This is a genomic window from Trichocoleus sp. FACHB-90 (genome assembly GCF_014695505.1).
GTDB classification, from domain to species: domain Bacteria; phylum Cyanobacteriota; class Cyanobacteriia; order Cyanobacteriales; family FACHB-T130; genus Funiculus; species Funiculus sociatus.
Map to the genome: position 1 here is coordinate 1 of NZ_JACJOK010000041.1, position 57,671 is coordinate 57,671.

The following is a 57,671-nucleotide window of genomic DNA, read 5'->3' on the forward strand; positions in this document are numbered from 1 at the left end:
AAAAAAGTGAGTATCTCTCATCTCTAGCAGATTTCACTCGATTGAACTTGCCTGTGCTAGCCTTCGGTTCCACTGAATTATCCGCTTGTGACAATCAAAGGGCGGAATGTGGGGGTAAGTCAGCAATAATGATTTCGTTGGCTGTGTTTTCAGAATCGGGGTCAAAAAGAGTTAAGCCTGTGCCAATTGTCCCTATCGTTCCCACTAGGACGCGCATATCGTCTGATTTACGGAAAGAATCTAGCCGTTTTTGGCGTTCTTCCTTGGGGGTTTGTCCGTTAATATGGGCAACTTGATTAGGGAGAAATTCTTCTAGGTATGCAGTAATTTTATCGGATACGTCATCAGTTAGGTAAGTCAGGATGAGGAGCTTTCGCGCTTTTTGTACCTGTTGCTGTAGATAGGCAAGTTTAGCGTCTGTTGCTAGTTTTCGTAATTCAATTAGTTGTTGTGTGGCTCTCGATTTAGACCATTTATGAATATCTAGCATTTGGAGTGCGATCGCTCCCATTACTGGGATGTCCACTTCTAAAAGATCACAACTCGGTAGATGCAGCAATACTTCGGGTTTGCGGCGACGGATGATGTGGGGAAGTAGCGCTTCAAATACATCAGCAATATCGCTAAGGCGACGGCTACTCAGTCGGGAATGGTCAAATTGAGGCGCATCGTTACTGAGAGTTTGCAGCAATGACATTGGCTCGGCTAGTTCATTAATTAGCGGCGTTCCTGTTAGCCCAATCGCTGCACCAGCCGAATTACGTAAAGTTTGCAATGTGACTCGGCGCTGGCTGCTTCCTTGTTCGGCGCGTTGTTTAATGAAGTGAATTTCATCAAGGCAAAGGCAATCAAAAGACTGTTCTGCCAATGCTGCAACTGCCTCTGATTTGAGTAATTCCTCGTAATGCAAAACGTAGAAAGTGAGGCGAGAAGAAGGAGAAGCGGTTAGCGCTTGCTCCAAACCCCGCACAATATCAGCATGGGGAAGACAGCGGCGGATTTCACCATTTTTACTGCACCAAGTATCATCAGCCACAGTTTTAGGAGCAATTAGGACAACGCTGCTAGTACCAGAAGCACATACAGCAGCCAGAAACGAGGCTGATTTGCCCATACCAGGATCGTCACCATTGAGCAGAAACGGATAATCATCATCTTTGTTGCTCAACACTTCTGCCATTCTCCGTGCTGCGTCAGCTTGGTGCAAACGCAAGCGGAAACCATGCCAACCATCATCTGCTAAAGATGCGGCAAAGTTGACAGCTTGCTCAACTTCGAGAGTGAACTGTGCCGCAGCCTCAGCCACAAATTCATTATCTCTATGTTCGGGATAGGTGCGGAGAATGGCAGCTTCTACATCTTCAGCCGTGACGTTTTGGGCAGCGTCTAGCCCACCGTACCAGTTGTACAGCCGTTTGTAGAATGCTTGCCACAACAGTTTAGACGTGAGGAGTGTCAAAACTTCATCGAGGGGTAAGCGCAATTCACCTAAAGCGGAGAGTCCACGAATTACCGCCTGTTCTCGCTGGGTGTCAGGTTCAGTGGCAGTTGATGTAGATTTTACCAACGGTGGATTTTCAGATGTTTCTAATCCGCTGCTTACCAGTGCTTCGACTTCTGCTGTTGAGATGTCTTCGTTTTCCTCAATTTTGATTGGTTCGGTAGCAAGTTCTTCTCTCGTGCTGGCTAGTTGCGTAATGGCAGATTCAATCTCTTCATGTTTGCCGCGTGCGAGACTAGCGTTTAGTTTCACTACTCGCTGATTGCGGTATTCCAGCAATCCCGCACGCCGCAGAATAACCATCACTTGTGCGCCACTCAGAAGGTCGGATTCTGCTAAGGGTTGAATAGCACGAGCGGTTTTTTCTACATCGGCGGCAGTGCGAGGGGTGATGCGTTCGAGACTACTGTAGATAAGGTTAAGACAGTGCGCTACTGCCAGACATCCACCATGCTGCTGTATAGCGCCTGCCAGAGCGCTCTGTCCAGATTGAAGGAGTTCTCTGTTTGTCGGCATTACGCCGACAGTACCGAATTCTTGAATAAAGGCGAAAACCTCACGCTCAACATTGGAAAAATCTTTCCAGTAACCGTGCTGTTTTTTAGCATAAGTCAGCCCTAATCTTTCGGCTACTATCGAAAACCCACCGTGCTTCCTCATAGCATTTTCAAGATCGCTTCGTCCAGCTTCTCTGAGTTCATCACCCGTTGGCATCACGCCGAAAGTACCGAATTTTTCAATAAAGGCGAAAACCTCACGCTCAACACTGAGAAAATCTTCCCAGTAACCAGACCGTTTTTTGGCATAAGTCAACCCCAATCTTTCGGCTACTGACTGCCATCCCCCATGTTTCTGTACAACGCTTGCAAGCCCGGTGCGTCCAGCTTTCATGAGTTCTTCATGGGTTGGCATCACCCCAAGAGTGCCGCTCTCCTGAATAAAGGCAAGAATCTCACGCTTAACATTAGAAAAATCTTCCCAGTAGCCTATCAGTTTTCTTGTATAGCCCAACTTTAAACCCAAGCTTTTAGCTACTTCCGGATATCCACCGTGCTTCTGTATAGCGCCTGCAAGATCGTTGCGCCCAGCTTTTAGAAGTTCTTCATGGGTAGGCATTATTCCAACAGTGCCACTTTCCTGGATAAAGCTGAAAATTTCACACTCCATATTAGAAAAATCTTCCCAGTAGCCTACGAGTTTTCTTCTATAACACAAATTTAAGCCTAGTCGTTTAGCTACTTCCAAATATCCACCGTGCTTGTGTATAACGCTTGCAAGATCGCTTCGTCCAGCATTTGTCAGTTCTTGTTTAGTAGGCATGACACCAAGAGTGCCGACGTTTTGGGTAAAGGTTACAATTTCGCGCTTAACATTAGCAAAATCATCCCAATAGCCAAACGGTTTTGCTGTATATGCCAACTCCAACCCCAGGCGTTTGGCTACAGCAGGTAATCCACCATGATTGTGTATGGCTCTTGCTAGATTACTTCGCTTGGCGCAAAGGAGTTGAGAGTTAGTTGGCATTATGCCTGGTGTGCCATGTTCTTCAATGAAGGCGAGAAGCTCACGTTCAAGATTGGCAAAGTCATTCCAGTAACCATTCGGTTTTCTCTTGCTATCCATAACTCCACTAATACTGTGTTCTTATAGCTTACGTTCCTTAGAAGACTCTACCCTCAAAAGCCAATCGCCACAGCAGCGATATTAGGGAAAACTTTTGAGTTATTACCTAGCTTAGAGTTAGACATATGAGGAATTCTCAAATGCGATTTCAACAACAAGCCATCACTTACACAAGCCAACCTGGAACAACAACTCTACCGATTGATCCGACTTTGTTATTACAGTACGGAAATATTCCAACTGCAATTATTCTGGCAATTGCCATCTTGCTTTGGGTTCTGCGTCCACTAATGCTAAAAAATTCAGGGTTTTCTAAAAAACGGAAATAACTCAATAAATTTAGCCGCTATATCAAATGAGTAACTATATGGACGACTTTACCCGTTGGGAGGAGTATGCTCCTCAAGCCTACGAAGCTATTCGCCAAGCCGATGATGTAGGGGAAATTGCCCGTAATACTGGGGTACCAGAGTACCGCATCCGGCGGATCAAAAACCACCTGTTCTACCGCGAACACCAGCTTGATGATAGAGCTAGGCGCTTCGATCCTGACCCGGATATTGCTGATGCTTGGGAACGGTTGTGTCGAGGGGAATACACCGCCGAGGATCTGGCTCTACTAGAACATGAATACTTTGAGTCCCGGTTTGAAGGCATCTTCCGTACCGACTACCGTACTGCTCACGAGGCGACAGTACGTTCTGGCCGAATCTGGAACCCACCCCTGCCACCTCTGCCATAGTGAAACTGATAGGCTAATAGCAGTCTGTCAAAAATCCACAACAGGAAACGAGGAAAATAGGCATGGCTTTTTATGTGTCGCTTTGGAAAGAAAGTGAAGACGATACCAGCGTCGTCTACTGTTTTGGAATCCATGAAAAGTTATTTGGCAAATTATGGTTAGATAAAACCAGCGGGGTAGTCAAAGAAATCGAGTCTGTTCCGAGTGATAACTCAAAGGCTTTATTTCCCAGAGCAGCAGTTAAAATCCGCCAGCATTGGAGAGAGGGGAAATTTCCCGAAAAAACTTGCTGGGCATCCTAATGTAAGGCTGACGGGAAAGACGATGAAATCCTAAAATCCGATGTATCCGAAATATCAATTGGGGTCGATAGTCCTCAAGATGAAACCCAAGGGAAAGTTTGATGAACTGACAATTCGGGAATTGTTTTGGACTGAACCCATAGCTGCTAATCCAGCCAATGGTTACGGGTGTTATGAAGTTACAGACTCTTCAGGTTCGTTTAAATTAAATAAGCAATAGTTGCAGCGAGAAGCGCGATCGCTCCCCATCTAAATAGCGATCACTGTTAAAATCAAAATTTCTAGCCGACTCTGCAAGTATTATGGGCAACACTTTTGGTCATCTATTTCGGATTACCACCTTTGGCGAATCCCACGGCGGCGGTGTCGGGGTTGTTGTTGATGGGTGTCCACCGCAACTGGAAATTTCCGCTGAAGAAATCCAAGTAGAATTAGATCGGCGGCGACCGGGACAAAGTAAGATCGTCACACCCCGCAAAGAAGCTGACACCTGCGAAATTCTCTCTGGCGTGTTTGAAGGGAAAACGCTGGGAACGCCAATTGCGATGTTGGTGAGAAACAAGGACACTCGCTCCCAGGATTATGATGAGATGGCGCAGACCTATCGCCCCTCTCATGCCGATGCTACCTACGATGCTAAATATGGGATTCGCAACTGGCAGGGTGGTGGCAGATCCTCGGCGCGTGAGACAATTGGAAGAGTAGCAGCAGGCGCGATCGCTAAAAAAATCCTTAAAACAGTCGCCGGAGTCGAAATTATCGGTTACGTTAAGCGCATCCAAGACTTGGAGGGTGTCATAGATCCCAACAACGTTACCCTAGAACAAGTAGAAAGTAACATTGTCCGCTGTCCTGATGCAGAATGTGCCGAACGAATGATCGAAAAAATTGAGCAGGTGGGGCGAGTTGGCGACTCCATCGGCGGCGTTGTAGAATGTGTTGCCCGTCATCTACCCAAAGGGCTAGGTTCTCCAGTATTTGATAAACTAGAAGCAGACCTGGCTAAGGGTGTCATGTCCTTACCCGCAAGTAAAGGATTTGAAATAGGATCGGGTTTTGCCGGGACATTGCTGACTGGCAGCGAACATAATGATGAATTCTCTATCGCGGAAAACGGGGAAATTCGTACTACTACGAATCGCTCCGGCGGAATCCAGGGGGGCATCTCTAACGGAGAGAATATCATTCTCCGCGTGGCGTTCAAACCAACAGCGACGATTCGCAAAGAACAGCGCACCGTGACCCGCGATCGCGTTGAGACTAGACTAGCAGCTAAGGGGCGGCACGATCCTTGCGTTTTGCCCAGAGCGGTGCCTATGGTTGAAGCAATGGTCGCTTTAGTGCTGTGCGATCATCTGCTGCGCCATCAGGGTCAGTGCGGTACTTTAAAGCCTTGAGAGTGAAATGGAAATCAGCCCTTCTTCAGAGTTTGTGGTTCAGTTTTGGGGTGTGCGAGGCAGTATCCCCTCCCCTGGAAAAGATACAGTTCGCTACGGTGGCAATACCTCCTGCGTGGAAATGCGTGTTGGCGGAAAACGCTTGATTTTTGATGGCGGCACCGGATTAAGAATGCTCTCCAAAGATTTGCTCAAAGCTAAGTCAGTGGAAGCTTATATGTTTTTTACACATTACCACTGGGATCATATTCAAGGAGTGCCGTTTTTTGCTCCCGCATATCTGGAAGGGAATTGCTTCCACATTCACGGGGCAGTTCCACCGGATGCAGACTCAATGAAACAGCATTTCTGCGATCGCGTGCTACACTCAAATTCCCCAGTGCCGCTCCAAGAGTTAGCGGCTGACCTGAAGTTCTACGAATTGGTCTGTGGCGATACCTTCAAGGTGGATGATATCACGATTGAGACTGCCCCGCTCAATCATCCCAACGGGGCGATGGGATATCGAGTGACGTGGCAGGGACATACAGTTTTCTACTGCACGGATACGGAACATTTGCCGGATCGCCCAGATGAAAATGTGCTGCACCTAGCCCGCGAAGCCGATGTCTTGATATACGATGCGATGTACACCGACGAGGAATATCACAACCCCAAATCGCCGAAAGTCGGCTGGGGACACTCCACTTGGCAAGAAGGAGTGAAAGTAGCCGAGGCTGCTGGTGTCAAGCGTCTCGCTATCTTTCACCACGAACCAAACCACAGCGATGACTTTCTAGATCAGATTGAAACGCACGTCCAAGAAGTCTCTCCAGGTGGGTTCCTGGCGCGTGAAGGGATGATTGTGCAAGTAAATTAAAGAGTTATGAATTAGGAGGCGAGGAGTTATGAGTTAATAATTCCTCGCCTCCTAACTTTTTAGCGCGATCGCTCCCAACGTGAAATTTCGACTTAGGATGAAAATTGACTTCTAAGTTCGTAGGAGGTAATCTATGCGATTACAGTATAAAATCTTGGGAGCGATTCTCACCATCGGGGCATTGGCAATGCCCGCCTTGTCGCAAACTGATGCCCAAGTAGGGGCCTTAGTAGAAGCGCTACGCAAGGCAGCACCCCAAACCGGAAAAGTAGACGATGGACTCTACAGCGATTGGCAAATTAAACCAGCCAACATCCCCCGGTGGTCGAAACAATGTATTGGGCGATCGCTCTCCACCGCAGAATTTGAAGCCAGCCCCTCGACAGCACGGACAATCCTCGTGTGCGTCATGCGCGATATCTTCCGAGAACAGTATCGCGCCAGCGGCAACAATGAATCTCTAGCAGTGCGACGCGCCGCCGCCTGGTGGATGACTGGCGACCCCAACCGTCACAACAGTAAAGACATCGCCCCTTATATCCAGAAAGTTTCGGGTTTCTACCAGCAGCAGCGCTCTAATCCATCCTCTGTGCCGCCTGCTTCTACCCCCTCTAGACCCCCAGCCCAACAATCTCCCTCACCAAGGCCTACACCCTCACCAAGTCCCACACCTTCACCAAGTCCTACACCTTCACCATCCCCAACCCCCACACCTTCACCATCGCCAACTCCAAGTCCCACACCCTCACCATCGCCAACTCCAAGTCCCACACCCTCACCTACCTCTAGCCAGCCACCAGCAAAACCCCCAGCCCCGGCTGCTACTGCCCAACCTGCCCAGGTAACGGACATTCAGATAGGGGCGCTGGTGGAAGCGCTACGACAGGCAGCGCCGCAAACCGCAACTCCTGACGATGGACTCTTCAGCGAGTGGCAAGTTAAGCCAGACAACATCACCCGCTGGTCGAAACAATGTATCAACCGGGAACTGACACCAACGCAATTTGAAGCCAGCCCAGTCACAGCACGGGGCATCCTAGTGTGTGTCATGGGCGATGTGTTGCAAGACGAATATAAGGTTAGTGGCAACAATGAAGCTGTCGCTGTGCAACGCGCTGCTGCTTGGTGGATGACTGGCGACCCCACCCGCTACAGTAGCAACCCTACCGCCCCTTATACGGAACAAGTTCTGGGCTTCTACCAGCAGTTGCGCTCAAATCCATCTGCTACAGCGCCTGCTTCTACTCCGTCAGCCGCAAAACCAACCGTTGATCTGAAGTTACTTCCACATCGCTAAAGAGATGAAAAAGTAAAAAGTAAAAATGAGTAATTCTGCAATTTTTACTTTTTACTTTTACCAGACTGAGGCGCTAAACCGTTTTTTTTTTAGCGCGATCGCTATATATTAAACTATCTTTGAATTGCCTAAAATGAGGATAATTTAAATGTTATAATTTAAAAATAATTTTTTAAATACTGTTTAATAGTCATAAAACAATAGGCAAAAAGAGATATAGCACTATGCAAGCGACAGCCAGCCAAGAAAAAAGTACCGAAACCCGGCTAAAGTTTCTGGCTCATCTTTATTTCCTTCAAGAATACTCGACCCAATTGGATGCTACTGTAAATGAACTAACCGTCTATCCTCATAAAGCTTTGCGTCTGTCTGAGCGGGACTGGGAACTTTTCATGTCAGTCATGCTAGACCCGCCTGAACCTAATGAAGCTTTGATTTCACTATTTAGAGAGTACGGCAGTTCAAAAGAGTAATGCCTTGTGGATTGGATTATTTCTCCCCTAAATGCCATAGGGCGCAGTGTGAGTAGTCTCAAGAAAGACCCATTTAATTCTGGATTTCTAGACTTAGATAGATATCTCAAACAGTACGCCAAGAAAAACGATGAAAAGGGGATTGCCAGAACTTATGTAGCTTTTGCATCCCAAGACAGTCAAATCATAGCTGGTTATTACTCTTGTTGTGCCAGTGTGGTTGATCATGAAGAATTGCCTGCCGAACTACGGGAGAGCCTTCCTAGATACCCTAGTCCTGCCATACTGATTGGAAAACTTGCTGTGGATCAGTCGAGGCAGGGAAGAGGTTTGGGAAAGAGGCTGTTGTTCCACGCTTTAGAAAATGCAGTTGATGTATCCCAAAAGGTAGGAGTCTATGCTATTACGGTTGATGCCATAGATGAAGAAGCAAAGAGTTTTTATAAAAAGTACGGTTTTCTAGAATATCAGGATACTCCGCTTTCGCTTTTTATTTCTATGACAACCATTAAACGAGCAATTGATATCAGGCGATCGCAATCAGACGAGTAGAATAAAGATTGTCCATCATGACTGCATTTGGTAAACCTTGAGCGCCTTATTCCAGAGATACATCGTTATGCCATTGTGCAGAAGCGCATCTCTTAATTGCCATTCCCAGGCAAGAAGTAACGCAACCGCCATTGTCCTTTTGTACGCACAAAACTGACGCGGTAATCTGTTTCTTGATCGTAGACATAGCGATTGAGAATCCAGCCTTGCTGACCATTTTGCAGCTTCACTGGTGTCCAACCATCAACAACCTTTTCTTTAACTGCCTTCTGCATACGCTCAGGCAAACTGTTAAAAGTGTTGCCGTCAAATGCTACAAATTCGTGAGACACTACCCCGACAATTTTACCACCCGCTCCCGGCTCAGAACGAACATTAACGTCTTGTCCTAAAATTGCCAGTTGCCCGACATTGGGTTTACTTGGTCTAATAGACTCCAGCGCTTTTTTGACATCTGGACAAATCCAGACATCAGAACCAGGTTCTTTGTTGGCAACTTTACCCTGATTGTCGATGGCACAATCTAAACCGGCTGCCTTATTCATATACGCCCAAAACTCAGAGTTCTTGTCGTCAATGTTGTAAGAATCTAAAGTTAGCGTACCGCCATAATTCCATTCAGTTTCTGGTGTTACAAGGGAGCGAATAAAGTTAGCATCCCGCCGATTAACGGCATCTACAAGACGCAGGCGAAATTGGAAAAATGTACTTTTGTCAGGTTGATTATTTTTAATTATACTTGGTTCTGTGGTTGGTACACTTGGTTCGGTGGTTGACGGTGTAGACGGTGAGGGAGATACGACTGTAGCTGGGGGCGTGGGATTCTCGGTTGTCGGTGTTGGGGAAGGTAGAATGTCAGATGCGGGTAGAGGTGAGTGGCTGTTGCGATAGCCAATTGTTGCTAAAGTAGAACCAGCGATCGCGCCCATTGCGATCGCGCATATTATTATAATGTTATAAAGCTTCATCGTTATCCTCCTCTTACTTATCCCAAGTTCCTAAAATTCAACTTCTCTGATACTGCTGAATGTGAGTTAGTCTTTTTTTCGCATAACAAAACCTTCACCATTTATTTTTAGTCTGGTAAATTATTTCTAATATTTATTCAGGCTTTCAGGATAATTTAGCGTACAAAATCAAGCGCCATTTTTTTATTTCACGCGATTCATAGCTCTTTTACGGCAATAAAACTATTTTATTTATGGACAATCCAAACAATAACCTTAGCTTTTAGCTTTGACCATGTACTACATTCAAACCAAATAAAACTAGGATTGTTTTAATTTTTATAAGAATTTAGACGTTGCTCTCAGATGCAGGTTCCCCAATGACGGCGTTGACAACATTAGAGTAGCAGCCGAGAAAAATTACTTAAGATGATGTAGCAAAATAAAGAATAAGGTTTAAGCATATAAACTGGCTACTGGTAGGGTGGGCAATGCCCACTCTACTTGCTAGATGGTTGAATTAACCCATGAGAATCACGGTATCAATAACGTGAATGACACCGTTATCAGCTTCAATATCTGCTGCTAGAACTGTGGCATTTTTTACCTCAAAACCATCAGAGCAATCAATCCTAATGGGTGAACCTTCAACTGAGGTGACAGAATTAAGTTTTGCTAAATCAGCCTTCATTAACTTGCCGGGGACGACATGATAGGTGAGAATCCTGGTTAACTGGGGAATATTTTGTACTAGGGTTTGTATAGTTCCCGGTGGCAGCTTAGCAAAGGCATCGTCATTAGGTGCAAAGACAGTGAAAGGGCCAGGGCTTTTCAGCGTGTCTACCAACCCGGCAGCTTGGACAGCCGTTACTAGGGTTTTGAAAGAATCGGCGCTAACTGCAATATCAACAATGTCAGCCATGTGTTTCAACTCATCAGTCGTAAAAACTCTAGTAACAGTTTAGAGTGGAGAATGCCCACCCTGACTTGAAAAAGTGTTGAGTGCTGATTTGGAGAGTTATCGAGAGGGAAGAAGAGGAATAGCGATCGCGTCTTTCTGGCAAATCTTAAAGCAGCTTAACGTGGGCGCAAAGACTATCCTGAATCTGGGAAGGCAGTTAAATCAAAGCTACCAGGCATCTCCTGGCAAGATTTTAGCTGCTGCATCGGGTTCCCCATCATGCTTGCAGCAACCCAGATTACTTCCAGCCAAGTGACTCCAGAGGATTAGTATAGAAGCGATCGCTTTACCGTCCGCAGCCCCTATCTAAAATCATCGGAGTCCGAGAAATTCCGACCTGCCAAAATCTAAAATTCAAAATCATATCCTCAAGCCTCGTACAATTAACATATTGTTTGCTTTGATTCAGGAACTGATTCTATGCCCCAGGCCGTGGGAACGATTGAAACATTGGGTTTTCCGGCTGTACTAGCAGCCGCAGACGCAATGGTTAAAGCTGGCTCAGTCACGCTAGTTTATTATGGACTCGCGGAAAAAGGTAACTTTATAGTTTCCATCCGAGGAAGAATATCCGAGGTAAATATCGCCGTTGCAGCTGGAATTCAAGCAGCCGAAAAAGTCTACGGCGGCGAAGTTATCACCCACTACATCATTCCCAATCCGACTGAAAACATTGAAACTGTGATGCCCATCAACTTTTCGCCGAAAGTTGAACAGTTCCGTATGTTGTAGTTATATAGCAGTCCTAAATGATTCTTGAAGGCAAGATACCCGACTTCTTACAGAAGTCGGGTATCTCAAGGGCTGGTATCTCACCCCACGAAAGCCAGCGATAATTAGATCCGTTTTTCCAGATACTGACCAATCATCTGCTGTTCGCCAGCACGAGAAATGATGGTTTGGCGGGTGCGGTAATTGTCACCAATCAGTTTTAATTCTTCTTCAAACACAGAGCCGTTGTACTCAGTCCGCAAGCACAAAGTTTTAGGATTAGTGAAGGAATACTGGGCTGTCACTGGCTTGGGGGTAGCAAAGCCGCGATCGCGATACAATATTTTTCCCAAAGCACCAAATATTGTTGAACCCTTAGATTCTTTGCGGCCTGTCACTGAGTTTGTACTGTTCCATTCAACGTAAGAACCGCAAATCATCGCCCCTGGATCTTCCATTTCGTGCATCTTGCCTAAACGCACGAGTTCGGGACAACCTTGTTCCAAAAACCGGATGGCGATCATACTTACCATCTCTTTAGTTTCTCCATCCGGTAGCGTGTAGTAGCGTCGTTCAGAACGCCAGTTCCCTTCGGATTCCCGAAAAAAGGCTGTGATTAGGGATTCCTCGGCTGTTTGGGTAAATTGTATCAGTGATGTCACCAGTGCCAGTCCTCACCAAAATGAAATGAACGGTTGTGCTTAGTGTCTAGTTGAAGATAAGTAGTTTTTTTTGTAGCATTGGCTACCTCTATAACGTACTTACCCTAACTTTTTTCACCCTAGCTAGAGGCATTTGACTTATAGCTCTAGCTACTTTTACTCGCTTTTAGTTGCCAGTCGCTTTTTCTAGTTACACGTAATCTAGGTAACTCAGTTTAGTGGCACCCGATCGCATTCCTTTCTGGCACCACCCTATGAAGGGAGCGACCTCTAACCTAAAAGGCAAGCTTCTGTTAACATTCTTAATATAGCTAAAAATACCTAATATATGCTCTACCATGCGGAATAATGTTAAGATTCGATCAGCACTAGCTTGCGAATAGGCATTTGTGTGCTGTGGAGTTGACTAAATAGGACAACTTTAAGCAGAAGCTTCCAGGCCGCTAGCGAAAACACAGATGGAAACGCCATCTGTATTGCCATTACTATTTTTCCTTGTCGGACAGAAAAAATGGCACCACGCAGTTCTAAATAAGCTTGTAAATCCTGAAGGTTAGGAATAGAAGACTTGCGCTTTTCACTGACTAACAGATAAAGGAATAAAATCTTGATATCCATCTGTTTTTGGTAAGAGCGCTTTTTGCGGGGAATTTTGAGTAAAGCAACTGTGCCGAAAAGCTTCTGTGTAACCTGCGAAAACACAGTGTCGAAGACAAGTTTAATGGCGCTGAAAATCTTTTGTTGATTGAAAGCTGCCATTCGATCAAATTTAAAATTAATCGGCAATTCTTGGCTGTAGGCTGGGTTGGGTTGATAATTTTCATGGATGACGTCACCAAGCCTTTCAGAGAATAAAATTTGCTTCTTTAGATTTTTTTGTTGAGAATAAGATTGATTTTTTGATAGTAAGTTATTTCTGGTTAAAAGCTTCCAGGCAAAGGGATTGAAGACCGCTATTCCAGCAAGTTCGCAAGCAGTTAAAATCTTTTTTTGCTTGAGAGCTACCAGACTCCAATGAAGTTTTAGATAATTTTTAATATTTTGAAATGATGGAAGATTAGCCTGATGTTCTTGACTGACAAGAGCATAGATTTTTTCTTTCATTAAGATATTGATATCTAGCCGCCTTTGCAGGGCTGATTTTTGATTATTTCCTCCAGTCCAAATCGTGCGATAGGCAAGACATTGATTAAGAAAAACGGCATCGCCAAATTGGGCGATTCTAATCCAAGAATCAATATCATCGCAGACATCTAAAGTAGTATCCCAACCCCCGGATTTGAGGAAAGCATCGCGACGAAAGGCAACTTGAATAGGGGTGCCAAAAGGGACAAGTTCCAGCAACATCCCATAATGAATGTCTTCTTGAGGAATATAAAAAGCTTTTCCTGGGCCAGCTGGTTTGGTTCTGGTGATTTCAACTTCATTGACATCAACCTGAGCAGCCTGACAAGAACAGATTACTGCGTTTGGACACAACGCGATCGCATTGTACATCTCCTCTAAACAATTGGGTGCCAGATAGTCATCATCATCAACTGGCTTAACCCACTCACCTTTGGACAGCTGCACCCCAGCATTCATCGTTGCGGAGTGACCGAGATTCACCGAGTTGCGGTGATAAACCAGACGTTCGTCACCTGACTCACGCAGCTTTTTCGCCAAACTACTCACATAAGCTTCGGTTTCATCCGAGGAGCAGTCATCAGCAACAATTACTTCACAGGGTAATGTTTGGGCAAGAGCAGTGTCAATTGCCCGCCGCAGCAAGGAGAGACGGTTATAAGTCGTAATAACGATGCTGAATTTCATCCCAGTTCCACTTGGGATACTTCAGCTAACTTAGCCTGTCTTGATGAAAAAAGAAAACGTGGAAAGTACCAGTTTCTCAAATTTTTCAAGCCCATTTCTTTGTCTCGTTCCCAGACTCGCGCCTGGGAATGTTGTCTCTAGAGGCGACCGCCTCCAGTTAAGTTAGAAATTATAACCCTTCGACCCATACTGAAAATGACCAAAGCAGAGCCTCTGTTTAGGCGTTCCCAGCCAGAGACTCTTAACGAGGAAGGGTATTATTTACTCGGTGCAAAACATTGGGACGTGAAATTGCCATGCAACCCGTAAGGGACATGATGCTTCAAGTGCAGCCGCGCCACTGGCCCTTTATTCAAGTCGCCAGCATCCAAAATTACTACATCAGAACGGTGATGAGTGGAGTCGTAGACAAAAGCTAGCAGCCAGCCTTCATCTTCACCTAATGTACCCGGACGGGGAACAAATACAGGTTCGCTGACAAAGCCTTGCGGTGCAACACTCCAGAGTTGACGCTCTCCCGTCTCTAAATCCACCTTCAGAATAGCTTGTAGAGGCGCATTGCCAGTAGCATTATGGGCAGCACCCATATATAGGTAGCGATACGGTCGTCCGACCCGTTCCGGATGAACGCTGGGAAACTCGCAGCAACGACCTTCTAAAAGTTTACGCTGTACTGTTTTATCATTCAAATTGAGCGTAAATCGCCACATCTGCCCTGGTGCAAGTTCCTCAAACTTCACCTCACGATAATCGGAATCCGCTTCCACAGATGGAAAAGACTCATAGCAAATCGAGTCAATGCAAATCTTATCGTCTTGCTCAAAAGCATTGGCATGGTGAAAGACAAAACCAGACTCGGTTTCTAAGATTTGCACCTTCCCTTGTTGGGGGTTGCGGGGAATTACTAAAATCTTGGTGGGTTGGTCAGGCTGAAACTGCACACACTCCCCAGCACCGCGAACTCCAAACACAAAAGGTAGGGGATTGAAGCTTACCGGGTTTTGAAAGAACAGGCAGTAGTTAGGCGTAATGGCGAAATCGTGGATAAAGGCGAAGCCAGGAACGCTGTGAGCGTGACGCTGTACAACTTTGCCAGTCGAATCTAACTCATAGATAGTAATAGTAGTGGAAAGACCCGGTTTAATCGCAAAATTTACCAGTCTTTCGCCGTCAATTCTGGGGTGGGCGGCGAAAGCATCACCGTTGTGTAAAACGCCGTCCAGGTAATCTTTCCCCAGCGTTTCTAGAGTTTGGGGATCTAATTGGTGGGGTTCTGCTGCTTCCCACAAAGCTAAGAGTTTGTCACCCCAGTAAATAACGTTAGTGTTGGCAATGTTTTTGAGTTTGAGGTCAAAAGCATTTGCCAGCCAACCACCGGGCTTTTGGGTGCCGAAAACACCGCGATAGAGGATTTTACCAGCTGCTTGTTCTTCCACATAGCCCTGTGTGCGGACAAAGCGGTTACAAAAATGGGCGCGGCCGTTGGAGAAGGCGACTCTACATATCATCCCATCTCCATCAAAGGGGTGATGGATACGTTGCCCGTTTACATCCAGCAATCCAGGGCCATTCCGGAAAAGTGTCCCTTCTAACTCTGCGGGAATCTGTCCTTCAACATCATCAATCCAGTAGTCAAACTCTTGTGGCAAGGATTCATAACCTTTTTGCCACTGTTTAAGGTGGTAGGGAAGTTCATCAAGCGCCTCTGTTGGCACTGGAAAGCGTTCTTGAGTGGGCAAGTTCTGCATAAAAAAGGCAAAAGGCAAAAATTAGCTTCTAGGTTGGTTTGAGCGATCGCGTCCAACAAATGTAGGATTAATCTTGGGTAAGGTTCCTCAAACCAACCTACTGAGTTTATTCGGCTGGTTCTTCTACTGTGGGGATGAGTTCGGGCATAAAGTCGGGAATAAAAGGTATGTCCCGATGATGATTGGGAATTGATTGGCTACGCATAACCGATGCTGTTGCAGGTTGCAAGGCTGGCACCTCCCCTTCTACTGGTGCCTCGTGGGCTTTTGCTGCTGGTAGCCAACCTATTAGTGGCAGGGGCAGCAGCGTTGATAAATTTGTAATTACTACCAGCTGCCATAGATTTTCAAAGTTGGTTTCGGTGACACCTAGCCAATAGGTAAGGACTGCTCCTAGTTCGTGGGACAATAGCCCTGCTAAATTTGTCACCGACATCAGCAGCGCAAATAAGGTGGCTTCTACACCAGGGGGACACAGCCGTGCTGCGAGTACCAACACGGGCATATAGGCAATTTGTCCCATAACTGTCAAAATCAGGCTGTCTCCCAAGCTGAACCAGCGATCATCGATGCCGAGACTGCGGTTAGCATGAGTTACCAAAATCAGCATAGTCATGCCAAGGACAGCTGATATGACATTTGTCCAGGCGAAAATGGTACGGAAGGGAACGGCTTTGAGAAAGCGTTGGAAAAGGAAAACCCCTATTAGGGAGGCGATACTGGTAACTAGGCGCACCCGTCCCAGAAACTCTGGCTCAAATCCCAGTTCGTTAGTGGTGAAGAAGAAGAAGGCGCTATCTGCCGAGGGTGTGGCTTGCCAGAGGAACAGAAAGACGGTTGGTAGCCAGATGGCTTTTTGGCTAACGGCTTGCCGCAGTTGTTTTATCTGGTGCAAGACGGTGGAAGCGTCTCTGTCCTCGCTTAGTGGTTCTTCTGCAATTAACCACGCCACTGCTGACACAATTAGCGGGAAACAGGCAGTAATCGCAAATATGGTATGGTTGCCGAAGTGTTGCAGTAGTGAACCGCTGAAGTAAGCTGTTAGCAAGCCTCCGAATGATGATGCTCCCCAGCACAAAGATTGCAGGGAACCAGCTTCGCTCTGAGACTCGGCTCTGGCTCGTTCTACCACTAGGGAGTCTACAATTACGTCACTGACAGCAACTGAGAGGGATGAAAGCGCGATCGCAGCTGTTGCTGCCCAAGCTGTGTGAACTATTGTTGCTAAACTTACCCAGGACATCGTTCCCAATATCCCCGATAAAATTAGGTAAGGTCGCCGCCTATAGCCAAAAATCGGCAAGCCATCCGAAAGAAAACCAAATAACGGCTTTACCACCCACGGGATGGCGGCAATACCCATTAAAGCTGAAACCTGAGCCGGAGAAAGCGCTAGTTCATCTTTGAGAAAAAAGCTGACTGCCAAACGCGCCAGCCCCAAGATTCCCTGCACCAAATACACTACTAAAATCGCAGTTAACTCAGGAGTAGGCTCGTGACCAAAAAACACCTTTTTCAAGAAGGAGTCTTTTTTCGGAGACATACCAGAGGTGGAAAGCTGCATTGATTAAGTTATCTTAAGATATTTCAACATTTATATAATGATAGCTTCCTATCCTGGAGGCTGTAGCGAAGTAGGGAAAGTTAGAAGTTGTAGGAGTGGGTGAGAAACCCGCCCGTATTGAGTTAAAAGTTATTTTCGGGAGTCCGGGAGTGAAACGAGAAATTCTCCCGATCGCCCAATGTCTTGAAGTTGAGGGGCATAGCCCATCATTCCCCAAATGCCATAATGTGGTGAGCAAAAATAATTCAGATGTAAACGGCTTTTTAGAATCCAAGATATCTGTGCTATCCAAGCTGGCTGATGACCTTAAGAGTAAATTTCCAGACATTGGTGGCGTGCGAGTAGTAGCGATCGCGTGCCTTACCGTCAGCAGCGTCATACTAGGAGTGCGCGAAGCAGGCTGGTTACAACCTGTAGAAATTGCCGCATTTGACAAGCAGATGCGCCTGCGTCCAGATGTAAGCCCCGACCCCCGGCTGCTAATTGTGGGCATCACAGAATCCGACATCCGCGCTCAAAATCAATGGCCTTTACCTGACCGAGTTTTGGCGCAGCTCTTGACAAAAGTGCAATCATTAGAACCAAGACTCATTGGTCTAGATATACATCGCAGCACCCCACAAGAGCCAGGAAATGCTGAACTCAGGGCTAGACTCCAAGACCAAAACATTATCGTTATTAAAAAGTTTGGTGATACAAATCTCGATTTTGTGCCGCCGCCGCCGGGAATTCCCGATAAGCGCGTTGGTTTTAACGACTTTGTACTCGACCCTGATGGTGTCATCCGCCGTAACCTGTTGTTTGTCTCCGACGGTAAAAAAACTTCTTTCTCCTTTTCCCTACGTTTGGCTCTTGCCTATTTAAAGAGTCAAGGCATCTCATCGCAGCAAAGCCAGCAGAATCCTGAATATATGCAGATAGGGCCATCGGTATTTGTCCCTATAAAAGCAGATTCTGGTGGGTATAAAAAGATTGATGATCGAGGCTACCAAGTTCTGCTCAATTACAGATCGCGGATTATTGCACGGGAAGTTACTCTTACCCAAGTATTGCAAGGGGAAATTGACCCCAGTTGGGTAAAAGATAAGATTGTGCTAATTGGTACAACTGCACCCAGCGCTAAAGACGTTTTCGGCACCCCCTACAGCCCAGCCGAACAGCAGAACGCGAAGATGGCGGGAGTTGTGGTTCATGCGGCGCTGGTGAGCCAGTTTCTCGACGCGGCAACTGGCGCAAGACCCCTATTTGGGTTTTGGTCTGAGAGGAGGGAAGTGCTGTGGATTGTCGGCTGGACGTTGTTCGGTGCTAGCCTGGCTTGGTGGTGCCGTCATCCCCTAGTGTTGATTCTGGGCTGCGGCATTGGTGTAGGAATTTTGTTAGGTAGCTGCTTTTATTGGTTTACCCAGATGTCTCTCTGGGTGCCTTTTTCGTCTCCAGTGTTAGGATTTATCCTGGCTAGTGGCATAGTTATTACCTACCGCTCTTATGATGCACAGCAACAGCAAAAAATCGTCATGAAGTTGTTGGGGCAGAATACTTCGCCGGAGGTTGCCAAGGCTCTGTGGAGAGGACGCGATCGCTTGCTCAAATCCGGTAAACTACCCGGTATCAAGCTAACTGCGACAATGATGTTTGCTGACATCAAAAATTTCAGCACCATCTCTGAACAAATGCCGCCGGAAGCTTTGCTGGAATGGCTAAATGAAATGCTGGATGTGTTCGCCCACCAAGTGCTTAGCCACCAAGGGATTATCAACAAGTTTACGGGCGATGGCTTTATGGCTGTGTTTGGGGTGCCAATGAATCGCGTTCACAAAGAGGAGATTGCAGAGGATGCGATTCGGTCGGTAAAATGTGCTTTAGCAATAAGCGATCGCCTAGAAGAACTGAACCAAAATTGGAAATCTCGCGGTTTGCCAGTCATTCAAATGCGACTCGGAATTTATACGGGCCCCGTCGTCGTAGGGAGTCTAGGCGGCAAAGACCGCTTGGAATACGGTGTCATTGGCGACAGCGTTAATATTGCCTCCCGCCTCGAAAGTTGTGAAAAAGACCGACAAGAAAGTAACTGCCGCATTCTCATCGGTCACGAAACCTTCGTTCACCTTCACGAACAGTTTCTCGTTGAATCCTGGGGGCCATTGCCACTTAAGGGTAAGCAACAAATGGTTGATGTCTATCGAGTGGTGGGACTCGACAGAGCGGGAGAGTCGGAGAGTCGGAGAGTGGAAGAAGGAAATAAATATTAACAAAAATATTAATCCCTTCATTAATAAATTTTGTCAGATGGGTTGAGGAACCAAACTCAGCATACAGATCATCGGAAAATTTAACATTAATTCATTAATAATTTTTGCATTAATCTAAGCTGTGTCATAAAACGTTAAGTTTTTACTGCGATATCAGCAGTATGCTTAATTATGAAAAGCCAGTAAGTAAATAAAACGACTGCTATAAATTGCAGTTATCATACCCTCATTAATTACGTGATTAATTGGGCATGAAATCTATAAAAGCAAAGAGATTTTTCTGAAAAAGAGGCACTTCAATGATTGAAAAAATTTTATTAGCCGACTCTGGAACCGGACAATCTAAAGAAATGCTCAAGGCTTTGATGGAACTGCCTTCAATCCAACGAGCCTCAGTCAGCATATTACACGTTGTTCCTTCCCAAGTTACCAGTGAAGCCTTGACCGCAAAATGGGAAGAAGGGGGCAGAATTCTCGCTACTTCCATGCAGACATTGAACCTCGACCCAAGTCGCGTTTCTACCATGCTACAACAGGGCGACCCAAAGACTACAGTTTGCCAGGTAGCTGAAGACATTAATGCTGATTTAATTATTATGGGTTCGCGAGGCCTGAAGCGCCTAGAGTCCATTTTAGAAAATTCCGTCAGCCAATATGTTTTCCAGTTGTCCTCTCGTCCGATGTTATTGGTTAAAGACGATATTTACGTCAAAAAAATTAACCGCATCATGGTAGCAATGGATGGCTCTGACTCCGCAAAACAATGCTTAAGTCTGGCTATGTTCCTGTTGCGAGATATTAAGGGAGGAATGCTGATATTGGCTCACGTCAATAAGGCGCGGACAGCCTTTGCTGAAGAATCACAAGCTAACCCAGAAAAAGATCCCGTCCTTGCACCAGCGATCGCAGAAGCGAAAAAACAAGGCATCGCTTACAAGTGTGTCACGGGTACTGGTAAGCCGGGGCCACAAATCTGTCGTTTGGCAGAGGAATTAAATGTCGATCTACTAATGCTAGGTTCCCCAGACCGTCGTCCCTCCATCGCCAAGGGTTTACCGGATTTGGATCGGCTGCTGGGAACTTCCCTATCCGACTATGTACGGGTTTATGCGAATTGTCCCGTGTTGTTAGGACGCACAGCTACTGCTTAAAGCGATCGCCTAAAAAATAGCAAAACCCCCTCTAGCTAAGGCTATGGGGGGATTTTGTTTGACGCAGACTATTAAGGATTCTTGTTGCTTTCGCGGCTAGCAGTTTGGATGTACAGAATCAACAAGAAAACTGTGGGAACCAGCACAAACAGGATGCTGGCGACAAAACCAAGATCGTTAACTTGCATTGAACCCAGCCTTTAATTAACTTCTAAAGCACCACCTTTAAGAATATCTCATTTCAATCCCTAATAGGGAGCTTAAGTAAGATAAAACCGCCACTAGATTCAAATACACGCCCCAGCCGACGCGGGTCAACCCAGTTCACCAGCAACCGACTAAACAAAACGCCAATCTCGCTACAATCAATATCTGACAGCCCCATAACCTTATTCCTATTTTTGGGACTCGTTTTTGTCTAGATATAGTTCGCTGGTCTTAATAACTTTGGTTTTCAAGCATTGAGCTGTGGTTGGTCAATCCAGGTAGGGAAAGTTTTGGTCATGTTGAGCCTATTAGCTTTAAAAAGAAAAGAGTCTCTAACTTAAGTAAGGTTGCCTATTTGCGATCGGCCCGTAAGTTAACTGACTGGTTTCTCTGGGAATTTTCCAGTGTGATAGGTGGTTTCCTGAAGCAAATGGCTAACCAGGAGTTTGAGAAAGAACAACGGCACAAACCATTCCAGACCAAGCGTGGGGGTCACGACGTAGCGATCGCCCAGCAGCGATAATCCGTAAAGCCCCAGAGCAACCGGGCGCTGGAGATACAAAGGCGATCGCAAAATCAAAATTGATGCCCCCAGCAGGTAGCCAGATGTGCCAAGCCAGAACCCCCAATCTCCTCCCCGAAACAGCACCGCTACGAGTAAAACATGGATGAGATGGAGGGACACAAATGCTAGATGCTGCCGCCAACCCTGTCCAGGGCGATGATACCAGCGTTTAGCAGTAGATGTGGCATTAGTCAGGACACCCCCGACTAAATCGAGCGCCAAAAGCGCGATCAGTCCTAATTGCAGGGGTGTCCACTGGGCGGGGAGGGTTAGCGCATAGGCTGGAGCCGCAACCATCGCTACCAAGGGCGGCACAAATTGCAACAGCAACTCAGCTTTTGTTGCCCCTGGCCCGGTCAAGCGATCCACCAGACCGCCCAACCCGTTGCGGGGCGAGACATCTCTCCAATCGGAGTCCATAGGACAACCTCATAACACTTGTTATGCTCAAAAAAATAACAACTGTTATGATAATGTGTCAATAGGATTGCCCCCTGTTTCAGTTCCCTTGATTGTCATGTCCCAACGCGATCGCCGTCTTGAAGTCTCTGAAGCTGCCTGGCGGGTCATTGTCCGAGAGGGGTTAGATCGCACCAGTATGCGGGCGATCGCTCAGGAGCTTGGTTGCACCACAGGAGTCGTAACCCACTATTTCCGAGATAAGCAAGAGTTAATTCTCTTTGCTCTCAATCAAGTTACTCAGTCCCTTCTCAAGGCAATGCAGGCCCAGAGAGCGCAGGAGCTTGGAGTTGATCGCCTCCTAAAGATGGTGTCAGCATTTTTGCCCCTTGATGTTGAACGGCAAGCTGTTCTCAAGGTCTGGTTAGCCTTTTTGGGATACGCCGTTGGACGAGATTCCCTGATGGCTGAACACCAACGGAGTGCTGCCCAACTCCGTGAGGTAATTATGCAAGAGTTACAAACTCTTCAGTCAGCCAAACTGATTCGAGATGATGCAGACCTTGAGTTAGAAGCCAACGCCCTCTTAGCCGTTGCCAATGGAGTTAGCCTAGACTTCCTCATTCAAGCCAAACACCTCAGCCCGGAGCAACAGCAACAGGTTATCCGACGCTACGTTGATGAGTTGCTGTCTACTCATATCAAGTAATGGTTATGCCGATGCAAAGCAGTATGACATTTAGCAGCATTGTTGCATTATTCAGTGCCATGATTGTTCTGGCTTCTATTCCCAGCGTCAGTGTATTAGCTGTCACCACAAGAGCGGCTACATCTGGATTTATTCATGGTGTTTTCACAACCGTAGGAATAGTGCTTGGTGACATCATTTTCATAATGATAGCTATTTGGGGGCTGTCGTTTCTTGCTGAAGCGATGGGAAGCTTATTTGTACTAATAAAATACCTGGGTGCGGCTTATCTTATATTGTTGGGAATAGGGTTATGCAGGTTAAAATCAAAGAATGTTGAGACACCAGAGGTTGTAAAATCTTCTTTGGTGTCCAGTTTTTTGACTGGATTGTTGATTACATTGGGCGACCAAAAAGCGACTTTATTTTATCTTGGGTTTTTTCCAGCTTTTCTTGATATTTCCAAAATATCTTATTGGGATACGCTCATCATTATCGCAATTACTACAGTAGCCGTAGGCGGTGTAAAACTTGGTTATGTGTTCCTGGCGGATAGAGCTAAATTTTTTATTAGTTCCAAAATAAGAAAAAGAATAAACATTGCTGCTGGCTGTGTAATGATTGCTGTTGGAGTATTTTTACTAACAAAAGCTTAATTAAGTAGATGGATTTAATTATTTGTAGGATGGGTAGAGCGACTAAGCGTTACCCATCAAACCCATGTCAACATTGGGTGAGGTTACTCAACCCAACCTACATTACTCATCAAAACAATAAGTCTTAGAAATCCCAAAGATAATTGGGGAATTGGAAATATTTTTAGCCAAGGGAGAATGAGATTAAAACAAATAAATGGCAAACTAATTAAAGAGAATTTATTTAAAATGTTTAATCGCCGCGAGTATCCCCAATTTATGGGAAAATTAGCTCAAAGTTCCCCATAAATTGGGAAATTAAGTAGTTTTTCCACCGTCTAAGCGTCTCGATTATCACTTTTGGGATATTTTAGAAAGGCCCCTACTGGCCTTTTCACCATATTTTGAACAGGTGTAGAGACGTTTTATACAACGTCTCTACATTGCTGTGGAAATTAAGAAGAAGCCTATCGGGGCTTTGTTTTCACGCTTACTGGGCCATTTACCACCACTTGACAAGCTAAACGGTAGGTTTCTGGTTTTTTCTTCAGTTTCCGGGTTTCAAAATCAGTCCGAGGCGAAAGATTTTCCATACCTTCCTGAATTTCCACAATACACGTAGCGCATTGACCGTAGCCCCCGCAGTTCATCATCTTTCCCCTAAGGGTATAGATATCAATGCCATTCTCTAGGGCTTTTTCTCTTAAGTTAGCCCCATCAGCTGCGATCGCTTCCCGATTTTCGTTGACAAACGTAATATTAGCCATCAGCCCTTTTCGCTCACATCGTTCCTATTAAGAAATCTTAAAAAATTTTACGAAGTTAGCAAAGGTGATATGTACTGAAACTGAGAACAACGTTTTGAGACACAGTAGGGGCAATTCATAAATCATCCGATTTAGTTTAGGCTGGCACGGTCGGCAAATCCAGAAATTTTCTTGTAAGCATTGCCCCTACCCTTCTTGTCTCACCCTCTTGCAAACTGAAACAAAACCTAAGCAATGCTTACCACAGAGGCGATTTATCACCTCTAGAAAAAGTTAGCTCAGAATGACATAATTACCTGGTTTGACAGAATCGGTCTACAAGGGGTTATCAGAAAGTTCACTGCCTGGGAGGTTGCTAATATTGCGTTGGAGAGCTGCCAAAGAACGATTGTAATCCAGAACAGCTCTGAGTCGGTTGACTCTAGCGCGGGTAAGCTCAGTTTGAGCGCTAATGACATCAGTCTGCGTACCGACACCCGATCGAAATCGTAACTCAGCCAAACGCAAGCTTTCTTCTGCCTGAGTAACGGCGAAGAAAGCAGTTTGAATGTTCTCCGCATTCGACCTTAAATTGAAATAAGCTCGTTCCACCTCCAAGCGGATTTGGTTGCGTTGGTCAGCAAACTGAGTTTCTGCGATCGCAATATTAGCTCTCTCCTGCTCCGCTCTGGCTCTGGCGGCTCCCCCATCAAAAAAATCCCAGCGAAATCTTGCCCCTAAGGTTAAGCCATCGGCAGGCCCCAATTCATCATTGAACACCCCTAAAACGTCGTAGGTCGCAAACAAACTTACTTGCGGACTTGTGCCAGCCAGCGCAATACGCCGTTGCTGTTCGCTGATGTTCCGCCGAGCCAAGAGCTGTTCCAACTCTGCCCGGTTCTTCAGCGCCAGGATAATACTCTGTTCTAGTGTAAGATTCCACTCCCCTGCAAACTCAACTTGGTCTGCCGCGGCCACCTCAGCCCTCTGAGCTAAACTTAACAATTGGGTTAACTGCCTGCGGGCAATACTTTGTTGACTTCTAGTGCGAGTTAGGTCTTGGACGGCATTCGCCAGCTGCACTTGAAACCGCAGTACATCAAAGCGCGTTCCCAGTCCAGCTTGTTCTAGCAACTGAGCATCCTCAAGACTTCTAGCAGCATCTCTCACCGCCGCATTAGAAATCTCAACTTGGGAATCTGCCTCTTGCAAATCGTAGTAGGAATTCGTAACATCCAAACGGACTTGTTCGAGTTGGCGTTCCAAATCTAACTGATCGAAACGCGCCTGTTGTTCTGCTGCTTGGATACGCGCTCCCCGTCTACCAGAGGTAAAGACGTCATAGCTGACTTCAAACCTGGTGTCAAAGCTTGTCGAGGCAGTATTATTGTCATCCCCCAGTAATTGCCGTTGTCTGGCATTTGATAGCTCAGCACTGGCAGAATCCGATCGGGTGAAATCGGCTTGCACGCCAATGTTGGGATACTCAGCCGCAAGAGCTTCTCGCAGAGCCGCCCGACTGCGCTCTGCGGTCAGAAGTGCAACTTGTAAATCCCGATTGTTACGCCGCGCCAGTACAATAGCCTGTTCCAATGTTATCCGCTGGAAGTTTTGAATTTGTACTTCCTCTGGTTTGGTGGGAAATAGCAGGGGATTGGCGCTGGGGTTGAGGTATTCGGGGGGTAAAGGAGGGTTCTGAGTTTTGGTTTCTGAGCCTTGTTGAGTTACGACGTTACTCCCGTTCCCTGTTTCCTGCGCCTGTTGGTTCTTCTGAGGAGCCGATGGAGCCATACCCGCGTTGCCAGAATTAAGCATAGGCGAGGTAGGACGAGTTTCTGCTTCGTCCTTGTTTTCCTGTGTGCTGATTTCTGACCTGGGAGTTTCAACTTTTTGACTTGGGGGGCTTTCTTGTGCAGCACTCAGCTTTGCATACCCCAAGGTGAGCGCAAGACCTGCACCCACAGCCATGAAACCAGTTCCTACCCAATGAAACGGATGTCTAGAAGTTGGCATAAGTTTTTGAATTTGGTCTTTTGCTCTTAGAAAAACTTTTCTTCAGCTTCAAGCAACCTTATGCAGAATACCGGGTTGCGATCGCGGTTGGCAAACGAATTTTTATTAATTGCTCCCCATTGCTTGATAGCGCCGCCCATTCTGCCCGATTCTGATCCATCCTTAATCTAGTGGCGGCTGGGGACTGTGGACTGAGTATCACGAGGAATTGTTTCTCTTGGTCTCTTCTGCCAGCTGTTCGCTTAACCATTGAATTTCGTCTTGAATCACCACTAAACACCTTTGTAGGACTGCTATTTGGTAGGGATCTGCTGGCAGAGGTTCTGTTTGTTGACTTTCCAGACGCAATCGACAAACCATTAAGCGATGCTCCACCAACTTGATTCGGATTACGGGTTCTATGTGACTAAAAAAGAAAAACTTGATTGTAAAGCGAGAGCGAGCGTTCACCCAGCTTTCATGGGGGTGTTCTAGCATTTGTTGCATCCATAGCTCGCGCCCTTTATCGCTGATGCTATATATTTTGCGAATTGAACCTGCCTCTCCTTCCTCCTCTACGAGTACGCTGATAGCACCCCGCTCCTCCAATCGTCTCAAGAGAGGATATATAGCGCCGTAGTTGGCACTGATGCAACCACTCATAAACAGTTCTAGTTGCTGCTTCAGGCGATATCCATGTAGCGGTTCGCGTTGCAGTAAACCTAAAGTAGCCAATTCAAGCATTTTGTATCAAACTGATATAAATATCTGTTGCATCTGTTGCATTCGATTTTAATATGTATAGGTATTGCCTTGCATCTGCATTGAGAATAGAGCGTTTGACCTCTCCCCTACAAGGGGAGGCGAGTTTAAGCATAATAATCCCTCATTTGAGATGCACACTCTTGCCCCAACCCCTCCCCTAAAAGGGAAAAGGTTGGAGGTTTTTTATGGGTGATGGTGTAGGAAGCTTTTCGTGATTGCTGCGATCGCTTAATAACCTATGCACTCGTCAATAAGCAGCCACGCAAGAGCGACAGTTGTTAAAGTACCGCCAGCTTTGTCAAAGGAAAGGAAACGAAGATGTCCGATCATTCGTCCCCTGAATCTCCAGTTCCACTTAAGACACAAGAAGATACGCTTTTTGAGGAGCAAGCTTTAGAAGACGAGTCCGTTGCAGTTGAGCCATTTCAGCCAGGTCAAAGAAAGCGGTGGGCGATCGCGTTGTCAATCGTCTTGTTGATTGTCGGTGGTGGTTTCGGTTGGCGTTGGTGGCAAAGCCGTGCCAGTAATGCTCAACCTGCACCAGGAGCAGCAGGTCAACCGCAAGGAATACCTGTCAAATTAGCAACTGTAGAAACAGCCACCCTCCAAGAAGCTTCCGAGTTTGTGGGTTCCCTGCAAGCTGCACGGAGAGTGGTAATCAAGCCGGAAATTGAGGGGCGAGTCAGTCAAATTTTGGTTTCCGAAGGCGATCGCGTTCCCGCCGGAAAGACTTTAGTACAACTTAGCCCAGACAAGAGACAAGCAGAAGCCGCCAGCGTGTTACAGAGTGTCAATGCTGCCCGTGCCACCAGCGCCAATGCTGCCTCCCAAATCAAAGCCTTAGAAGCCGAAAGGGCTTCCACTGTCGCTGAACTGGAACTACAACAGGAAAACTATCGACGCACTTCTACCCTAGTAGGACAAGGTGCATTGGCGAGAGCCGAACTAGATCGAGTTACACGCGATCGCCGTGCTGCCCAAGCCGCCTTAAATGCCATCACCCAACGCATTCAAGCCGCCCAGTCAACCCTTGCCCAAGCCCAAGCAGGTTTACAGCAAGCCCAAGCTAACGTCGATCTTGCTAACGCAGAACTTAAAGATGCCACAATTGTCGCCCCCATCGCTGGCGTTGTCGGAGCTATCCCAGTCAAGTTAGGAGATGTCGTCAGCAGTAGCGACACCCTCACCACTATCATCCAAAATCAATCTTTAGAAATAGAATTGTCTATTCCTTTAGAAAGAGCGCCAGATTTACGCTTAGGGCAGACAGTAGAGGGAAGCAATTCCCAAGGAAAATTACTAGGCACAGGTACAGTGAGTTTTATTTCTCCCCAAGTAAATTCCAGTTCTCAAAGCATCCTTATCAAAGCTAGGTTTGACAACTCACAAGGACAACTGCGGGATGGACAATTTATCAAAGCCAATCTGATTTGGCAAGAACGTCCGGGAGTTTTAATCCCAATCAACGCCATTTCTCGCTTGGGTGGAGCAACTTTTGTTTTTGTGGCGCAAACACAAAAGCCTCAACCAGGACAACCAGAACAATCAGGACAACCCAAACTTGTCGCTAAGCAAAAGCCGGTGAAATTGGGTCAGATCCAGAAAAATAACTATCAAGTGCTAGAAGGATTAGAACCAGGAGAAAAAGTTATCATCTCAGGCCTTCAGAATTTGTCTGACGGCGCTCCCATTCTTCCTGAGTCTAAGTAATCAGTAATGGGTAATAGGTAATGGGTAGGATAATGGAGAATCTTCTCCACAAATCTCTAATATCTAATACTTAATACCCACTAATTACCAATTACCAATTATCAACAATATGTTTGCAGATTTCTTCATTAAGCGACCAGTCTTTGCTACAGTCTGCGCCATAGTTATTTTGCTAGTGGGAGGAATTAGTATTCCCACTCTACCTATCGCCCAGTTTCCAGAAATTAGCCCGACTCAAATCAACGTTACGGCTAACTACAGCGGAGCTAGTGCTGAAGTCGTAGAAAACGCTGTGACCAACATTTTAGAAAGGCAAATTAATGGAGTCGAGGGATTAAAATATCTGAGTTCGAGCAGCAGTAACGATGGCACCAGTACAATTACAGCTACCTTTGACTCATCCCGGAACAAAGATATCGCCGCAGTCGATATTCAAAATAGAGTTTCCGTCGCCCAACCGCAGCTACCACAAGCCGTACAGCAAACTGGGGTCACGGTAACCAAACAGTCCAGCAACATCCTCTTAGCAATTGGTTTGTACGCCGAAAATAAAGAGTACGACAACATATTTTTAAGCAATTACGCAGACCTCTATTTAACAGATGCTCTGAAAAGATTAAAGGGCGTTGGTGACGTGCAAATTTTCGGTGAACGCCGATATTCTATGCGTTTATGGCTAGACCCGAATCGGCTTGCTAGTCGCGGTTTAACGGCTCAAGATGTAGTCAATGCACTCCAAGAACAGAACTTACAAGTCGGTGCTGGGCGAATCGGTCAGGAACCTGCTCCAGAAGGGCAAATGTATCAAATTGATCTGCGTGCAGTCAGTCGGCTGACAGAAGCTTCTGAATTTGAGGAAATTGTCTTAAAAACGGATACTGATGGCACGCTTGTCAAACTTAAGGATGTGGGGAGGGCAGAATTAGGAGCGGAAAATTACAGCTCTTTTCTGCGATTTCGAGGCAATGATGCTGTAGGTTTGGGTATCTTTCAGCTTCCCGGTAGTAATGCTTTGGATGTTGCTAGAGCAGTGAAAGCAGAAATGGCAAAACTGGCTACTCGCTTTCCGCCTGGTTTGCAATATCGGGTGGCTTTTGACACAACTTTGTATGTTGAACAATCGCTCAAAGAAGTAGTTAAAACACTATTTGAAGCGATTGTTTTGGTCGTATTGGTTATCTTTGTTTTCTTGCAAGATTGGCGAACAACTCTGATTCCAGCGGTGACAATTCCCATTTCCTTGATAGGAACTTTTGCTTTTATCAAGGTATTCGGATTTTCGATCAATAGCTTGTCTCTGTTTGGTATTACATTAGCTACTGGTTTGGTGGTTGATGATGCGATCGTTGTAGTTGAGGATATCGATCGCTTGATCCAGCAAAAGGGGATGACTCCTCGTGCAGCTGCAAGTGAAGCGATGCGGGAACTTTTTAGCGCCTTAATTGCAACTTCACTGGTGCTAATGGCGGTGTTTGTTCCAGTTGCCTTTTTTCCCGGAACAACGGGAGCGCTGTACAAGCAATTTGCCTTAACAATTGCTTTTTCAGTTGGTATTTCTACCTTTATTGCTATTACACTGACTCCATCTCTTTCAGCTTTGTTATTGCGTCAGGGACAAAAGCCTGGAGGATGGCTTGGCTGGATTTTTGACCGAATTAATGGAGCGATCGACTGGACGCGGCGAGGATACAGACGATCGCTTAACTTCCTGACACGCTTTCAAGGCTTCGTAGTCGGGTTGTTTATCGTTTCTTTGGGAATAACTGCTTGGCTTTATCTGAGCGTACCTACAGCGTTTCTTCCCGAAGAAGATCAGGGTTATTTCATCACGCTTGTCCAAGGGCCAGAAGGCGTTTCCCTGCAATATACAGGCGAAGTTATGGACAAGGTAGAAAAAGAAATTCTTAAAAACCCCGAAGTAGTCGGAACTTTCGTAGTAGGTGGCTTTAGTTTTAGCGGTAATACTTCTAACAATGGGATTATATTTACTACTCTCAAACCTTGGGAGGAACGCCATAAAAAAGAGCAGTCAGTGCAGGCGATTATTGGCAGTTTGTTTGGTACGCTATCAGGTATTACCGAAGCAAGAGTCTTACCCGTGAATCCTCCAGCAATTCAAGGTTTGGGCAGTTTTGGCGGCTTCCAATATCAGTTGCAAGACCAACGCGGTAATAGTCCCCTAGAGTCTTTGGTTCAGTCAATGGGTCAACTATTAGGTCGTGCTAACAAAACACCTGGATTGCAACAAGTATTTAGCACTTTTGCTGCAAATACGCCACAGCTACTAATCGAAGTTGACCGCAACAAAGCTAAGGCGTTGCAAGTTTCGGTAGACGATATTTTTAATACACTGCAAACATTCTTGGGTTCGCAATATGTAAATGATTTCAATTTACAGCAGCGAAATTATCGGGTGTACGTGCAAGCAGACAAACAGTTTCGATCTAACCCGGAAAATATTGGTAATCTGTACGTCCGCTCCCAACAAAATCAGATGATTCCTTTGAGCAATTTGGTAAAAGTTACTCCAACGACTGGAGCGCAAACTATTAATCACTACAATCTATATCGCTCCATTGAAATCACTGGTTCTGCTGCTCCTGGCTATAGCTCAGGACAAGCAATTAAGACAATGGAGCAGGTATCCAAAGAGGTTTTACCAGTTGGTTTAGGTTATGAATGGTCGGGGACTTCACTAGAAGAAATTGAGTCTGGCGGTCAAGCACCAATAATTTTTGGTTTGGGACTTATTTTTGTGTTCTTGGTGCTGGCTGCTCAGTATGAAAATTATGTTGACCCCTTCATTATTCTGCTTTCAGTTCCGCTGGCAATTTTAGGGGCATTGTTAGCTCAATCGATGCGCGGGTTGTCTAATGATGTTTATTGCCAAATTGGTCTAGTAATGTTGATTGGTTTGGCGAGTAAAAATGCAATTTTAATTGTAGAATTTGCCAACCAACTCCGAGAAAGCGGGATGTCAGTAACCAAGGCGGTGATTGAAGCTTCCCAAGAGCGTTTGCGACCAATTCTAATGACTACTTTCGCCTTTGTCTTGGGTATTGCTCCTCTGGTAAATCCCGAAGGAGCAGGAGCCGCCAGCCGACGTTCTCTGGGAACTGCGATCGCAGGTGGTACCATTGTCTCCACTGTCTTAAGTTTATTCATTGTGCCAGTTCTGTATATCGTAATTGTGACGGCACGCGATCGCTTGAAGCCTGGCGGTAAAAATAAGAAAACTCCGAAATCGGCTCCTAGTCGAGAGTTGAAAAGTCCTGCTATCACCCGTTAAATTGAACCTCTCTCCTAAAAAGCTTTCAGCGGAGGTTTTCTCCGCTGAAAGCTTTTCACTCCCCAACCTCTGCCCACCTTCCCCTGCTTAAGGTTTTCCATGCTAAAGCTTTATCACTATAATATTTCTCCCAACTCCCGGAGGGTCTGGGTGTCGCTACTCGAAAAACGTTGTACCTTGGTTGCCAAGGGGTGGCGTGTCCTTGAGTGACTATCCCAAATTGAATGCTTGGTGCGATCGCATTCAAGCACGTCCTTCTTGGCAAGCTACGGAAGCTACCCCAGAGATAGTGGAAGCGTTTAAGTCTCGCATGGCAGCAGCACAGAACTACTAAAGATTCATGCAGACAATCCCCGCGGCAAGAAGCGCGGGGATTGTTGACTGCAATATCGAACAATTTCTTGAACCCAATACGGCACTATTTGTGTAGCCACACCCAAATGGGTGTGGCTACACAAATACTTTTGCAAAAAATCTCTTCTTTGTCTAGGAAGCTACTTTCGCAGTAGAACGGCGGCGACGTCTTCCAGCAAGCTTAGTAGGCGGTTCCTCCGGAGCTTGCAGCAAGAACACTAGCAGAGGGCGACTCTGGAATTCACGCCGCAGCAGACGTTGTAGCGCTGATTCCAGTTGAGTTTGGACTCCTGCCCAGTCAACTTCTAGCGGTTCATCTTCCAAGACACGGGCGAATTCTGACCAGCGATCGCTCAAAATTCCTTCTAGAGTTTCGCGTACCAAAGTTTGTAAGCGATCGCGTTCCATCGTTGTCACCACACCCCGCAGGTGAACTTCCGGCTTAGCCGTCAGCTTACCTTCCCAGTCCATCGCCGCAGCGATCGTCACAACACCATCTTCTGCCAATTGCTGCCTTTCTTTCAGCACATTAGCTTTCAGCACGCCAGAATTATCGACTAATTCGATACCGGCTGGAACCTTACCCGCCACTTTGATGCTATCTTCTGACACCTCTACGACATCCCCATTGTCAATGATCACCATATTTTCCGCAGGGATACCCATGCTCTGGGCAGTCTTGGAGTGCTGGATAAGCATCCGATGCTCGCCGTGAACTGGTAAAAAGAACTTCGGACGAGTTAAGGCAATCATCAGCTTTTGGTCTTCCTGACAGCCGTGACCGGAAACGTGAATCCCCTTGTCACGACCATAAACCACATTTGCACCCTGCATCATCAGCTTGTCGATGGTATTTACCACCGCAATTGTATTTCCCGGAATTGGGTTTGCCGAGAATATCACCGTATCGCCCGCACGGATTCTCACTTGTCGGTGTTCGCCGTTAGAGATACGAGTCATTGCTGAAAGAGGTTCACCCTGAGAACCGGTAGTTAAAATCAATACCTTCTCATCTGGCAGTTGGTGAATCGATTGCAAAGGCTGGAACAAATTATCGGAACATTTGATATATCCTAGATTGCGTGCCTGAGCAATCACATTCAGCATCGAGCGACCTACTACGGACACCATCCGCCCGTGCTTTTGCGCTAGTTCCAGAACCATATTGATTCGGTGGACTGACGAAGCAAAAGTGGTCAATAGTACCCTTCCCTTTGCCTGAGAAATAAAGCGGTCGAGATTCGGAAAAACTGATCGCTCAGAAGGCGTGAATCCTGGTACTTCCGAGTTAGTTGAGTCGCTAATCAGGCATAAAACGCCTTTCTCGCCGTATTCAGCCAGTCTTTGTAAATCAAAAAATTCTCCATCAACTGGCGTGTGGTCAATCTTGAAGTCACCTGTATGGATAACGACACCAGCGGGCGTGTGGATAGCGACGGTGAAGCTATCAGCAATAGAGTGGGTGTTGCGAATAAATTCGACGAAGAATGAAGCGCCAATTCGCACCATTTCGCGGGGTACTACTCGTTTTAGGGTCGTCCGATTGGAAACCCCAGCTTCTTCCAATTTACCTTCTAGCAATGCCATTGCTAAACGCGGGCCATAGATGACTGGGATATCAAATTGCTTGAGGTGATATGCTATCCCGCCGATATGGTCTTCGTGACCGTGGGTGACGATCATGCCTTTGATTTTGTGGCGATTTTCCCGCAGATAGGTCATGTCGGGGAGGACGATGTTCACGCCGTGCATGGATTCGCTGGGAAAAGCTAATCCCGCATCCAACAGGATGATTTCATCGTCATATTCAAACACACAGGTATTTTTCCCAATTTCATGCAGTCCGCCGAGGGGAATAACTTTCAGAGCGGGTGCGGATTCGTTCTTAGTCATGTGGTTCCTTGTAATAAATCAAGATCGGTCAATACAAAACAGTTGAAAATTTGCATAAATTACAGCGACTTTGGCAAAGAACGAGCCTAAAACAGGAATTTTTTGCCTTGTTCTTTTTGCCTAGTGTTAGCGACTTTAGCCAGTAAAAATTTAAAAAAGAAGTTTCTTTTTTTGCTTTCCTTTTTACTTTTTTTTCCTTTCTACCGTCGCCTCAAATCAAAGTCAGCTGCTTCATTACTGCCTCTAACATTTGCCTATCTGAGTCTGGTAGATGCGAGAGTGGTGGACGAGTCGAGCCAATATCCCAACCTTGCAGTTTTAGCGCCGCTTTGATGGGAATAGGATTAGTCGTACAAAACAAAGCTTTGAATAATGGAAAAAGTTGTAGGTGAATATCGATTGCTACTTTAGTTTGACCGTTTTCAAAGGCTTGAATCATCTGTTGCAGCTGTTTGCCTACGAGATGGCTAGCAACGCTTATTACCCCAGCACCGCCAACTGATAATAAAGGCAAAGTTAGGGAATCATCCCCAGCGTATATGCGAAATTCTGCTGGTATCAGCCGTCGAATCTGACTGGCTGCGTCTAGGTTGCCACTTGCCTCCTTAATTGCCACAATGTTCGGGATTTCTGCCAGACGAGCTACCGTCTCTGGCTGAAGATTCTGACCTGTACGACCAGGTATGTTGTAGAGTATCAGGGGCAGGTCTGGGCAAGATTGGGCGACGCTTGCAAAGTGCTGATACAGTCCCTCTTGGGGGGGCTTGTTGTAGTAGGGTACGACTTGTAAAGATCCATCTACTCTTATTTTAGCGGCTTTTTGAGTAGCTGCGATCGCTTCTTTCGTCGAATTTGACCCAGTACCGGCGATTACCTTAGCTTTTCCGGCTACTGCCTTTTGTACAACCTGAAATAGCTCATACTCTTCTTCCCAAGTTAGAGTAGGAGATTCCCCAGTTGTGCCGCATATTACCAAAGCATCACTACCATTTTCTGCCAAATGCGCCGCCAGCTCTTCTGCAACGGCGTAATTTACAGCGCCATCTTCCTTAAATGGCGTCACCATCGCGGTGATCACGCGCCCAAAATTTACCACACTCTTTTAACTCCTCTTTCAATTTTGAATTTTGGACTTTGGATTTTGGATTAAGAAGCTACAATCTAAAATCTAAAATCTAAAATCCAAAATTTTGCTGGTATAAGTCGATTACTTATAACTTAATTCAGTAGCAGGCTGGAGCCAGTTCCGTTCTACCAGCAATTCCGCAATTTGGATGGCATTAAGCGCCGCACCCTTGCGTATCTGATCTCCACTCAACCACAGTTCCAATCCGCACGCATGAGAAATATCTTGACGAATTCGACCTACTAAAACTTCGTCGCGACCGCTTGCCTCAATTGGCATCGGAAAATAATTTGCCTGCCAGTCTTCCACCAGCTTGACACCCGGAGCAGTGGCTAATATTTCCTTTGCCTTCGCTGGGGGAAATGGTTGCTCAAATTCTAGGTTAATCGCTTCTGAGTGCGCTCTGAGTACGGGAACCCGCACACAAGTCGCAGTTACTCGCAGTTCGGATGCGCCGAAAATCTTGCGCGTCTCATTGAGCATTTTCAGTTCTTCTTCACAATACCCTACTTCAGTCATTGGGGAATTGTGGGGAAACAAATTAAATGCCAGCGTGTAGGGGAAAATCCCCGGTTTTGGCGACTCTCCCTCTAAAATTTCGCGGCTGTGTGTTTTGACTTCTTCCATCGCCCTTGCACCCGCACCGCTTGCCGATTGGTAGGTGGCGACAACAATGCGCTGCACTGGCTGCACTTGATGCAGGGGCCAAACTGCCACTGCCATCAAAATTGTTGTGCAGTTAGGATTAGCAATTATACCCCGATGAGTGCCTGCTGCTTCTGGGTTCACTTCTGGAACCACTAGAGGAACTTCGGGGTTCATGCGAAAGGCGCTGGAATTGTCAATTACAACTGCCCCAGCGTCTACCGCTTTATGCGCCCAGGCTTTAGAGGTAGATCCGCCAGCAGAAGCGAGAACTAAATCTACATTATCAAACGAGCGATCGCCTACTGCCTCCACAGGCAAATTTTCGCCCTTAAATGACATGGTTCGACCAGCAGAACGTTCTGAAGCCAACAGCTTCAAGTCTGCTACGGGAAAGTTACGGGCTTCCAGAAGTTCTAATAACTCCGTACCTACTGCACCCGTGGCTCCGAGAATGGCAACGCGATAGGAATCAGACAAAGATGGTTCCTCCTCTTGAATACATATATTTCAAAAACTTTCGGTATCGAGCCTAAGCAATTTGTTAGGTTTTTTTTGTAATATTTGTAATATTTGTGCTTGTGCAAGGACACAGACTCTTACTGCTTCTATATAGAATATCTCAAAGGAATTTTACCTATCTAGAACTTCCCTTAACCTAACTTCCCTGCCAAAGAAGGAAAAGCTAGATTTGGCTCAAGTGAAAGCGCGTGCTGTCGATGTACTATCATCAAATATGTCAACAATAGGGATAGTAAGGTTTTATCTACACTGGCTGCAACTGTTGCAAAACTAGGATATCACGGGGTTGAGACGCTAGAGTTCTTCTTTGGCTTTAACCGACCGTCTTCCAAGCCTGCCGTAGAATCGCTATCAACCTTGTGCGCTTTAGTTTCTAGAGAAGTTATCTGATGAAAGTTACCCAGGAAAAGCTCCCCCAGAGCAGGATTGGCTTGGAAATTGAAATTCCACCGGATCAGTCAAAAAATGCCTACGAGCAGGTAGTCCAAAAGCTCGCCCGTACAGTCAATATTCCTGGGTTTCGCAAAGGAAAGGTGCCTCGCCAAATCCTGCTACAGCAATTAGGGCAGACACGGATTAAAGCAACTGCCCTGGAAGAATTGATTCAAAGTAGTCTCCAGCAGGCTCTTAAGCAAGAAGCAATTGAGCCGCTAGGTAACTATCAGCTGCGTTCCGATTTCGATGAGTTAGTGGGTCAATTCAAACCAGGCGAACCCCTGACGTTTATAGCTGCGGTGGATGTGCAGCCGGAAGTATCGTTAGGCGACTACACCGGTCTTACCGTCAAGGCGGAGGAAGTACCGTATGACCCTAGCACGGTGGAAAATTTCTTGGAGGAGCGTCGTGCCGAATTAGCCAACTTAATCCCTGTGGAAGGTCGCCCAGCGCAAATGGGAGATGTAGCAGTGGTGGATTATAGTAGCCGTTTGGCGGACGAACCAGAAGGTGAAGAAACTGAAAGTATTGCTGGGGGTCAAGCGGAAGACGCTCAAATTGAGCTAGTTGAAGGCAAGTTTCTCAAAGAATTTGTCGATGGCATTGTGGGCATGAGTTCCGGCGAGACGAAAGAGATATCGGTGAATTTTCCGGAAGATTATCGCCAAGATTTAGCAGGGAAGACAGCTATCTTCAGCATCACGCTCAAAGACCTCAAGGAAAAAGAGTTACCAGCGTTAGATGATGATTTCGCCCAAGAAGTCAGCGAGTTTGAGACTTTAGCCGAGTTACAAGAGTCTTTAGAGAAAAGATTTCGCGACAAGGCTGAGCAAGAAACGAAGGCTAATAAGGAGCAAGCCATCGTCAGCGAACTGCTCTTAAAAGTTGAAGCTGACCTGCCGGAAACCATGATTCAGCAGGAAGTTGAGACGATGCTGCGTCAAACCATCATGCAAATGGGGCAGATGGGGATTGATGTCAAGTCCATGTTTACGCCGGAGATGGTGAAGCAAATGGGAGCGCGATCGCGTCCCGAAGCCATCGACCGACTAAAACAATCCCTAGCCTTGGAAGAAATCGCCAAGCGCGAATCTCTCCAAGCAGAACCAGAAGCCATTACAGCCAGAGTCAATGAGCTGCTAGAGCAGTTTCCAGACGACCAAAACATCGACAGGGAACGGCTGCATACCATTGTCTCAGCCGATTTGCTCAAAGAAAAAGCAATTAGCTGGCTAGAAGAACACGGCACAATTGAACTGGTTCCCCAAGGCACTCTCACGCCAGAGGAAGACGAGGAAACTGAAGCTGAAGTAACCGCGACCGAAGCAACAGAAACCGAAACGGCAGAGGAAACGGAAGCTACAGAAGCAACCACCCAGACGGCACAACCAGATGCGTAATCCTCTCTAGAGTGAATAAACCATAGGGGCAAGCAAAAAACTGCCCCTACACCCCTATCAACAGTCCGTGATGGTCAAAAACAGCGGATTCGGATATAACGGAAGTATAGTGGATCAAGAACCACTCGCCAGTTCACCTGACAGTGCAGGGTTAGACTTCGCTCGTTTATGGTTATATCTCTATCCCGGAATTACGAAATCACAAGCCAAAGAAAACCGGATATATACTCCGCCTTCGGTTCAAGCAACGTTGTTCCTATGGTGGTGGAACAATCCGGTATGGGGGAACGGGCGTTTGATATTTACTCGCGGCTACTGCGGGAACGCATCGTTTTCTTAGGGACTCCGGTTGACGATGTGGTGGCTGACTCAATCGTGGCTCAGCTGTTGTTTCTAGACGCAGAAGACCCGGAAAAAGACATTCAGATGTACATCAACTCCCCCGGCGGTTCGGTGACATCTGGTATGGCAATATATGACACAATGCAGCAAATACGACCTGATGTTGTTACCATATGCTATGGATTAGCAGCCAGCATGGGGGCGTTTTTGTTAGCAGGTGGAGCGCAGGGTAAGCGCATGGCTCTACCCAGTGCCAGGATTATGATTCACCAGCCCCTCGGCGGCGCTCAGGGACAAGCCGTTGATATCGAAATTCAAGCCAAAGAAATTCTTTATCATAAGCAAAAACTGAACGAGTTACTGGCTCACAACACGGGTCAACCGTTTGAGAAAATATCGGAAGATACCGAGCGCGATTTCTTTATGTCATCGGCTGAGGCCAAAGATTACGGTCTCATCGATCAGGTCATCTCCAGGCAGAACCTTCCCCAGGCGGAAGCAGCTGTCACTTCACTGAGATAAGAGGCAAGTATGTCTAAGTACGACTCCCATCTGAAATGTTCGTTTTGTGGCAAGTCCCAAGAACAGGTACGCAAATTAATTGCCGGGCCGGGAGTCTACATTTGCGATGAATGCGTTGACCTGTGTAATGAAATTTTAGATGAGGAGCTACTGGACTCTGGGACACCAGCACCTCAGCCAGTTCCCCGTGCCGAACCTCCCCAGAAGCGCCGCGTCCGTTCCTCTAGTCTCTCTCTGAGCCAAATTCCCAAGCCGAGAGAACTGAAAAAGTATCTCGACGAACACGTAATTGGTCAAGACGAAGCCAAGAAAGTGCTTTCGGTAGCGGTATACAACCACTACAAGCGCCTGAGTTTTATCCAATCTAAAAATAATGGCAAAGCGGGGCATGACGATCAGGTAGAACTGCAAAAATCGAACATTCTCCTGATTGGCCCCACAGGTTGCGGGAAAACACTTCTGGCACAAACGCTGGCAAGCATTTTGGATGTACCCTTTGCTGTAGCAGATGCTACCACGCTGACGGAAGCAGGGTATGTCGGAGAAGATGTGGAAAATATCCTGCTGCGACTGTTGCAGGTGGCAGACTTGGATGTGGAAGAGGCGCAGCGGGGAATCATCTACATAGATGAAATTGACAAAATCGCCCGCAAGAGCGAAAACCCATCAATTACGCGAGATGTCTCCGGTGAAGGCGTACAGCAAGCTTTGCTGAAGATGCTGGAGGGGACGATCGCCAACGTGCCGCCTCAAGGTGGACGCAAGCATCCCTATCAGGACTGCATCCAAATTGACACCAGCAACATCATGTTTATCTGTGGTGGTGCCTTTGTTGGTCTGGAAAAGGTGGTAGAGCAGAGAATTGGCAAAAAGTCAATAGGTTTTGTTCAAGGTGGTGAAGGGCAACCGAGAGAAAAGCGTACAGCCGATATTGTGCGGCACTTGGAGCCGGACGACTTGGTGAAATTTGGGATGATTCCAGAGTTTATCGGTCGAGTGCCAGTGGTGGCGGTCGTCGATCCGCTGGATGAAGAAGCGCTGATGGCGATTTTGACTGAGCCTCGGAATGCGTTGGCGAAGCAGTACCAGAAGTTGCTGAAGATGGACAACGTGCAGCTAGACTTTAAGCCGGATGCGCTGCGGGCGATCGCGCAAGAAGCGTATCGGCGGAAAACTGGCGCACGGGCGCTGCGAGGAATTGTGGAAGAATTAATGCTGGATGTGATGTATGAGTTGCCGTCCCGCAAGGATGTGACTCGATGTACCATTACGCGGGAGATGGTAGAGAAGCGTTCTACTGCGGAATTGATCGTGCATCCCTCTTCAATGCCCAAGCCTGAATCTGCATAATTTGTAGCAGCGGTACAAAAAAGCTGAAAATATAGAAACCCGTTTTCTCCGGAAAGCGGGTTTTTTACATAATAGTAGGGTAGACACCAATATCCCTTATAAGGCAGACCTAACGATTTAGCCCCTTCCCTAGTAGGGAAGCAGGGTGGTTTCATACAATGAGAGAAAATATCGAAAACTGCAACATTTTGTAGGGGCATGGCATTGCCATGCCCCTACCGACAACCAAAATCAATGTTACAGAATTTTCTTTTAATAAATGAAACCAGCCTGCCCTTCCCCCCTAGGAAAGGGGGGAGAAATCAAAGCCCCTCTCCCGTAAAAAAAATTCTTCCTTTTCCCTCCCCTTGTAGAGGGAGGTGGAAAGGGGTTGGGGAGAGGTTGAGAGAGATGTATTGGGATGGGTACTACCCTAAATACTCAAAACTCAAAAGTCATAAAATGCCTCAAATTCAAGTTCGCGGCACTTCGCATTACTACGAATGGATCAAGACACCGAAAGATGGTGAAAAAAAGCCAGTAATGGTCTTCATGCACGGCTGGGGTGGATCTTCTCGTTACTGGGAAACCCCTGCTAAAGCCCTTTCTGAGACTTTTGACTGCTTGCTTTATGATATGCGAGGATTTGGGCGATCGCGTAAACTTTCGCCTGTGGGGAACGGTAACGTCCTAGCAGAAGAATCCTCGCCACTGGCAGAAGAACCTGCTACAGCGGAAGAGTTGACTTATGAAATGGAGGAATACGCTGACGACTTGGCAGGGTTGTTAAAGGCGTTACAGTGCGATCGCGTCTATGTTAATGCCCACTCGATGGGAGCATCTGTCGCCGTCTTTTTTCTCAACCGCTACCCAGAGCTAGTAGAAAAAGCAATTTTAACCTGTAGCGGCGTTTTTGAATACGACGAAAAAGCATTTAAAGCCTTTCACAAATTTGGCGGCTACGTCGTCAAATTCCGTCCCCGGTGGCTGTATCAACTTCCCCTCGTTGACCGGATGTTTATGAAGCGATTCGTGCATCGTCCCCTACCCAGTGCAATCAGTCGTGCTTTCTTAGACGATTTTCTGATGGCAGATTACCAAGCTGCTGTAGGCACTATGATTACCTCGGTTAGCGAAAAAGCAGCCCAAGTGATGCCTAATGAGTTCGCCAAGCTTACCGTTCCAACACTTATAGTTGCTGGCGAATACGATATCATTATCCCCGCCGCGATGGGGCGCGTCGCCGCAGGATTGAGTGACAAGGTGGAGTATGTCGAGATTCCCGATACTGCTCACTTTCCCATGCTGGAAGCACCAGAAGCTTATCTTAAGGTAGTGCGAAAGTTTTTGGGAATAGGCACTGAGCAAAGTTTCGACCAAACTGTAGCGTCCTAGTTGCGATCGCTATTATACTCAGGCAGGTTTTCCCCTCAGCAACACAACCAAGGCAACGCCTGTAATTCCAGCGACTACAACCCATGCTAAGGTCAAACCGATTAATTCGCTGAAGAATAGGCGAGTAGTCTGGCGCAAAATTCCACCTACAGTCCAGCCGATAGACAGCCCTATCGCCCAGCCTGCAACATTTGCTAAGATCCACATCCAAGCTTTTTTGACTTGCTGCCTGAGTACCAACCATTGCCCCAGCCCAAGCATTGCGCCTACAATTGTCCCATTCAAGACACCGAAGATTATTCTAGGTTCAGAAAGCAACGTTCCGGGAGCAACCCAGCCTATGGCACCCATACCACTGCCCCCGATTAAACCCCAACTGAGTGTACTCGCTAATATCCACCACCAAGCGATCGCAAGATGCTGTCTGAGAACCAACGCTTGAGAAAATGCGATCGCGCTTGCACCTATTGCGCCCTCTACAAGTCTAATATCGGTTCTATCGCCAATTTCCACCCAGAGCAAACTAACTAAAAAACCGACACAAGTGATTAACACCCATTGCAGCCAGAAAAAGCATCCAATTTTAGATTTTGGATTTTTGATTTTAGATTGAGAAGTATTTTCAGCAGTAGGAAACAATCAACGTAAGAGCCAAACGGTATTAAGACCCACTTATACTATCCGGTTGGAGGCGACTTCGGCAAAACTTTTGGTTGTGTAGCGCTTGTGGGAAAAAGCGAACGGAAAGCTTCTCGGCGTTTTTTGGGCGACTCTGGAGACATATAACTCCATAAACTTTCCCAGTAGAAAAAGGATACCCCATTAAAACCGCGATCGCGCACCACCTGAACCTGCTGCTGAATTTGCTTCATGTCCACAGGACGACCCCATAACCCTGATAATATCCCCACACCGACGGGAATCTGACCGCGAGCCATCTGCACTGCTGGTTGCGACAATTCAGCAGCAAAAGTTTTCAAGTCATCGCGATACACCTGCAAAACTAACTCATTCACCAAACCACGCTTTACCCAAGTCTGCCAATCTTGGAGATAGGATCTGTAGGCAAAATTGTAAGGATTGGGAGACAAGGAAACCTGACAGTAAGGATTAACGGATTTTACAGCTTGGAAAACTCGCTGCATAAAATCAGTAATTTTGTCTGCTCTCCAGCGTATCCACTCGGAATCTTTCGGGTTAGTCGGGGGACTTTTTCCCTGATGTTCTTGTTGGTATAGTCTGACTGTGTAGGGGTCGTAGCCAAGCTCAACAGGTAAGCCAAAATGATCGTCTAATTGAATCCCAGCTACATCATATTTTTCGACAACTTCAACAATTAAATCGAGAATAAACTCCTGTACTTCCGGGTGCAGAGGATTGAGCCAAACTACTTTCCGAGTAAACTGTTTGCGGATGAATTGTTGAATTTTTCGAGATTCAACATTTGGCTTTGCAGGCTTAAGCAAGTTTGGTTCTAAAATGTCTGGCGTCAGCATCTTTGTACCGTCCCCACGAAGTGAGATCCAGTCGGGGTGACGCTTCGCCAGATTTGAACCCGCCGGAGCCATGAAGCCATACTCAAACCAGGGAATGACCCTAAGCCGCTGTCGATTTCCCTGCTTGACTATCTGCGCCAAAACATCGTTTCCTAGCCGTAGAATCTTCAGTCCTCTATCTTGAGAACGACCCGTTACCCGTTTGGCTACAGAACTCGGATAGAAGGTGTTTCCTCGGTTCCAGACTACCGGATAGACGGTGTTGAAGTTTAGTTGAGATAGCTGGTCTAATGCTCTGTTGATTCCCCAAGGGGTATATAACACGCCGCTGGCAACATTGGTCAGCCAAACGCCTCTTAACTCAGTGGAAGCTGAAATCGTTGGGGGATTCGCTTTAAACTGGGGAGGATAAATTGAGAATGCGATCGCTAGTCCCAAGCATAGCCAAGAAATGAACCAGGTTGGATTCCGGTTCTGTTTTCCTTTTTTGCCTTTGTGACGCTTTCTAGTCACTCAGCGAAAGCTTCCATAAACTCGTAGCTGGAAAATAAGCGTAAGTCTTCCCACTGGTCTGAAAAATTTAGCAGCAACTTTGCGATCGCTATCTTATCAGCTATCGGATTGTTGAGCTACCTTCCTCACCGCCTCAATGCCCAACTCTAACACCTCAGCTATTTGTTCTACACTCAAACCCTGCTTTAATAAGCGAGGCACTGTTTCTAGCTTGCCTTCTAGTTTGCCCTCTAGCTTGCCCTCTAGCTTGCCTTCTTCTCTTACCTCTTGAAAGTATCTCGTTTGCTTTAACTCACTTAATCCAAACATTGCTTCTAACTCCTGACGGCTTAATTGAGTAAATTTGTAGACCAATATCGTCTCAATCAGTTCTATTGTCGGATTGTTGAGCTACCTTCCTCACCGCCTCAATATCCAACTCTAAAACCTCAGCTATTTGTTCTACGCTCAACCCCTGCTTTAATAAGCGAGGCACTGTTTCTAGCTTGCCTTCTAGTTTGCCCTCTAGCTTGCCCTCTTCTCTTACCTCTTGAAAGTATCTCGTTTGCTTTAACTCACTTAATCCAAACATTGCTTCTAACTCCTGACGGCTTAATTGAGTAAATTTGTAGACCAATATCGTCTCAATCAATTCTAAAACCTTTCGCCTGAGTGCCTCATCCTCAAGCTCTTGTTGTGCCTTCTGAATTAACTGTCTAGCCAGCGTCTGGGCTGTATTTTCATTCTCAACTACTAACCGCACCATCCCCAAACCTACTGATGGATTTGAGGTTTCCTCCAATTCATCCAAATACACCCACTGTACTTGCTGACTTAGCAGCAGTCGCTGATATTCTATTGGCACTGCTTGGTCTATACTTCTTCGGCAAAACACTGCCACTGCACGCCAATCTCTTTTAGGTTTATTTTGACCAAGATAGAGGAAAATTTCCGTAAATAATCGATAGTAAAAGATATCGTCTGGTTGAAACTGGACTTCAACAAAGTAGATGGGTTTACGGCTTTGCTTAGACGGAACAAATACTCCATCAATACGTTTAGCTGTTTCTTTGACTTCCACTGACTTGAATTCATAAACGTTACCCTCAGTTGATGATTGACCAATGAGTTCAAAAAAAATGCCAGGGAAGGTCTGAAACATCTGATAGAAAATGCTGTCTGTTTTCATGCACAGGCTCTAGAAAAATCAAAAACCCGGGTTCTTCAAGAACACGGGTTTTTCAGGCTTGAAAATCAGCGTAACAGACTATCAACCGCTCAGCAAAGCTTCGACAAATTCGTAGCTGGAAAATGGACGTAAATCTTCTACGCCTTCACCAGCACCAATAAAGCGAATCGGCAAGCCTAGCTGCTGCACTACAGCTAGAGCTACGCCTCCTTTAGCAGTCCCATCAAGTTTTGTCAATACTACGCCGCTAAGTTTTGCTGCCTGTGAGAATACTTCTGCCTGACGCAAGCCATTTTGTCCGAGAGTAGCATCTAGAACGAGGAGGGCTTCTATTTGGGCGTTGGGAGCTTTTTTATCGACAATCCGGCGAATTTTGCCCAGTTCTTCCATCAGATTTTTCTTGTTCTGGAGACGACCTGCTGTGTCGATCAGGAGTAATTCTGTACCTCGTGCCTGTGCTGCCGTAATGGCATCAAACACCACTGCCGCCGGATCGGTGTTCTGTCCGGGGTTGGCAATCACTTCTACACCGCTACGCTGACCCCAAATCTTCACCTGTTCGACTGCGGCGGCGCGGAAGGTATCGGCAGCGCCAATTAAGCATTTATAGCCAGATTTCTGCGCTAAATGGGAAATTTTGCCAATCGTCGTCGTTTTACCCGCACCATTGACTCCAGTGATCAGCCAGATATTCAGGGTGTCTTTTGTCGGGACAAAGGTTGGGCTGTAGGATTCTTGAATAGGTTTGTCGAGTAAGTCGCGCAGGATTTTCTTCAGGTAAGCGATCGCTTGATCTGGAGGCAGCACTTCCTCGCGCAGCCTATCTTGTAGCGTTTTTATGATATAATCTGTCGCTTCTATGCCGACATCTGCTTGCAACAGCAGCGACTCAATCTCCATCACCGCGTCTTGATTCAACGGCCCTTGACCGACGATGGCTTTGAGCTGGTTAATCAAGCTGCGACGGGTTTTGTCCAGACCTTGGCGTAGTCGCTTTAGCCAAGTGATTTCTTCAATCGAGACATCTTCTGCACGCCGCCCTTGAGTTGCCAGCACTTGGGCTGACCACATGAAACCCTCATCAAAAGCGAGTCCTGGCACTTCCTCAGTCACTGCTGCTGTTGCCGCAGGCTGTACTGGTGCCTGTACCCGTTCTGGTTCGGGCGCTTCTATTGCGGTTGCTTTTAACCGTTCTAGTCGTGCTTGTCGGTCTTCTTTTGCCCAGAATGGTACGGAGGTGGCGGGTGCTTCCTGTGTCTGTGTTTCAACACTATCAGGCTCTATAACTACGCCTGTTTCGGCGATCGCACTCTCTGTTTCTGGTTCGGGTGCTTCTGGTTCTATAACTACGCCTGTTTCGGCGATCACACTCTCTGTTTCTGGTGCGGGTGCTTCTGGTTCTATAACTACGCCTGTTTCGGCGATCGCTTCTACCTCTTGTGCCGATTCAGGTGTTGTTTCTTCCTCTACCTCGGCGCTAGTATGATTTATTTGCTCGGCAGCTGGTTCTGATGCGATCGCTTCTGGAGTTGCGGATGCAGCAACCTCATCTTCCACCTCAAGACTAGCGGTTTCTGCGGCAGTGTCTATTGAAGTGTCTGGTGATTCCGAAACCTCTGCCGTGTCTGGAACATCCGCAGATGGTTCTTCTTGTCCAGCATCAGGAGCAGCTTCCGGCTCAGCTTGTTCCTGCTTTTGCTGAATGTTTTTATAGGCTGCTTTGGCGTATCTGAGAAGATCCTCAGATACACCTGGTGACTGCTCCTGTGTTGATTCTGACGTTTCAGGTTCAGCGGACGGCTGAATTTGATCGCTTTGTTGCTGTTCAACCTGGGAGTCAGCCTCAGAATTACTAAACTGGCGACGGAACCAATTAAAAACCATTGCACCTACTTAAACATTGCAGCAATCTTATTTTTAACCAGATGGTCGCAATTAAATACAACTTGTCGTTTTGGGACTGGGTAAAGATGGATATCCAGTCGCCAATCCCTAATTCCCCGAACCAGTTAAATTTATTTGCACCGACCTGCTTACTAAACTATAGAAAAATTTTCTGTTAATTTTCTCTTCAGGTGCGCGATTTAGTCTTAAGCTTCTCAGTTACCCGACGCAGGACACCGTTAATAAACTTACGCCCTTCCTCATCGCTGTATTTTTTAGCTAGTTCTACAGCTTCATTAATAGCAGGGCTATCGGGGACTCCTAAAAACATAATTTCTCCTACGGCGATCCGTAAGATATCGCGGTCAATTTTAGGCAAGCGGTTTAACTGCCAATCTACCATTGCCTCGGTTAGGAGGTCATCAATTTCTGTCCGCTTGCTGTTGACTGTGCTGAGAATTTCTAATGCGTAAGCGCGAACTTCATGTTGATTTGCCATTTGAACGAATTCTGGCAACTCTACAGCAGTTCCTAAGCGGTTGATTGCTGCTTGGGTTAGCTCAATAGCATCGCTCAACATGGCTTTGGCACTGCTGACATCGCTAGCGCGGGTTTCGCTAGTCAGGAGGCGATCGCTTCCGCGTTGGACTTCTGCTGCTGCTACCTCTAAAGTTTCTCGAACTTCACTTGTCAGGGTACGGATCGCAGCCATTATTAAATTAGGCATTTGCTGCGATGCCATTTTTTCTTTATTCCCGCTCAGTTGGCTAAGGCTTAGGAGAGCTAATTCACGGGCAGTTCTGCGAGGTTGCATATTAAAGGCAAAGGTTAAAAAGCAAAAATCAAAATGGAAAAAGGTTAGAAGAAGTAATAAAAGCCAAAAGTTAAAAAGGAAAAAGTTAAAAACTTATATTTTTGCCTTTTTCCTGATTTTTGCCTTTTGCTTTTTAGTCTTCTTCGGTTGGTACAACCTGCCATCTGCCCTCAGAACCTACTGGTTCCAGCTTCCGCTCGTTGGCATCGGCGGGGGGCATCAGGGGTATGGGGTTAGGGCTTACGATTCCTCCAGAAACCACCACTTTAAAGGCATCTTCAATTGACATTGAGACGTTTAATACTTCGTCTTCTGGGACAATGGCATACCAGCCTGTGGTCGGGTTAGGCGTGGTGGGAATAAAAACGCTGAGCATAGAACGCTCCATTTGGCACTGGATTTCGCTGCTCATGGTACCTGTGACGAAAGCGATCGCCCAAATTCCTCGCCGAGGATACTCCACCAAAACGACCCGCCGAAACTTGCCGTTGGTGTCTCTTAAAATTGTCTCCAATAGCTGTTTGAGCGTTTTATAAACCGACCCCGCTAACGGAATCGCCTGCAAAAGTTGCTCCCCAAAATCCAGCAACCACCTCCCAGCAATGTTGCGTGCCATTAAGCCTATCAGCAAAATGCACAGCAGCGGCACTGTTAGCCCCACCACCAAATTCAGCAGATTTACCACGATGGGGTTCATCCCATCAAATGGATTCACCTGCTTGGGAACGCGGGTCAGAAAATTGATCACCCAGTTGGCAATAGTTATTGTCAGCCATATCGTAGTAGCCAAGGGAATGACTACTAAGAGACCTGCAATCAGGTCATTTTTTAAGTCCTGCTTGAGGCGTTGGATCACAGATTGCCCACTCTCTCCTTACAACTAGCGGTGCAGATTCGTACAAAATGCCAACTTTACCAATGGTTGCTCTTTGAGCAAAAACAACTTCGTCGTAGTATCCACACCATAGAAATAGGCTCAGGACTGGAACCTTACTTTTCCATCAGCTCCTTTTTTGGGGCAGGCTGGGAAAGGCAATTTTCCATTCCTATCTCTATTTGTAAGACTTGTAAAGAATTGTTGCAAGTCCTTGGCAGCTGGTATCACACTTTACACTTTAGCATTTCTATGAGATCCAGCCCTGAGCTAAGAGGAAGAACTGAGTGTCGTCGCATCAACGGTTGTCTCATCGGCTTGCCCCTGTTGAGCTGAGTCATCAACAACGGGCAAGGGCATATGCTTTAGTTCCCACACCTTGAGCAGGATCAAATACTCATAGAATGCCTGCAAGGTACACCAGGTAAACCCCGCTCTCCCATCCAGAAAACCACCCAAGAAGAAATACATATACAAGAAGCGCACTAGCGGACGCAAGGGCAAGCGCAAAGATAAATCTTTCAAGGCGCGGCGTCTTTGCACTTCCGAGCGACCGAAGAACAATTCTCGCCAATTGACTGACCCTTGCTGTAGCTGGCGTAGGGTTTCCTCCGCTTCATCGGTGGAATAGCGATTATGCTTGTCAATCCAGCGACTCAATCCCTTACCAGAGGTGTAGTGGGGATAAGTTTCTTTGAGGAAGTTGGTGGCTCCTTCGCAGACTTCCCGCTCAGTATGTCCATAGTCAGTAAACCAGACTTTTCCTCGCTGCAACAGACGCAGCTGGTAGCGGGGATACTGGGTGCTGTGACGAATCCAGCTACCCATGAACATGACGCGCTCTGCCGCGTAGTAGCCAACATACTCAGAGGTTTTGATGGCTTCCAAACACTCTTGAAACAGCTCTGGTGTCATCCGCTCATCGGCTTCTAGGATGTAAATCCAATCGTGTTTGGCTGGTACTTCTTCGAGCATCCAGGTTCTTTGTCGTCCGTGACTTTCAAAGCGGTGCTGCACCACGCGGATGTCATAGCGACTGGCAATTTCTACAGTGCGATCGCTACTGTAGGAATCCACCACAACCACATCATCAGATAGCAGTGCCGACTCAATACAAGCTGCAATATCCAGCTCTTCGTTATAGGTCAGTATGTAAATTGAGAACATTTTCCCGCCGATCGTGATGGAAAATAATCAATCTCTTTCAGGAATTAAGAATTAAAAACTGGGGAATTTTTAATTCTTAATTCCCTACCTTAACGTGCCTGAGCTTTACGACGACCTCCCCCGATGCCGCCTGTCAAACCCAGTGCGGCAATTGCCAGGTAGCCAATGGCTAAGAGCAAACTGCTCAGTCCATTCTTTATACTCGATCTTAAAAACTGACTTTCGGCTTGTTTTTGTGCTTCTTGTTTGCCGCCACGAAGTTGAGTTTTAGCAGCATCGACTTGTTGGTTTAGAGCTTTTGGATCTTGCTTTAATCTTTGCAATTGGTCTTTAAGAGACTGTAATCTCGCCAGCTGTTCCCCTTGCACTTGACCGCTCTTGATCGCCTGATCTAGCTCGGTAAGCTTCTTTTCATCTTGAAGCAGGGAGCTAACCTGTTGGGATTGGCTAGCAATCTGAGTTTCTACTTGAGTGGCTCTTTGGTTAATTTGTGCAACAGCTTGATTGTTCAACAGACGCAGGCTGTTGATGTTGAGGATGGGAACTGGCAGTAGGAATGCCAAACCCAACAACCCAGCTAGTGCAAGCGCTCCGATTCTCACTATGTCTTCCCAACCTTTGCGGGCCGTGCCAGAGTTACTGTCTACCCAAAATCCAGCAAATAGAAAGGCCAGACCAACCATCGGAATAACTCCTTGGTTAATTAGCTGGAATGTAACGTTCTGTTGCCACTGTAGGAAACCTAGCTGTATCTGTTCTGCAACAGCGTTACTGGGAGTCGCAGGCGGAATCAGAAGCACCGCATAATCAATGAGCGAGGAGAGAATCAGTATCAGCCCGACTACCTTGAGAATGTTGGAAGTAATAGAGGAAGGTTGACGGCTATTAGTTGCTTTCATGGCTTTTGTCTTGAGTTAGCGATCGTCCACATCAAACTTAACTGATTAACATACTGAGTGTCTTATCTGTCTTCCGGTCATTTCAGCACCCATCGCAGCAGTCCTATTAACCTCTTGGTTTCCCGGATGACAAGAGAGGACTTTTACCCAGTTGTTGTCGATATGCGATGATTATCTAGAGGTTAAAACCTCCGATAATCAAAAGTTTTGTCACAAACTCTATATTTTACCTCAAGTGCGTATACAACTACTAAATAAATTATAATCTGAAACTGAATCGATATAATTTTGATAAAAATCGGAATATTATATATTTCAAAACGGTTCCTTTAAGAATAGTTGTAGCTAGGAACTGAGTAAACTCACCCAACAAATGCTATATGAATGTTGGATGAGGTTCCGAGATTCCAATAAATCGTAATGTTTGAACTTTCAGGTTTAAGTAAACCATATTGCTGCTATATATTGATCTGGTAAAAATATTTACTATTACCAATAAAAAAGGATTTTTTATAAATTATTGTCAGCCAAAGATGATATTTATTTATCAATCAAGCTGTTCATAGTTCAGTAGATAACTGTTTATTAAAGGGCAAGATAAAAAAGGAATTTATTTCTTTCCCAATCCCCAATCCCCAATCCCCAATCCCTATTTTATAGAAGCGATCGCTTGTTTTGGTTGAATCCGATAAACCATAATCGGCATATCCAGCCCTTTGAGGCTCATTGTGTTACCGACTCGCGGGAAATCCTTGACAACATTGGCAACATCAGAGTCCATCAGAACATTCTCAGTACAAGCGATGTCATTACCAAGGCTTTTTGCTTCAACTCGCGCTGCTGTATTCACCGTGGTGCCGAAGTAGTCAAGACGGTCATTTAAGTTGACACTGATACAAGGCCCAACATCTATGCCAATCTTAAGAATCAGCTGGTCTTCTGCTGCAAGTTGCAACCCTAGATTCAAAGCTTGCATCTGGTGGTTCATAGCGATCGCAGCTTGCATGGCATCACTTGGCACAGTAAATGCTGCCATCACCGCATCCCCAATCGTTTTGACGACGACACCGTTGTGAGCATCTACCACATGAAACAACAGATCGAAGTGTTGCCGCACTAAATTATACGCCCGCGAATCTCCTCGCCGCGCATACAGTGCCGTCGAACCAGCCAAATCGGTAAATAAAATTGCCACCCGCTGAATCACCAAACTTTCATTAGGCAGTATCGTCTCGCGAGGAAACAAATCGCGGAAGGTTTGTAGAGTCAGCAATTGGTGTCCGGACACCACGCCATATTCCGCATCAATTTTGGCACGAAAAGCCGGATCGTCAAATGCTTTTTCCAGGCGGCGCAATTTCTCATCAATACTAAAGGTAACTCGCACCTGCTCGTCAGCATTAGTAGCGTATACACTGTTACAAGCTGTACATAGATGGTTTGTCCGCAAATCGGATAAACTTTTTGGTTTGAAGTCGATGCCGCGACAAGCCGGACATTGAATGTCCCAGTTGAGAGTAAAAATACCCTCCTTGAGCGCAATGACTAAAACCCGCAAAGTCTCCCGCTCGCTCAACTGCAATTTTTCAGCAATCCGTTTGGGGTTAGCATGATATAGTTCGCGGCGATCGCTTTGTTGTAAAAATGCCCTCAGCCGCTGCTGTACCTCTGGTTTAATGCTATACCTTTCCAAGGCGGCTACAGCTAGAGCAATATTATTCTGGGGTCTATGAAAAAAGTTAAACATTTGGTGTCGCTAGATATATTAAGGTTTTTAGTAGTGTGCGACCCTTGAGTATATTTTATATATGACCGTTACTGACTATTTGGTTTTATCGAGCTGAATTTGTGCTGAGAGTTAGCTAAGTGTCAGATTAAAATATAAGTGAGTATGCCCCTGGTTTTTGTTAACAAAAAATCAACAATTATCATGATGTATTTTATCAGTATAAAGAGGTAATCGTGCAAATTCCCCGCCTGCATCCAGACACAATTGAGGAAGTAAAACAACGGGTTGACATCGTTGAAGTCATCTCGGAACACGTTGTATTACGCAAGCGGGGCAAAGAGTATGTAGGTTTATGTCCTTTCCATGAGGAAAAATCCCCCAGTTTTACCGTCAGCCCCACTAAGCAGATGTACTACTGCTTTGGCTGTCAAGCCGGGGGAAATGCGATTACTTTTTTGAAGGAACACTCTAAACGTTCCTTTGGTGAAGTGGTGCTGGATTTGGCGCGGCGCTACCAAGTTCCGGTGCAAATGCTGGAGGCGGAACAGCGCGAGGAATTACAGCGGCAAATAACGCTACGAGAGCAGCTGTATGAGATTTTGGCAGTGGGGGCAAGCTTTTTTCAACACGCGCTGCGACAACCCCAAGGGGAGGCGGCTTTGGAATATTTGTACTCCAAGCGGCAACTCTCGGAAGAAACTATTCAAAAGTTCCAGCTTGGTTATGCTCCGGCGAGTTGGGAAACTCTTTATGGCTACTTGGTGGAACAGAAAAGCTACCCGGTGCAGCTGGTAGAACAAGCGGGTTTGATTAAGCTGCGGGATGGGGGTGGCGGTTATTATGACAGATTTCGCGATCGCTTGATGATTCCCATCCACGACTCTCAAGGACGAGTAATTGCCTTTGGCGGCAGAACTCTGGGGGACGAGCAGCCGAAATATCTCAACTCTCCGGAAACCGAATTATTTAATAAAGGCAAAATTCTGTTTGCTTTGGATAAAGCCCGCGAAGCTATTGGCAAGCAGGATCGGGCTGTGGTAGTGGAAGGATATTTTGATGCGATCGCTCTCCACTCCCACGGAATTGAAAACGTTGTCGCCTCTCTAGGTACGGCGCTGGGCTTAGATCAAGTCAAACAGCTACTACGTTACACCGAATCTAAGCAAATTGTACTCAACTTTGATGCCGATGCCGCCGGAACTAAGGCAGCTCAAAGAGCAATTGGAGAAATTGCCAATCTCGCCTATCAAGGACAAGTAAATCTGCGAGTTCTCAACTTGCCTGATGGAAAAGATGCTGACGAATTTGTCCTCAAAGGTGGCGCTGAAAAATATCGGGAATTGCTGCTTGATGCTCCTCTCTGGCTTGATTGGCAAATCCAGCAAATTTTAGTAGGAAAAAATCTTAAACAGGCGGATCAATTTCAGCAAGTTACGGCAGAAATGGTGAAATTACTAAATAACATCACCAATGACGATCAGATTACCTATTATATTAATCACTGTGGAGAAATTCTCAGCCAAGGAGATTCTCGGCGGGTTGGACTATTAACAGACAATCTCCTAAACAAAATTGTTCGTCACTGGGAAGAACTTCTAAACCAGGACAATTCTTTAAAAGTGCCGCTGTTAGTAAACAATCTTCTTAAGCAAAATAAGCGGTTTAAGGCTCGTCCTTCTGTTAATAGAAATAAAGGCCAAAAAGAATTACCTGTTACTTCTGAAAGCACTCTTTTAGAAAGAGCCGAGGCTTTACTGTTGCGCTTTTATTTGCATTGCCCAGAATATCGACAGTTGATTAGCGATACTTTAGAAGAACAAGATTTATTATTTAGCCTTCCTCACCACCGACTTTTGTGGCTAAGAATTTCATCTTTACAGGAAACATCACCAGATTTGCTATCTTCGCTACAAAACCTGTATGTTGATTTTCCTGAAGAAATGGCTCAAGTGTCTGGACTATTTTATCTAGACGAAAATGCCGAACTCGATATTCTCCGCGCTCCGGAATTGATCAAAGCAGGTGCTGCTTGTATGGAACGGGTAATGTGCGAAAGCATTTATCGCCACTTTTTAGAACTTTACACGAAACATCTATGGAAAAATATTGATAGTTCTCTGGATTTGAATAAACAGCAATACTACTGTCAGGAATTTTACCGAGCAAAACAGCGAATTAAAGAGTTAGATCAACATCTGCAATTTTTGTATTTTTATCGCTAAGTATTCCTTAGTCATTACATTTTCGTTCCCAGGCAGTCGTCTGGGAACGAGTAAAATACTGACTAATGATTAAGGGCAAAATAGAGTGTCACGAGTTTCGCGTCCTGTCGTCGGGTTGGTGCCTTTAGCTGTTTTACACAACTGTTTTTGCACATCCTGACGAAACAAGACATCTGTAAAATCTGCTCCATCAATGATGGCACCTTCAAACTTGGAGTTAAAGGCAAACGCTCCCTCCAAAATAGCGTTAGTTAAGTTAGCGTTGGTGAAACGAGCAGTGTCTAGGGTAGCGTTTCTGAGATCGGCTCCCTCTAAATTGGCACTTTCAAGATTAGCGCCAAAGAAGCTGACACCCCGCAAATCTGTATGACTCAGGTTACTACTGCGAAGATTGGCTTTAGTAAAGCTGGAGTCCGTAAGCACTTTACCTGAGAAATCTGCACCGATCAAGAATTCTTTGTTGTAGTCTTCAGCTAGGGCAGGAGTGGCGATCGCGCCGAAAGCTGTTAAAGATGCGATCGCTACCAGCAACAAACCCAGTAAAATTGTCGAAATCCGATTGTTTAGCCTAAAATTCATGCTGCTTCCAGAGGAAGATGGAAAACCGTCGTCTATCTCATTATCCCAATATCGGTGTTTTAGGAGAAGACCTGGTTGCTCAATGGTTACATTCACAAGGTTTCTTAATTCTGCATCGTCGCTGGCGTTGTCGCTGGGGAGAGATAGACATAATTGCGCGACAATGCTCGACTGGGGACAAGGGACAAGGGACTGGGGACTGGGGGAAAGGGACTGGGGAATGGGGACAAGGGAATGGGAACAAGGGACTGGAGACAAGGGAATGGGAACAAGGGACTGGGGATAAAGAGGACAAGGAAGCTTTCGGGAAGTCTACCCAATCCCCAATTCCCAATCCCCAATCCCCAATCCCCAATTCCCAATCCCCAATCCCCAATTCCCTTGAGCCAGTCTTAGCATTTGTCGAGGTTAAAACTCGCAGTCGGGGAAATTGGGATGCGGATGGAATGCTGGCAATTACAGCGAAAAAGCAAGCAAAACTCTGGCGCACAGCGGAGCTTTTTCTAGCGGATAATCCAGATTTAGCAAATCTTTCTTGCCGTTTTGATGTCGCTCTTGTCAGATGTGTGCGATCGGTTCTTTCTCAACCTCCCTCGGTTGCTTCACCAAAACCTGGGGAGATGACGCACTCAGGATACCACCTGAGTGTACAAGACTACATCCAGTCTGCTTTTGATTAAATAATTAGCAATACCCACCAGTCGCTCGCTTTGGCGGGTATTCACCCTACATTTAATGACTAATTACTTTTAAATAATTAGCCATTAGCCAAAGAATAATTAAGCTAAAGTTTCGGGGCAATATCCTAGCCCTCTAGTGAACTGTTGCCGGAATGCTTCAATATCGCTGCGATCCGGGGTACCATGAGAAACTACAGCTACTTGATAGCGTCGCATAACTTCTATTGGGGACTGTCCCGTTTCCAGGCTCCAAAGGGCCATTTGGAGGCGAATTGCAGGCTCGTAGGGAATTCCCAGCTCGTTCATAAATGCCCGAAAGTCGCCATCTTGCTGAGGGGTTAGCGGGCTGTAGGTTTTGATTTTGATTACCCAGCCATCAATCTGATGAATTACAGTCATTAAACGCACGGGCAGTTGGGGCATTCCGTGTAGATATTCAACCACCCGTAGGGTAAGGCTGGCATTCGCCAGAAAGTAAACGTATTCCATGAGGTTTCTTGGTGAGGAGTGCCAAGCTGTTGCTATACCTCTAATTCTCACCTTATAAAGCTTTTTGCAACAGGGGAAAAGCCCCCGATCTTATCTGGGGGATATTACCCAATTACTTTAGTTACATGAACCAATAAATTATCCGTAGACTAACGGGGATAAACCGGATGACCAAACTTGATGGAGACACTGAAATTACAGATACCCAGCCGGGAAACTGGGAAGCTGTTGCTGGACTAGGGGAATTCAAGCTGAACGTTGAAGTTGAGTCACCCAGCGAGAATAATATAGATCGGTTGTTATCCAGCTATGACTATGAACTCCCAGCAGAGATGATTGCACAGAACCCGGCGGTGCCGAGGGATAGTGCGCGTTTGTTGGTAGTAGATTCCCAAAATCGCCATTTTCACGCCATTTTTCGTGATTTACCGGATTTACTCAAGCCGGAAGATTTACTTATATTAAATAATACTCGTGTTATTCCCGCCCGCCTCCGTGGTCGTAAATCTACGGGCGCGCCAGTTGAGGTGTTGCTGCTGGAGGAACGGCAAAATAACTGCTGGTTAGCTTTGGTGAAACCAGGGCGGCGGTTGCAACCGGGGGCGAAGATTTTTTTTGAACGTCAAGGATTAGGGACTGGGGACTGGGGACAAGGGGCTGGGGAGAAGGAACTGGGGGACAAGGAGGACAACGAGGACAAGGAAGCTTCCCCGAAGTCTACCCAATCCCCAATCCCCAATCCCCAATCCCCAATCCCCAATTCCCAATCCCCAATCCCCAATCCCCAATCCCCAATCCCTCCATTGAGTGCAACTGTGCTGGAAAGGGATGAGGCTACTGGGGGGCGTTTGTTGCAGTTTGATGTTCCTTTGGGAGTGTCTTTTTGGGAGATGTTGGAAGAATACGGTGAAATGCCGCTACCACCTTACATTACAGCTTCCCAATCTCAGCCGGAGGAGTATCAAACTGTTTACGCTCAACGCCAAGGCGCGATCGCGGCCCCGACAGCTGGGCTACACTTTACCCCAGAGTTACTCAATCGCTTGCACGAACGAGGGATTAAGCAAGCTTCGGTGACGCTGCACGTTGGAGTTGGTACGTTTCGTCCCGTGGAAGTGGAGGATATTACTACCCACAAAATGCACGGGGAATGGGTGGAAGTACCCGCGTCAACTGTGGAACAAATTCGGGAAACCCAGGCGCAAGGCGGTAGGATTATTGCCGTGGGGACAACGGTGGTGCGAAGTTTAGAGTCAGCCGCCGCCAATGGGGAATTGCAGCCATATTCCGGTAAAACAGAATTGTTCATTTACCCCGGCTACCAGTGGCGGGTAGTGGACGGGCTGATTACCAATTTCCATTTACCTTGTTCGAGTTTGCTGATGTTAGTTGGCGCTTTGATTGGGCGTAGGCGGTTGCTGGATTTGTACCAAGTCGCAATAAAGCATCAATATCGCTTCTATTCTTTTGGTGATGCAATGCTAATTTTGCCTGAAGGAGTAGGGGCTGGGGACTAGGAACTAGGGACTAGGTACTATAGCAATCCTAAATGATTCGTGAACTTCTGTAGGGACGCGGCAGTGCCGTGTCCCTATACCAGGGCGAATACTCGTTCACAACTTAAATAGGATTGCTATAGGTAAGACT

At 46.4% G+C, this 57,671-nt stretch carries 51 protein-coding genes and 3 pseudogenes; 25 read left to right on the forward strand and 29 right to left on the reverse strand.

Annotated features, from left to right (window positions below):
- Nucleotides 1–94: 94 nt before the first annotated feature.
- Complete coding sequence (locus tag H6F74_RS11830) at nt 95–3,124, reverse strand: SNF2-related protein (protein ID WP_190441059.1); 3,030 nt, start codon at nt 3,122–3,124, stop codon at nt 95–97.
- A 140-nt stretch (nt 3,125–3,264) separates the two neighbouring features.
- Between H6F74_RS11830 and H6F74_RS11835 the strand changes: the two genes are divergently transcribed.
- The 9 genes from H6F74_RS11835 (at nt 3,265) to H6F74_RS29980 (ending at nt 8,746) form a co-directional block, all read left to right on the forward strand.
- Nucleotides 3,265–3,453 carry a hypothetical protein gene (locus tag H6F74_RS11835; protein ID WP_190441061.1) on the forward strand — a complete coding sequence of 63 codons (189 nt, stop codon included), beginning with the start codon at nt 3,265–3,267 and terminating at the stop codon, nt 3,451–3,453.
- Nucleotides 3,454–3,479: 26 nt separating this feature from the next.
- On the forward strand, nt 3,480–3,866 hold the full coding sequence (locus H6F74_RS11840; protein WP_199301116.1) for a hypothetical protein: 387 nt from the start codon (nt 3,480–3,482) through the stop codon (nt 3,864–3,866).
- A gap of 62 nt (nt 3,867–3,928) precedes the next feature.
- Entirely contained in the window at nt 3,929–4,168 is a 240-nt protein-coding gene (locus tag H6F74_RS11845; RefSeq protein WP_190441063.1) for a hypothetical protein, read from the forward strand.
- A gap of 40 nt (nt 4,169–4,208) precedes the next feature.
- On the forward strand, nt 4,209–4,388 hold the full coding sequence (locus H6F74_RS11850) for a hypothetical protein (protein ID WP_190441065.1): 180 nt from the start codon (nt 4,209–4,211) through the stop codon (nt 4,386–4,388).
- Nucleotides 4,389–4,470: 82 nt separating this feature from the next.
- Nucleotides 4,471–5,565, forward strand: coding sequence for a chorismate synthase (gene aroC, locus H6F74_RS11855; protein ID WP_190441075.1), 1,095 nt, complete (start codon nt 4,471–4,473; stop codon nt 5,563–5,565).
- 7 nt (nt 5,566–5,572) lie between these two features.
- Nucleotides 5,573–6,424, forward strand: coding sequence for an MBL fold metallo-hydrolase (locus tag H6F74_RS11860; protein ID WP_190441078.1), 852 nt, complete (start codon nt 5,573–5,575; stop codon nt 6,422–6,424).
- A 133-nt stretch (nt 6,425–6,557) separates the two neighbouring features.
- Nucleotides 6,558–7,721, forward strand: coding sequence for a hypothetical protein (locus tag H6F74_RS29285; protein ID WP_199301117.1), 1,164 nt, complete (start codon nt 6,558–6,560; stop codon nt 7,719–7,721).
- A gap of 224 nt (nt 7,722–7,945) precedes the next feature.
- On the forward strand, nt 7,946–8,194 hold the full coding sequence (locus H6F74_RS11870) for a DUF1778 domain-containing protein (RefSeq protein ID WP_190441081.1): 249 nt from the start codon (nt 7,946–7,948) through the stop codon (nt 8,192–8,194).
- Between the two features lie 6 nt (nt 8,195–8,200).
- Entirely contained in the window at nt 8,201–8,746 is a 546-nt protein-coding gene (locus tag H6F74_RS29980) for a GNAT family N-acetyltransferase (protein ID WP_199301118.1), read from the forward strand.
- A gap of 92 nt (nt 8,747–8,838) precedes the next feature.
- Here H6F74_RS29980 and H6F74_RS11880 read toward each other — a convergent pair whose 3' ends face one another.
- Both H6F74_RS11880 and H6F74_RS11885 read right to left on the reverse strand, forming a co-directional pair.
- Nucleotides 8,839–9,714: an SH3 domain-containing protein gene (locus H6F74_RS11880; protein ID WP_190441084.1), complete on the reverse strand. Its 876-nt coding sequence runs from the start codon at nt 9,712–9,714 to the stop codon at nt 8,839–8,841.
- A gap of 499 nt (nt 9,715–10,213) precedes the next feature.
- Nucleotides 10,214–10,615 carry a fasciclin domain-containing protein gene (locus tag H6F74_RS11885; RefSeq protein WP_190419719.1) on the reverse strand — a complete coding sequence of 134 codons (402 nt, stop codon included), beginning with the start codon at nt 10,613–10,615 and terminating at the stop codon, nt 10,214–10,216.
- Between the two features lie 76 nt (nt 10,616–10,691).
- Between H6F74_RS11885 and H6F74_RS11890 the strand changes: the two genes are divergently transcribed.
- On the forward strand, nt 10,692–10,910 hold the full coding sequence (locus tag H6F74_RS11890) for a hypothetical protein (protein ID WP_190441087.1): 219 nt from the start codon (nt 10,692–10,694) through the stop codon (nt 10,908–10,910).
- Between the two features lie 164 nt (nt 10,911–11,074).
- A complete protein-coding gene (locus tag H6F74_RS11895; protein ID WP_190441090.1) occupies nt 11,075–11,386 on the forward strand; it encodes a carbon dioxide-concentrating mechanism protein CcmK in 312 nt (103 codons plus the stop codon).
- 104 nt (nt 11,387–11,490) lie between these two features.
- Here the strand turns inward: H6F74_RS11895 and H6F74_RS11900 are convergent, their stop codons facing one another.
- The 4 genes and pseudogenes from H6F74_RS11900 to H6F74_RS11915 form a co-directional block, all read right to left on the reverse strand.
- A complete protein-coding gene (locus H6F74_RS11900; RefSeq protein ID WP_190441091.1) occupies nt 11,491–12,027 on the reverse strand; it encodes a phycobiliprotein lyase in 537 nt (178 codons plus the stop codon).
- Between the two features lie 921 nt (nt 12,028–12,948).
- Nucleotides 12,949–13,839, reverse strand: a pseudogene (locus H6F74_RS31005) (glycosyltransferase family 2 protein); the annotation flags it as partial.
- Nucleotides 13,840–14,096: 257 nt separating this feature from the next.
- Nucleotides 14,097–15,587: a carotenoid oxygenase family protein gene (locus H6F74_RS11910; protein ID WP_190441096.1), complete on the reverse strand. Its 1,491-nt coding sequence runs from the start codon at nt 15,585–15,587 to the stop codon at nt 14,097–14,099.
- A gap of 106 nt (nt 15,588–15,693) precedes the next feature.
- Nucleotides 15,694–17,151, reverse strand: a complete 1,458-nt coding sequence (locus H6F74_RS11915) for a folate/biopterin family MFS transporter (protein WP_190441099.1) — start codon at nt 17,149–17,151, stop codon at nt 15,694–15,696.
- A 95-nt stretch (nt 17,152–17,246) separates the two neighbouring features.
- Here H6F74_RS11915 and H6F74_RS11920 point away from each other — a divergent pair, with 95 nt between their 5' ends.
- Nucleotides 17,247–19,400, forward strand: coding sequence for an adenylate/guanylate cyclase domain-containing protein (locus H6F74_RS11920; RefSeq protein WP_347269507.1), 2,154 nt, complete (start codon nt 17,247–17,249; stop codon nt 19,398–19,400).
- A 299-nt stretch (nt 19,401–19,699) separates the two neighbouring features.
- Nucleotides 19,700–20,551 carry a universal stress protein gene (locus H6F74_RS11925; protein WP_190441102.1) on the forward strand — a complete coding sequence of 284 codons (852 nt, stop codon included), beginning with the start codon at nt 19,700–19,702 and terminating at the stop codon, nt 20,549–20,551.
- A 71-nt stretch (nt 20,552–20,622) separates the two neighbouring features.
- Here the strand turns inward: H6F74_RS11925 and psbM are convergent, their stop codons facing one another.
- The 3 genes and pseudogenes from psbM to H6F74_RS11940 all read right to left on the reverse strand — a co-directional run bounded on the left by psbM (nt 20,623) and on the right by H6F74_RS11940 (nt 21,743).
- A complete protein-coding gene (gene psbM / locus H6F74_RS11930) occupies nt 20,623–20,739 on the reverse strand; it encodes a photosystem II reaction center protein PsbM (protein WP_190414683.1) in 117 nt (38 codons plus the stop codon).
- A 77-nt stretch (nt 20,740–20,816) separates the two neighbouring features.
- Nucleotides 20,817–20,939 (reverse strand): annotated as a pseudogene (locus H6F74_RS11935) (Uma2 family endonuclease); the annotation flags it as partial.
- 192 nt (nt 20,940–21,131) lie between these two features.
- Nucleotides 21,132–21,743, reverse strand: coding sequence for a hypothetical protein (locus tag H6F74_RS11940; RefSeq protein WP_190441104.1), 612 nt, complete (start codon nt 21,741–21,743; stop codon nt 21,132–21,134).
- 97 nt (nt 21,744–21,840) lie between these two features.
- On the opposite strand from H6F74_RS11940, the gene H6F74_RS11945 reads away from it, so the two are divergent.
- Both H6F74_RS11945 and H6F74_RS11950 read left to right on the forward strand, forming a co-directional pair.
- Complete coding sequence (locus H6F74_RS11945) at nt 21,841–22,431, forward strand: TetR/AcrR family transcriptional regulator (protein WP_190441222.1); 591 nt, start codon at nt 21,841–21,843, stop codon at nt 22,429–22,431.
- 11 nt (nt 22,432–22,442) lie between these two features.
- A complete protein-coding gene (locus tag H6F74_RS11950) occupies nt 22,443–23,066 on the forward strand; it encodes a LysE family translocator (RefSeq protein ID WP_190441225.1) in 624 nt (207 codons plus the stop codon).
- Nucleotides 23,067–23,512: 446 nt separating this feature from the next.
- Here the strand turns inward: H6F74_RS11950 and H6F74_RS11955 are convergent, their stop codons facing one another.
- From H6F74_RS11955 to H6F74_RS11970, 4 genes are all read right to left on the reverse strand, one after another.
- Nucleotides 23,513–23,812 (reverse strand): 2Fe-2S iron-sulfur cluster-binding protein, encoded by a 300-nt coding sequence (locus tag H6F74_RS11955; RefSeq protein ID WP_190425669.1) that lies wholly within the window; start codon nt 23,810–23,812, stop codon nt 23,513–23,515.
- Nucleotides 23,813–24,127: 315 nt separating this feature from the next.
- Nucleotides 24,128–25,804 carry a TolC family protein gene (locus H6F74_RS11960; RefSeq protein WP_242022022.1) on the reverse strand — a complete coding sequence of 559 codons (1,677 nt, stop codon included), beginning with the start codon at nt 25,802–25,804 and terminating at the stop codon, nt 24,128–24,130.
- 58 nt (nt 25,805–25,862) lie between these two features.
- A complete protein-coding gene (locus tag H6F74_RS11965; protein WP_190441107.1) occupies nt 25,863–26,006 on the reverse strand; it encodes a hypothetical protein in 144 nt (47 codons plus the stop codon).
- Nucleotides 26,003–26,527 carry a PadR family transcriptional regulator gene (locus H6F74_RS11970; protein ID WP_190441109.1) on the reverse strand — a complete coding sequence of 175 codons (525 nt, stop codon included), beginning with the start codon at nt 26,525–26,527 and terminating at the stop codon, nt 26,003–26,005. The genes H6F74_RS11965 and H6F74_RS11970 overlap by 4 nt, the downstream gene beginning before the upstream one ends.
- Before the next feature lie 339 nt (nt 26,528–26,866).
- On the opposite strand from H6F74_RS11970, the gene H6F74_RS11975 reads away from it, so the two are divergent.
- The 3 genes and pseudogenes from H6F74_RS11975 to H6F74_RS29625 all read left to right on the forward strand — a co-directional run.
- On the forward strand, nt 26,867–28,258 hold the full coding sequence (locus tag H6F74_RS11975; protein ID WP_190441112.1) for an efflux RND transporter periplasmic adaptor subunit: 1,392 nt from the start codon (nt 26,867–26,869) through the stop codon (nt 28,256–28,258).
- A 109-nt stretch (nt 28,259–28,367) separates the two neighbouring features.
- Nucleotides 28,368–31,547 (forward strand): efflux RND transporter permease subunit, encoded by a 3,180-nt coding sequence (locus H6F74_RS11980; RefSeq protein WP_190441116.1) that lies wholly within the window; start codon nt 28,368–28,370, stop codon nt 31,545–31,547.
- A gap of 169 nt (nt 31,548–31,716) precedes the next feature.
- A pseudogene (locus H6F74_RS29625) lies at nt 31,717–31,881 on the forward strand (glutathione S-transferase family protein); the annotation flags it as partial.
- Between the two features lie 152 nt (nt 31,882–32,033).
- Here the strand turns inward: H6F74_RS29625 and H6F74_RS11990 are convergent.
- The 3 genes from H6F74_RS11990 to H6F74_RS12000 form a co-directional block, all read right to left on the reverse strand.
- On the reverse strand, nt 32,034–33,794 hold the full coding sequence (locus H6F74_RS11990) for a ribonuclease J (protein WP_190441119.1): 1,761 nt from the start codon (nt 33,792–33,794) through the stop codon (nt 32,034–32,036).
- Between the two features lie 211 nt (nt 33,795–34,005).
- Nucleotides 34,006–34,890: a 4-hydroxy-tetrahydrodipicolinate synthase gene (gene dapA, locus H6F74_RS11995; protein WP_190441122.1), complete on the reverse strand. Its 885-nt coding sequence runs from the start codon at nt 34,888–34,890 to the stop codon at nt 34,006–34,008.
- A 111-nt stretch (nt 34,891–35,001) separates the two neighbouring features.
- Nucleotides 35,002–36,045, reverse strand: coding sequence for an aspartate-semialdehyde dehydrogenase (locus tag H6F74_RS12000; protein ID WP_190441134.1), 1,044 nt, complete (start codon nt 36,043–36,045; stop codon nt 35,002–35,004).
- A 431-nt stretch (nt 36,046–36,476) separates the two neighbouring features.
- On the opposite strand from H6F74_RS12000, the gene tig reads away from it, so the two are divergent.
- The 4 genes from tig to H6F74_RS12020 all read left to right on the forward strand — a co-directional run bounded on the left by tig (nt 36,477) and on the right by H6F74_RS12020 (nt 41,510).
- A complete protein-coding gene (gene tig, locus H6F74_RS12005; protein WP_190441136.1) occupies nt 36,477–37,922 on the forward strand; it encodes a trigger factor in 1,446 nt (481 codons plus the stop codon).
- A gap of 168 nt (nt 37,923–38,090) precedes the next feature.
- Nucleotides 38,091–38,786 carry an ATP-dependent Clp endopeptidase proteolytic subunit ClpP gene (gene clpP, locus H6F74_RS12010; protein WP_190441138.1) on the forward strand — a complete coding sequence of 232 codons (696 nt, stop codon included), beginning with the start codon at nt 38,091–38,093 and terminating at the stop codon, nt 38,784–38,786.
- 9 nt (nt 38,787–38,795) lie between these two features.
- Entirely contained in the window at nt 38,796–40,136 is a 1,341-nt protein-coding gene (gene clpX / locus H6F74_RS12015) for an ATP-dependent protease ATP-binding subunit ClpX (RefSeq protein WP_190425637.1), read from the forward strand.
- A gap of 441 nt (nt 40,137–40,577) precedes the next feature.
- Nucleotides 40,578–41,510: an alpha/beta hydrolase gene (locus tag H6F74_RS12020; RefSeq protein WP_190441140.1), complete on the forward strand. Its 933-nt coding sequence runs from the start codon at nt 40,578–40,580 to the stop codon at nt 41,508–41,510.
- A gap of 18 nt (nt 41,511–41,528) precedes the next feature.
- Here H6F74_RS12020 and H6F74_RS12025 read toward each other — a convergent pair whose 3' ends face one another.
- The 10 genes from H6F74_RS12025 to H6F74_RS12070 form a co-directional block, all read right to left on the reverse strand.
- The gene (locus tag H6F74_RS12025; RefSeq protein ID WP_199301120.1) at nt 41,529–42,065 is read right to left on the reverse strand and encodes a hypothetical protein; all 537 of its coding nucleotides are present in this window, start codon (nt 42,063–42,065) and stop codon (nt 41,529–41,531) included.
- 122 nt (nt 42,066–42,187) lie between these two features.
- Entirely contained in the window at nt 42,188–43,519 is a 1,332-nt protein-coding gene (locus tag H6F74_RS12030; protein WP_347269508.1) for a glycoside hydrolase family 10 protein, read from the reverse strand.
- 96 nt (nt 43,520–43,615) lie between these two features.
- On the reverse strand, nt 43,616–43,873 hold the full coding sequence (locus tag H6F74_RS12035; protein ID WP_242022024.1) for a hypothetical protein: 258 nt from the start codon (nt 43,871–43,873) through the stop codon (nt 43,616–43,618).
- 7 nt (nt 43,874–43,880) lie between these two features.
- Complete coding sequence (locus H6F74_RS12040; protein WP_190441142.1) at nt 43,881–44,687, reverse strand: Rpn family recombination-promoting nuclease/putative transposase; 807 nt, start codon at nt 44,685–44,687, stop codon at nt 43,881–43,883.
- Between the two features lie 81 nt (nt 44,688–44,768).
- A complete protein-coding gene (gene ftsY, locus H6F74_RS12045; RefSeq protein WP_190441145.1) occupies nt 44,769–46,571 on the reverse strand; it encodes a signal recognition particle-docking protein FtsY in 1,803 nt (600 codons plus the stop codon).
- Between the two features lie 187 nt (nt 46,572–46,758).
- The gene (nusB, locus tag H6F74_RS12050; RefSeq protein ID WP_190441149.1) at nt 46,759–47,385 is read right to left on the reverse strand and encodes a transcription antitermination factor NusB; all 627 of its coding nucleotides are present in this window, start codon (nt 47,383–47,385) and stop codon (nt 46,759–46,761) included.
- A 133-nt stretch (nt 47,386–47,518) separates the two neighbouring features.
- Nucleotides 47,519–48,241: a DUF502 domain-containing protein gene (locus H6F74_RS12055; RefSeq protein WP_190441152.1), complete on the reverse strand. Its 723-nt coding sequence runs from the start codon at nt 48,239–48,241 to the stop codon at nt 47,519–47,521.
- A gap of 288 nt (nt 48,242–48,529) precedes the next feature.
- Nucleotides 48,530–49,426 carry a glycosyltransferase family 2 protein gene (locus H6F74_RS12060; RefSeq protein WP_190441155.1) on the reverse strand — a complete coding sequence of 299 codons (897 nt, stop codon included), beginning with the start codon at nt 49,424–49,426 and terminating at the stop codon, nt 48,530–48,532.
- An 89-nt stretch (nt 49,427–49,515) separates the two neighbouring features.
- Nucleotides 49,516–50,325 carry an HpsJ family protein gene (locus tag H6F74_RS12065; protein ID WP_199301122.1) on the reverse strand — a complete coding sequence of 270 codons (810 nt, stop codon included), beginning with the start codon at nt 50,323–50,325 and terminating at the stop codon, nt 49,516–49,518.
- A 649-nt stretch (nt 50,326–50,974) separates the two neighbouring features.
- Nucleotides 50,975–52,072 (reverse strand): adenylate/guanylate cyclase domain-containing protein, encoded by a 1,098-nt coding sequence (locus H6F74_RS12070; protein WP_190441157.1) that lies wholly within the window; start codon nt 52,070–52,072, stop codon nt 50,975–50,977.
- A gap of 215 nt (nt 52,073–52,287) precedes the next feature.
- Here H6F74_RS12070 and dnaG point away from each other — a divergent pair, with 215 nt between their 5' ends.
- Nucleotides 52,288–54,276, forward strand: coding sequence for a DNA primase (gene dnaG / locus H6F74_RS12075; protein WP_190441160.1), 1,989 nt, complete (start codon nt 52,288–52,290; stop codon nt 54,274–54,276).
- A 69-nt stretch (nt 54,277–54,345) separates the two neighbouring features.
- Here dnaG and H6F74_RS12080 read toward each other — a convergent pair whose 3' ends face one another.
- Nucleotides 54,346–54,855, reverse strand: coding sequence for a pentapeptide repeat-containing protein (locus H6F74_RS12080; protein ID WP_190441163.1), 510 nt, complete (start codon nt 54,853–54,855; stop codon nt 54,346–54,348).
- 17 nt (nt 54,856–54,872) lie between these two features.
- Between H6F74_RS12080 and H6F74_RS12085 the strand changes: the two genes are divergently transcribed.
- Complete coding sequence (locus H6F74_RS12085) at nt 54,873–55,535, forward strand: YraN family protein (RefSeq protein WP_190441165.1); 663 nt, start codon at nt 54,873–54,875, stop codon at nt 55,533–55,535.
- 99 nt (nt 55,536–55,634) lie between these two features.
- Here the strand turns inward: H6F74_RS12085 and H6F74_RS12090 are convergent, their stop codons facing one another.
- A complete protein-coding gene (locus H6F74_RS12090) occupies nt 55,635–56,024 on the reverse strand; it encodes a hypothetical protein (protein ID WP_190425610.1) in 390 nt (129 codons plus the stop codon).
- Between the two features lie 167 nt (nt 56,025–56,191).
- Here H6F74_RS12090 and queA point away from each other — a divergent pair, with 167 nt between their 5' ends.
- Entirely contained in the window at nt 56,192–57,541 is a 1,350-nt protein-coding gene (queA, locus tag H6F74_RS12095; protein WP_190441168.1) for a tRNA preQ1(34) S-adenosylmethionine ribosyltransferase-isomerase QueA, read from the forward strand.
- The last annotated feature ends 130 nt before the right edge of the window (nt 57,542–57,671 follow it).

What these genes read in the sequence shown, in the direction of transcription:
- H6F74_RS11830 (WP_190441059.1), bottom strand. Translation starts at nt 3,124, where the DNA reads ATGGATAGCAAGAGAAAACCGAATGGTTACTGGAATGACTTTGCCAAT.
- H6F74_RS11835 (WP_190441061.1), top strand. Translation starts at nt 3,265, where the DNA reads ATGCGATTTCAACAACAAGCCATCACTTACACAAGCCAACCTGGAACA.
- H6F74_RS11840 (WP_199301116.1), top strand. Translation starts at nt 3,480, where the DNA reads ATGAGTAACTATATGGACGACTTTACCCGTTGGGAGGAGTATGCTCCT.
- H6F74_RS11845 (WP_190441063.1), top strand. Translation starts at nt 3,929, where the DNA reads ATGGCTTTTTATGTGTCGCTTTGGAAAGAAAGTGAAGACGATACCAGC.
- H6F74_RS11850 (WP_190441065.1), top strand. Translation starts at nt 4,209, where the DNA reads ATGTATCCGAAATATCAATTGGGGTCGATAGTCCTCAAGATGAAACCC.
- aroC (WP_190441075.1), top strand. Translation starts at nt 4,471, where the DNA reads ATGGGCAACACTTTTGGTCATCTATTTCGGATTACCACCTTTGGCGAA.
- H6F74_RS11860 (WP_190441078.1), top strand. Translation starts at nt 5,573, where the DNA reads ATGGAAATCAGCCCTTCTTCAGAGTTTGTGGTTCAGTTTTGGGGTGTG.
- H6F74_RS29285 (WP_199301117.1), top strand. Translation starts at nt 6,558, where the DNA reads ATGCGATTACAGTATAAAATCTTGGGAGCGATTCTCACCATCGGGGCA.
- H6F74_RS11870 (WP_190441081.1), top strand. Translation starts at nt 7,946, where the DNA reads ATGCAAGCGACAGCCAGCCAAGAAAAAAGTACCGAAACCCGGCTAAAG.
- H6F74_RS11880 (WP_190441084.1), bottom strand. Translation starts at nt 9,714, where the DNA reads ATGAAGCTTTATAACATTATAATAATATGCGCGATCGCAATGGGCGCG.
- H6F74_RS11885 (WP_190419719.1), bottom strand. Translation starts at nt 10,615, where the DNA reads ATGGCTGACATTGTTGATATTGCAGTTAGCGCCGATTCTTTCAAAACC.
- H6F74_RS11895 (WP_190441090.1), top strand. Translation starts at nt 11,075, where the DNA reads ATGCCCCAGGCCGTGGGAACGATTGAAACATTGGGTTTTCCGGCTGTA.
- H6F74_RS11910 (WP_190441096.1), bottom strand. Translation starts at nt 15,587, where the DNA reads ATGCAGAACTTGCCCACTCAAGAACGCTTTCCAGTGCCAACAGAGGCG.
- H6F74_RS11915 (WP_190441099.1), bottom strand. Translation starts at nt 17,151, where the DNA reads ATGCAGCTTTCCACCTCTGGTATGTCTCCGAAAAAAGACTCCTTCTTG.
- H6F74_RS11925 (WP_190441102.1), top strand. Translation starts at nt 19,700, where the DNA reads ATGATTGAAAAAATTTTATTAGCCGACTCTGGAACCGGACAATCTAAA.
- psbM (WP_190414683.1), bottom strand. Translation starts at nt 20,739, where the DNA reads ATGCAAGTTAACGATCTTGGTTTTGTCGCCAGCATCCTGTTTGTGCTG.
- H6F74_RS11940 (WP_190441104.1), bottom strand. Translation starts at nt 21,743, where the DNA reads ATGGACTCCGATTGGAGAGATGTCTCGCCCCGCAACGGGTTGGGCGGT.
- H6F74_RS11945 (WP_190441222.1), top strand. Translation starts at nt 21,841, where the DNA reads ATGTCCCAACGCGATCGCCGTCTTGAAGTCTCTGAAGCTGCCTGGCGG.
- H6F74_RS11950 (WP_190441225.1), top strand. Translation starts at nt 22,443, where the DNA reads ATGCAAAGCAGTATGACATTTAGCAGCATTGTTGCATTATTCAGTGCC.
- H6F74_RS11955 (WP_190425669.1), bottom strand. Translation starts at nt 23,812, where the DNA reads ATGGCTAATATTACGTTTGTCAACGAAAATCGGGAAGCGATCGCAGCT.
- H6F74_RS11960 (WP_242022022.1), bottom strand. Translation starts at nt 25,804, where the DNA reads ATGCCAACTTCTAGACATCCGTTTCATTGGGTAGGAACTGGTTTCATG.
- H6F74_RS11970 (WP_190441109.1), bottom strand. Translation starts at nt 26,527, where the DNA reads ATGCTTGAATTGGCTACTTTAGGTTTACTGCAACGCGAACCGCTACAT.
- H6F74_RS11975 (WP_190441112.1), top strand. Translation starts at nt 26,867, where the DNA reads ATGTCCGATCATTCGTCCCCTGAATCTCCAGTTCCACTTAAGACACAA.
- H6F74_RS11980 (WP_190441116.1), top strand. Translation starts at nt 28,368, where the DNA reads ATGTTTGCAGATTTCTTCATTAAGCGACCAGTCTTTGCTACAGTCTGC.
- H6F74_RS11990 (WP_190441119.1), bottom strand. Translation starts at nt 33,794, where the DNA reads ATGACTAAGAACGAATCCGCACCCGCTCTGAAAGTTATTCCCCTCGGC.
- tig (WP_190441136.1), top strand. Translation starts at nt 36,477, where the DNA reads ATGAAAGTTACCCAGGAAAAGCTCCCCCAGAGCAGGATTGGCTTGGAA.
- clpP (WP_190441138.1), top strand. Translation starts at nt 38,091, where the DNA reads ATGGTTATATCTCTATCCCGGAATTACGAAATCACAAGCCAAAGAAAA.
- clpX (WP_190425637.1), top strand. Translation starts at nt 38,796, where the DNA reads ATGTCTAAGTACGACTCCCATCTGAAATGTTCGTTTTGTGGCAAGTCC.
- H6F74_RS12020 (WP_190441140.1), top strand. Translation starts at nt 40,578, where the DNA reads ATGCCTCAAATTCAAGTTCGCGGCACTTCGCATTACTACGAATGGATC.
- H6F74_RS12040 (WP_190441142.1), bottom strand. Translation starts at nt 44,687, where the DNA reads ATGAAAACAGACAGCATTTTCTATCAGATGTTTCAGACCTTCCCTGGC.
- ftsY (WP_190441145.1), bottom strand. Translation starts at nt 46,571, where the DNA reads ATGGTTTTTAATTGGTTCCGTCGCCAGTTTAGTAATTCTGAGGCTGAC.
- nusB (WP_190441149.1), bottom strand. Translation starts at nt 47,385, where the DNA reads ATGCAACCTCGCAGAACTGCCCGTGAATTAGCTCTCCTAAGCCTTAGC.
- H6F74_RS12060 (WP_190441155.1), bottom strand. Translation starts at nt 49,426, where the DNA reads ATGTTCTCAATTTACATACTGACCTATAACGAAGAGCTGGATATTGCA.
- H6F74_RS12065 (WP_199301122.1), bottom strand. Translation starts at nt 50,325, where the DNA reads ATGAAAGCAACTAATAGCCGTCAACCTTCCTCTATTACTTCCAACATT.
- H6F74_RS12070 (WP_190441157.1), bottom strand. Translation starts at nt 52,072, where the DNA reads ATGTTTAACTTTTTTCATAGACCCCAGAATAATATTGCTCTAGCTGTA.
- H6F74_RS12080 (WP_190441163.1), bottom strand. Translation starts at nt 54,855, where the DNA reads ATGAATTTTAGGCTAAACAATCGGATTTCGACAATTTTACTGGGTTTG.
- H6F74_RS12085 (WP_190441165.1), top strand. Translation starts at nt 54,873, where the DNA reads ATGGAAAACCGTCGTCTATCTCATTATCCCAATATCGGTGTTTTAGGA.
- H6F74_RS12090 (WP_190425610.1), bottom strand. Translation starts at nt 56,024, where the DNA reads ATGGAATACGTTTACTTTCTGGCGAATGCCAGCCTTACCCTACGGGTG.
- queA (WP_190441168.1), top strand. Translation starts at nt 56,192, where the DNA reads ATGACCAAACTTGATGGAGACACTGAAATTACAGATACCCAGCCGGGA.